The sequence below is a fragment of the Methylophilus sp. Leaf414 genome (assembly GCF_001425425.1).
In the GTDB taxonomy this organism is placed as follows: domain Bacteria; phylum Pseudomonadota; class Gammaproteobacteria; order Burkholderiales; family Methylophilaceae; genus Methylophilus.
In genome coordinates this window covers 403,699-461,369 of record NZ_LMQQ01000002.1, presented here as the reverse complement: position 1 = coordinate 461,369, position 57,671 = coordinate 403,699, and the positions used below count along the sequence as shown (strand labels likewise).

At 50.2% G+C, this 57,671-nt stretch carries 50 protein-coding genes and 2 riboswitches (2 of these 52 only partly in view); of the genes, 26 read left to right on the top strand and 24 right to left on the bottom strand.

Translation table 11 applies throughout. From position 1 onward, the window contains the following. The 3 genes in view from ASG24_RS06490 to ASG24_RS06480 are tightly spaced (at most 48 nt apart) and all read left to right on the top strand, a layout consistent with a single transcriptional unit that may run on beyond the window. On the top strand, nucleotides 1-372 hold the 3' portion of the coding sequence (locus tag ASG24_RS06490) for a LysM peptidoglycan-binding domain-containing protein (protein WP_055868951.1). 663 nt of this gene lie to the left of the window's left edge; only the last 372 of its 1,035 coding nucleotides appear in the window; the start codon falls outside the window, past its left edge; its stop codon occupies nucleotides 370-372. Between the two features lie 9 nt (nucleotides 373-381). Continuing rightward, a complete protein-coding gene (gene dprA, locus ASG24_RS06485) occupies nucleotides 382-1,527 on the top strand; it encodes a DNA-processing protein DprA (protein ID WP_055868950.1) in 1,146 nt (381 codons plus the stop codon). A gap of 48 nt (nucleotides 1,528-1,575) precedes the next feature. Beyond that, nucleotides 1,576-2,043: a DUF494 family protein gene (locus ASG24_RS06480; RefSeq protein WP_055868949.1), complete on the top strand. Its 468-nt coding sequence runs from the start codon at nucleotides 1,576-1,578 to the stop codon at nucleotides 2,041-2,043. Nucleotides 2,044-2,105: 62 nt separating this feature from the next. On the opposite strand, the gene metF is transcribed toward ASG24_RS06480, so the two are convergent. From metF to ahcY, 3 genes are all read right to left on the bottom strand, one after another. Further along, nucleotides 2,106-2,933: a methylenetetrahydrofolate reductase [NAD(P)H] gene (gene metF, locus ASG24_RS06475; protein WP_055868948.1), complete on the bottom strand. Its 828-nt coding sequence runs from the start codon at nucleotides 2,931-2,933 to the stop codon at nucleotides 2,106-2,108. Nucleotides 2,934-3,003: 70 nt separating this feature from the next. Continuing rightward, nucleotides 3,004-3,351 (bottom strand): phage holin family protein, encoded by a 348-nt coding sequence (locus tag ASG24_RS06470; RefSeq protein WP_055830177.1) that lies wholly within the window; start codon nucleotides 3,349-3,351, stop codon nucleotides 3,004-3,006. 92 nt (nucleotides 3,352-3,443) lie between these two features. Further along, entirely contained in the window at nucleotides 3,444-4,853 is a 1,410-nt protein-coding gene (gene ahcY / locus ASG24_RS06465; protein WP_055830179.1) for an adenosylhomocysteinase, read from the bottom strand. 92 nt (nucleotides 4,854-4,945) lie between these two features. After that, nucleotides 4,946-5,027, bottom strand: a riboswitch (S-adenosyl-L-homocysteine riboswitch). 240 nt (nucleotides 5,028-5,267) lie between these two features. On the opposite strand from ahcY, the gene ASG24_RS14640 reads away from it, so the two are divergent. Continuing rightward, entirely contained in the window at nucleotides 5,268-5,417 is a 150-nt protein-coding gene (locus ASG24_RS14640; RefSeq protein ID WP_156376475.1) for a hypothetical protein, read from the top strand. Nucleotides 5,418-5,506: 89 nt separating this feature from the next. Here ASG24_RS14640 and ASG24_RS06460 read toward each other — a convergent pair whose 3' ends face one another. From ASG24_RS06460 to ASG24_RS06450, 3 genes are all read right to left on the bottom strand, one after another. Next, the gene (locus ASG24_RS06460; protein WP_229008021.1) at nucleotides 5,507-6,514 is read right to left on the bottom strand and encodes a serine protease; all 1,008 of its coding nucleotides are present in this window, start codon (nucleotides 6,512-6,514) and stop codon (nucleotides 5,507-5,509) included. A gap of 383 nt (nucleotides 6,515-6,897) precedes the next feature. After that, nucleotides 6,898-8,070 carry a diguanylate cyclase gene (locus ASG24_RS06455; RefSeq protein ID WP_055868947.1) on the bottom strand — a complete coding sequence of 391 codons (1,173 nt, stop codon included), beginning with the start codon at nucleotides 8,068-8,070 and terminating at the stop codon, nucleotides 6,898-6,900. A gap of 50 nt (nucleotides 8,071-8,120) precedes the next feature. Further along, complete coding sequence (locus ASG24_RS06450) at nucleotides 8,121-8,585, bottom strand: EVE domain-containing protein (RefSeq protein ID WP_055830183.1); 465 nt, start codon at nucleotides 8,583-8,585, stop codon at nucleotides 8,121-8,123. 120 nt (nucleotides 8,586-8,705) lie between these two features. Here ASG24_RS06450 and ASG24_RS06445 point away from each other — a divergent pair, with 120 nt between their 5' ends. After that, nucleotides 8,706-9,065 carry a DUF2237 family protein gene (locus tag ASG24_RS06445; protein ID WP_055830185.1) on the top strand — a complete coding sequence of 120 codons (360 nt, stop codon included), beginning with the start codon at nucleotides 8,706-8,708 and terminating at the stop codon, nucleotides 9,063-9,065. A 326-nt stretch (nucleotides 9,066-9,391) separates the two neighbouring features. On the opposite strand, the gene ASG24_RS06440 is transcribed toward ASG24_RS06445, so the two are convergent. Beyond that, complete coding sequence (locus ASG24_RS06440; RefSeq protein ID WP_055830187.1) at nucleotides 9,392-9,694, bottom strand: cell division protein ZapA; 303 nt, start codon at nucleotides 9,692-9,694, stop codon at nucleotides 9,392-9,394. Between the two features lie 3 nt (nucleotides 9,695-9,697). After that, the gene (locus tag ASG24_RS06435) at nucleotides 9,698-9,898 is read right to left on the bottom strand and encodes a hypothetical protein (RefSeq protein WP_229008024.1); all 201 of its coding nucleotides are present in this window, start codon (nucleotides 9,896-9,898) and stop codon (nucleotides 9,698-9,700) included. A gap of 126 nt (nucleotides 9,899-10,024) precedes the next feature. Beyond that, a riboswitch (cobalamin riboswitch) is annotated at nucleotides 10,025-10,237 on the top strand. Nucleotides 10,238-10,374: 137 nt separating this feature from the next. Between ASG24_RS06435 and ASG24_RS06430 the strand changes: the two genes are divergently transcribed. From ASG24_RS06430 to ASG24_RS06385, 10 genes are all read left to right on the top strand, one after another. Then, a complete protein-coding gene (locus ASG24_RS06430; RefSeq protein ID WP_055868946.1) occupies nucleotides 10,375-12,315 on the top strand; it encodes a TonB-dependent receptor in 1,941 nt (646 codons plus the stop codon). A gap of 62 nt (nucleotides 12,316-12,377) precedes the next feature. Beyond that, nucleotides 12,378-14,252, top strand: coding sequence for a TonB-dependent receptor domain-containing protein (locus ASG24_RS06425; RefSeq protein WP_055868945.1), 1,875 nt, complete (start codon nucleotides 12,378-12,380; stop codon nucleotides 14,250-14,252). A 90-nt stretch (nucleotides 14,253-14,342) separates the two neighbouring features. After that, nucleotides 14,343-14,912: a hypothetical protein gene (locus ASG24_RS06420; RefSeq protein WP_055868944.1), complete on the top strand. Its 570-nt coding sequence runs from the start codon at nucleotides 14,343-14,345 to the stop codon at nucleotides 14,910-14,912. Between the two features lie 9 nt (nucleotides 14,913-14,921). Continuing rightward, nucleotides 14,922-15,530 carry a cob(I)yrinic acid a,c-diamide adenosyltransferase gene (gene cobO, locus ASG24_RS06415; protein ID WP_055868943.1) on the top strand — a complete coding sequence of 203 codons (609 nt, stop codon included), beginning with the start codon at nucleotides 14,922-14,924 and terminating at the stop codon, nucleotides 15,528-15,530. Next, nucleotides 15,530-16,813, top strand: coding sequence for a cobyrinate a,c-diamide synthase (locus tag ASG24_RS06410; protein ID WP_055868942.1), 1,284 nt, complete (start codon nucleotides 15,530-15,532; stop codon nucleotides 16,811-16,813). Before cobO ends, ASG24_RS06410 begins: the two co-directional genes overlap by 1 nt. Beyond that, a complete protein-coding gene (gene bluB / locus ASG24_RS06405) occupies nucleotides 16,810-17,481 on the top strand; it encodes a 5,6-dimethylbenzimidazole synthase (RefSeq protein WP_055868941.1) in 672 nt (223 codons plus the stop codon). Before ASG24_RS06410 ends, bluB begins: the two co-directional genes overlap by 4 nt. Beyond that, complete coding sequence (locus ASG24_RS06400; RefSeq protein ID WP_055868940.1) at nucleotides 17,478-18,284, top strand: cobalamin-binding protein; 807 nt, start codon at nucleotides 17,478-17,480, stop codon at nucleotides 18,282-18,284. Before bluB ends, ASG24_RS06400 begins: the two co-directional genes overlap by 4 nt. Further along, on the top strand, nucleotides 18,281-18,805 hold the full coding sequence (gene cobU, locus ASG24_RS06395) for a bifunctional adenosylcobinamide kinase/adenosylcobinamide-phosphate guanylyltransferase (RefSeq protein ID WP_055868939.1): 525 nt from the start codon (nucleotides 18,281-18,283) through the stop codon (nucleotides 18,803-18,805). Before ASG24_RS06400 ends, cobU begins: the two co-directional genes overlap by 4 nt. A gap of 16 nt (nucleotides 18,806-18,821) precedes the next feature. After that, nucleotides 18,822-19,646, top strand: coding sequence for a DUF4198 domain-containing protein (locus tag ASG24_RS06390; protein ID WP_055868938.1), 825 nt, complete (start codon nucleotides 18,822-18,824; stop codon nucleotides 19,644-19,646). 38 nt (nucleotides 19,647-19,684) lie between these two features. Continuing rightward, a complete protein-coding gene (locus ASG24_RS06385; RefSeq protein WP_055830208.1) occupies nucleotides 19,685-19,903 on the top strand; it encodes an RNA-binding S4 domain-containing protein in 219 nt (72 codons plus the stop codon). Here the strand turns inward: ASG24_RS06385 and ASG24_RS06380 are convergent. Continuing rightward, nucleotides 19,900-21,351 carry a cobyric acid synthase gene (locus tag ASG24_RS06380; RefSeq protein WP_055868937.1) on the bottom strand — a complete coding sequence of 484 codons (1,452 nt, stop codon included), beginning with the start codon at nucleotides 21,349-21,351 and terminating at the stop codon, nucleotides 19,900-19,902. The genes ASG24_RS06385 and ASG24_RS06380 overlap by 4 nt on opposite strands. Nucleotides 21,352-21,353: 2 nt before the next feature. Here ASG24_RS06380 and cbiB point away from each other — a divergent pair, with 2 nt between their 5' ends. Further along, entirely contained in the window at nucleotides 21,354-22,301 is a 948-nt protein-coding gene (gene cbiB / locus ASG24_RS06375; RefSeq protein WP_055868936.1) for an adenosylcobinamide-phosphate synthase CbiB, read from the top strand. Beyond that, a complete protein-coding gene (gene cobD, locus ASG24_RS06370; protein ID WP_055868935.1) occupies nucleotides 22,294-23,286 on the top strand; it encodes a threonine-phosphate decarboxylase CobD in 993 nt (330 codons plus the stop codon). Before cbiB ends, cobD begins: the two co-directional genes overlap by 8 nt. On the opposite strand, the gene cobC is transcribed toward cobD, so the two are convergent. The 4 genes from cobC to ASG24_RS06350 all read right to left on the bottom strand — a co-directional run bounded on the left by cobC (nucleotide 23,276) and on the right by ASG24_RS06350 (nucleotide 27,251). After that, entirely contained in the window at nucleotides 23,276-23,845 is a 570-nt protein-coding gene (cobC, locus tag ASG24_RS06365) for an alpha-ribazole phosphatase (protein WP_055868934.1), read from the bottom strand. The genes cobD and cobC overlap by 11 nt on opposite strands. Continuing rightward, on the bottom strand, nucleotides 23,842-24,639 hold the full coding sequence (locus ASG24_RS06360) for an adenosylcobinamide-GDP ribazoletransferase (protein WP_055868933.1): 798 nt from the start codon (nucleotides 24,637-24,639) through the stop codon (nucleotides 23,842-23,844). The genes cobC and ASG24_RS06360 overlap by 4 nt, the downstream gene beginning before the upstream one ends. Continuing rightward, nucleotides 24,636-25,682 carry a nicotinate-nucleotide--dimethylbenzimidazole phosphoribosyltransferase gene (gene cobT / locus ASG24_RS06355; RefSeq protein ID WP_055868932.1) on the bottom strand — a complete coding sequence of 349 codons (1,047 nt, stop codon included), beginning with the start codon at nucleotides 25,680-25,682 and terminating at the stop codon, nucleotides 24,636-24,638. Before cobT ends, ASG24_RS06360 begins: the two co-directional genes overlap by 4 nt. A 108-nt stretch (nucleotides 25,683-25,790) precedes the next feature. After that, nucleotides 25,791-27,251 carry a DegQ family serine endoprotease gene (locus ASG24_RS06350; protein ID WP_055868931.1) on the bottom strand — a complete coding sequence of 487 codons (1,461 nt, stop codon included), beginning with the start codon at nucleotides 27,249-27,251 and terminating at the stop codon, nucleotides 25,791-25,793. A 229-nt stretch (nucleotides 27,252-27,480) separates the two neighbouring features. Here ASG24_RS06350 and ASG24_RS06345 point away from each other — a divergent pair, with 229 nt between their 5' ends. Continuing rightward, nucleotides 27,481-28,623 carry an HPP family protein gene (locus tag ASG24_RS06345; RefSeq protein WP_055868930.1) on the top strand — a complete coding sequence of 381 codons (1,143 nt, stop codon included), beginning with the start codon at nucleotides 27,481-27,483 and terminating at the stop codon, nucleotides 28,621-28,623. 35 nt (nucleotides 28,624-28,658) lie between these two features. On the opposite strand, the gene ASG24_RS06340 is transcribed toward ASG24_RS06345, so the two are convergent. Beyond that, nucleotides 28,659-29,114: a DUF2721 domain-containing protein gene (locus ASG24_RS06340; RefSeq protein ID WP_055868929.1), complete on the bottom strand. Its 456-nt coding sequence runs from the start codon at nucleotides 29,112-29,114 to the stop codon at nucleotides 28,659-28,661. A 353-nt stretch (nucleotides 29,115-29,467) separates the two neighbouring features. On the opposite strand from ASG24_RS06340, the gene ASG24_RS06335 reads away from it, so the two are divergent. Together ASG24_RS06335 and ASG24_RS06330 are read left to right on the top strand one after the other, a co-directional pair. Continuing rightward, nucleotides 29,468-32,053 carry a chemotaxis protein CheW gene (locus tag ASG24_RS06335; RefSeq protein ID WP_055868928.1) on the top strand — a complete coding sequence of 862 codons (2,586 nt, stop codon included), beginning with the start codon at nucleotides 29,468-29,470 and terminating at the stop codon, nucleotides 32,051-32,053. Then, a complete protein-coding gene (locus ASG24_RS06330) occupies nucleotides 32,053-34,215 on the top strand; it encodes an EAL domain-containing protein (RefSeq protein WP_235559769.1) in 2,163 nt (720 codons plus the stop codon). Before ASG24_RS06335 ends, ASG24_RS06330 begins: the two co-directional genes overlap by 1 nt. Nucleotides 34,216-35,348: 1,133 nt before the next feature. Here the strand turns inward: ASG24_RS06330 and sbmA are convergent. Together sbmA and ASG24_RS06320 are read right to left on the bottom strand one after the other, a co-directional pair. Then, complete coding sequence (sbmA, locus tag ASG24_RS06325; RefSeq protein ID WP_055868927.1) at nucleotides 35,349-36,575, bottom strand: peptide antibiotic transporter SbmA; 1,227 nt, start codon at nucleotides 36,573-36,575, stop codon at nucleotides 35,349-35,351. A 147-nt stretch (nucleotides 36,576-36,722) separates the two neighbouring features. Next, nucleotides 36,723-37,037 (bottom strand): hypothetical protein, encoded by a 315-nt coding sequence (locus ASG24_RS06320; RefSeq protein ID WP_162241159.1) that lies wholly within the window; start codon nucleotides 37,035-37,037, stop codon nucleotides 36,723-36,725. 250 nt (nucleotides 37,038-37,287) lie between these two features. Here ASG24_RS06320 and ASG24_RS06315 point away from each other — a divergent pair, with 250 nt between their 5' ends. Both ASG24_RS06315 and ASG24_RS06310 read left to right on the top strand, forming a co-directional pair. After that, on the top strand, nucleotides 37,288-38,298 hold the full coding sequence (locus tag ASG24_RS06315; protein ID WP_235562335.1) for a serine protease: 1,011 nt from the start codon (nucleotides 37,288-37,290) through the stop codon (nucleotides 38,296-38,298). Nucleotides 38,299-38,383: 85 nt separating this feature from the next. Further along, nucleotides 38,384-39,004: an NTP transferase domain-containing protein gene (locus tag ASG24_RS06310; RefSeq protein ID WP_235562334.1), complete on the top strand. Its 621-nt coding sequence runs from the start codon at nucleotides 38,384-38,386 to the stop codon at nucleotides 39,002-39,004. A gap of 25 nt (nucleotides 39,005-39,029) precedes the next feature. Here ASG24_RS06310 and ASG24_RS06305 read toward each other — a convergent pair whose 3' ends face one another. The 7 genes from ASG24_RS06305 to ASG24_RS06275 all read right to left on the bottom strand — a co-directional run bounded on the left by ASG24_RS06305 (nucleotide 39,030) and on the right by ASG24_RS06275 (nucleotide 45,866). Then, nucleotides 39,030-40,013: an XdhC family protein gene (locus ASG24_RS06305; protein ID WP_055868924.1), complete on the bottom strand. Its 984-nt coding sequence runs from the start codon at nucleotides 40,011-40,013 to the stop codon at nucleotides 39,030-39,032. Beyond that, nucleotides 40,013-42,175, bottom strand: a complete 2,163-nt coding sequence (locus ASG24_RS06300; RefSeq protein ID WP_055868923.1) for a xanthine dehydrogenase family protein molybdopterin-binding subunit — start codon at nucleotides 42,173-42,175, stop codon at nucleotides 40,013-40,015. Before ASG24_RS06300 ends, ASG24_RS06305 begins: the two co-directional genes overlap by 1 nt. An 11-nt stretch (nucleotides 42,176-42,186) precedes the next feature. After that, entirely contained in the window at nucleotides 42,187-42,642 is a 456-nt protein-coding gene (locus tag ASG24_RS06295; protein ID WP_055830245.1) for a (2Fe-2S)-binding protein, read from the bottom strand. Between the two features lie 288 nt (nucleotides 42,643-42,930). Beyond that, nucleotides 42,931-43,350, bottom strand: a complete 420-nt coding sequence (locus ASG24_RS06290; protein ID WP_055868922.1) for a DUF6691 family protein — start codon at nucleotides 43,348-43,350, stop codon at nucleotides 42,931-42,933. Nucleotides 43,351-43,360: 10 nt separating this feature from the next. Next, the gene (locus tag ASG24_RS06285) at nucleotides 43,361-43,783 is read right to left on the bottom strand and encodes a YeeE/YedE family protein (RefSeq protein ID WP_055868921.1); all 423 of its coding nucleotides are present in this window, start codon (nucleotides 43,781-43,783) and stop codon (nucleotides 43,361-43,363) included. Nucleotides 43,784-43,840: 57 nt separating this feature from the next. Continuing rightward, nucleotides 43,841-44,062 (bottom strand): hypothetical protein, encoded by a 222-nt coding sequence (locus ASG24_RS06280; RefSeq protein WP_055830251.1) that lies wholly within the window; start codon nucleotides 44,060-44,062, stop codon nucleotides 43,841-43,843. Nucleotides 44,063-44,282: 220 nt separating this feature from the next. Continuing rightward, entirely contained in the window at nucleotides 44,283-45,866 is a 1,584-nt protein-coding gene (locus tag ASG24_RS06275) for a Na+/H+ antiporter (RefSeq protein ID WP_055868920.1), read from the bottom strand. A gap of 597 nt (nucleotides 45,867-46,463) precedes the next feature. On the opposite strand from ASG24_RS06275, the gene ASG24_RS06270 reads away from it, so the two are divergent. The 3 genes from ASG24_RS06270 (at nucleotide 46,464) to ASG24_RS06260 (ending at nucleotide 55,117) form a co-directional block, all read left to right on the top strand. Then, on the top strand, nucleotides 46,464-52,403 hold the full coding sequence (locus tag ASG24_RS06270; RefSeq protein ID WP_055868919.1) for an alpha-2-macroglobulin: 5,940 nt from the start codon (nucleotides 46,464-46,466) through the stop codon (nucleotides 52,401-52,403). Nucleotides 52,404-52,450: 47 nt separating this feature from the next. Further along, nucleotides 52,451-54,649, top strand: coding sequence for a penicillin-binding protein 1C (gene pbpC, locus ASG24_RS06265; RefSeq protein ID WP_235562333.1), 2,199 nt, complete (start codon nucleotides 52,451-52,453; stop codon nucleotides 54,647-54,649). Between the two features lie 228 nt (nucleotides 54,650-54,877). Beyond that, nucleotides 54,878-55,117 (top strand): hypothetical protein, encoded by a 240-nt coding sequence (locus ASG24_RS06260; protein WP_055868917.1) that lies wholly within the window; start codon nucleotides 54,878-54,880, stop codon nucleotides 55,115-55,117. Nucleotides 55,118-55,199: 82 nt separating this feature from the next. Here ASG24_RS06260 and ASG24_RS06255 read toward each other — a convergent pair whose 3' ends face one another. Then, complete coding sequence (locus tag ASG24_RS06255; RefSeq protein ID WP_055868916.1) at nucleotides 55,200-56,699, bottom strand: iron-containing redox enzyme family protein; 1,500 nt, start codon at nucleotides 56,697-56,699, stop codon at nucleotides 55,200-55,202. 163 nt (nucleotides 56,700-56,862) lie between these two features. Here ASG24_RS06255 and ASG24_RS06250 point away from each other — a divergent pair, with 163 nt between their 5' ends. Continuing rightward, a protein-coding gene (locus ASG24_RS06250; protein WP_235562332.1) for a methyltransferase crosses the window boundary here: on the top strand, nucleotides 56,863-57,671 show its 5' portion. The gene runs 208 nt beyond the window's last position; 809 of the gene's 1,017 nt are visible here — the first part of the coding sequence; it begins with the start codon at nucleotides 56,863-56,865; the stop codon falls past the right edge of the window.

The window sequence follows — 57,671 nt, the reverse complement described above, 5'->3', positions numbered from 1 at the left end:
GTTAAAGACAAACTGATCGCTGTTGAAGATGAGTTAACCCAGACCTTTATACCGCATGCACCGGACAACCAGTTGCATGGCCAGATTGCCCGTATCAGCAATGGTATTAACGAAACCGGCTCCGGCCGTGTGGTGGTGCTTAACCGTGGCGCAAACGATGGCCTGGAACGTGGGCACGTGCTGTCTATCCTGCGCAAAGGCACCAGCATGATAGACCCGGGGTCAGATCCTGAACATCCGGTGACCTTGCAATTACCGAATGAGCCAGTGGGACTGGTCATGGTGTTCAAAACCTTCCCCAAACTGTCTTACGCATTGGTGATGCAAGCTTCTCAACCCGTACATGTGGAAGATATCGTTCAAACACCGTAAGATTCCTACATGGAAAACACTTACATCGAAAACGCAAGCTTGAGCAGCTCTTCTCGCGAACAATATGCACCGTGGATAGCGCTTAGCCTGGTTGCCGGGCTCGGCAATACCATGTTGTGCCAGCTATTACTGCTGTTGAAATCGCCGGAAGCGATTCTGGCAGCGTCATACGCCGAGCTACGCGACACTGTCAGCAAAGATGTCGCAGAGCGTATCCAGCGCGCGATGGAGCATGCAGATATTGCCAAAGCGCTGGACTGGCTGGAGCAACCTGATAATCACCTGATCACCCTGGCCGACCTGCACTACCCAAGACGTTTACTGGAAACCGACCAGCCACCGCCGCTACTGTATGCCAAAGGCAACTTGCAGATACTCAAACGGCCGGCCATGGCGATTGTGGGGAGCCGGCATGCTACCGCGCAAGGAGAAACAACTGCCGAAAACTTTGCCGAGAGCTTATGCCGCGCGGGGTTAGCCGTGGTCAGTGGACTGGCGCTGGGGATTGATGGCGCTGCCCATCGTGGCGCCCTGAAAGCAGATGGTGCAACCATTGCGGTAGTCGGCACCGGCCTCGATATTGTCTATCCGGCGAAACACAAAGCACTCGCGCATCAGATCGCCCAGCATGGCCTGCTGCTGTCGGAATATGCATTAGGTACGCCTTCGATCAATTACAATTTCCCCAGACGTAATCGTATTATCAGTGGCTTATCTGAAGGCTGCCTTGTGGTTGAAGCAAATGTCGATAGCGGATCCCTGATTACCGCGAAACTGGCGATTGAACAGGGACGTGAAGTATTTGCGATTCCCGGTTCCATCCATTCTCCGGTGTCTAAGGGCTGTCATGCCTTGATTAAACAAGGTGCAAAACTGGTGGAGTCCACCGACGATATCCTCAGTGAGTTACGTCATATCCGCCTGCCAAATGCCAGCCTGGCTGATAGCCCAAACGGGCTAATACCCAATTGGACTAATCTACCCTCTGAAGCAAGCCCTGTATTGGCCTGCATGGGGTTTGACCCTATCTTCGCCGAGCAGATCGCAGCCCGCTCAGGCTTGACGCCCGGAGAAGTTTCCACCATGCTTACACTACTTGAATTAGAAGGTTTAGTCAGCCATCTTGCGAACGGGCAATTCCAGAGACTGGCTTAATCTCACAAGGTAGCGCTAGTATTGAAGTAGCATGTTGAGGAGATATGCATGTTGGAAGTATTGATATTTATTTATCAAAACTATTGGGACAAACATGATGCGTTTGAGTTGAAAGAAACCGACGAAGCCATCATGGCCTATGAATTGTCCCAGGCAGGATTTAACCACCAGGATATTCTGCACGCGGTAGACTGGGTCAAAGACCTGCGCCGCTCGGTTGCGCATCCGCAATATTTGCAGAATCCTTCTGCCCTGCGTATTTTCTGCGAGATGGAACGCGATAAAATTAATGATGAGAGTCTGAACTTTCTCTGTCTATTAGAGAAAAGTGACATCATCACCGCCTATGAGCGTGACCTGATTATTGACCGCTGCATGGTGTTGCCACAGGAAACCTTAAGCATGGAAGATATCCGCTGGATCACCATGATGGTGCTGTGGGATGAAAGCCGTAAACAGGATTACCTGTTTGTTGAAGATGCGTTATTTAATCCGAAAGGTCTGTCGTTGCAATAACGTAATATTTGGCTACAAAAAAAGCGCGATTTAATCGCGCTTTTTATTTATTCAGCCCCAACTTAAAGTTGCCGGATAATCTGCCCAATAATGCCCGCCTGGTTCAAGGTATAAAAATGCATTTTATCCACTCCCGCATGAGAAAGCTTGGCACAAATATCAGTCACCACATCAACGCCGAAGGCGCGTAATGAAGCCATATCATCGCCATACGCCTCAAGGCGCAATCGTAACCAGCGTGGAATTTCAGCGCCACACACATTAGAAAAACGCGCCAACTGTGTGTAGTTATAAATAGGCATCACGCCAGGAATGATAGGGGCTGTAATACCCTGCGTGTGCGCCAACTCAACAAAGCGGAAATAAGCATCCACATTGTAGAAATATTGCGTAATTGCTGAATCAGCACCGGCATCAATTTTACGTTTGAAATTATCCAGGTCTTTTTGAGCAGAGCTCGCTTCAGGATGGAATTCAGGATAGGCCGCGACTTCGAGATGAAACCAGTCAGCCGTTTCGGCACGGATAAAACTCACCAGTTCATTCGCATATTTAAAGTCGCCAGCACTCACTTCACCGGAAGGAATATCTCCACGCAAAGTGACCAGGCGTTTAATGCCTTTGGATTGATACGTCTGTAACAACTCGCGAATTTCCTCTTTGCTGGAAGAAATACAGGAAATGTGTGGTGCGGCGCCATAGCCCTCTGCCTGAATTTCCAGCACGGTCTCCATAGTGCGGTCACGGGTTGAACCACCCGCACCAAACGTCACCGAGAAGAATTCAGGGGAAAATTTAGCTAATTCCGCGCGCGCGAGACGCAAGTTAGTCATTCCCTCCGCCGTTTTTGGCGGAAAAAACTCAAAGCTGAAAGAAGTTTTATTATTCACGTGTTTAATCTTTATTTATGGCAAGCCCGCACTCACAAAAATGGATGCGGAAACCAGCCTTCTTAGCCAGTTAATCACTATCAGGGATAATCGAACTGAGCACCCCGGAAATCAAACTGTAGACCAAGGCACCAATTACACCAATCAGGATGGAGCTGACCGAAAATCCTTGCAGATAATTGCCGACTAGCCAGAACAGCACCCCGTTAATCACCAGAATAAACAAGCCCAGTGTTAACAAAGTAATCGGCAAGGTAAGCAGCACCAGCAACGGTTTAATCAATATATTGACCAGGCCAATCACCAAAGCAGCTATTAGTGCAGCTGTAAAATTCGCCACATGGATGCCAGGCACCAGGTAAGCCACCGCCATTAACGCCAATGCGTTCAATACCCACACAATCAGCAACTTAAACATTTCACTCCCCTGTCGTCATTAGATTGAGGAAGAGTGTACACCGAAACCTCGGCCAGGACACCTGACCGAGGTTTCGGCTTAAGTATAGAAGCTTAGTATCTGTAGTGATCAGGCTTGTAAGGGCCACTCTTGCTCACGCCGATATAGGCCGCTTGCGCATCGGTAAGTACAGTTAGCTGTGCATTGAGTTTTTTCAATTGCAGGATAGCCACTTTTTCATCCAGATGTTTAGGCAAGGTATACACGCCTACCGGATAGTTGCTGGTTTGCGTGAACAACTCGATTTGCGCAATGGTCTGGTTGGCAAAGCTGGAGCTCATGACATAGCTAGGGTGTCCGGTTCCGCAACCCAGGTTTACCAGGCGGCCTTTAGCCAGCAGGATGATGCGTTTGCCATCCGGGAAAATCACATGGTCGACTTGCGGCTTGATTTCGTCCCATTGGTATTTCTCAATACCGGCCACGTCAATTTCATTATCAAAGTGACCGATGTTGCAGACAATCGCCTGATCTTTCATTTTCGCCATATGGTCGTGGGTGATCACGTGGTAGTTACCGGTCGCGGTCACGAAAATATCGCCGTGTTCAGCGGCATAATCCATAGTGACCACACGGTAACCTTCCATCGCTGCCTGTAAAGCGCAGATCGGGTCGATTTCAGTCACCCAAACTTGTGCAGACAAAGCACGCAGTGCTTGCGCAGAGCCTTTACCCACATCACCATAACCAGCCACGATAGCGATCTTGCCTGCAATCATCACATCGGTTGCACGCTTGATACCATCTACCAATGATTCACGACAGCCGTAAAGGTTATCGAATTTGGATTTGGTCACCGAGTCATTGACATTAATTGCCGGGAAAGCCAGCTTGCCGTCTTTATGCATCTGGTACAGGCGGTGTACACCAGTAGTAGTTTCTTCAGTTACACCCTTGATTTCTTTCAGGCGAACGGAATACCAGGTCGGGTCTGTCTTCAGTTTGGCTTTAATCGCATTAAACAAGCAGACTTCTTCTTCAGAAGTTGGGTTGCCCACCACGGATAAATCTTTTTCTGCACGTGCGCCCAGGTGCAACAGCAAAGTCGCATCACCGCCGTCATCCAGAATCATGTTGGAGTAACCACCGTCAGCCCACTCAAAAATGCGGTGGGTATAATCCCAGTATTCTTCCAGCGTTTCGCCTTTCACGGCAAACACAGCGGTGCCAGTGGCAGCAATCGCAGCCGCCGCATGGTCTTGGGTAGAAAAAATATTGCAGGAAGCCCAGCGCACTTCAGCGCCCAGATCCTTCAGTGTTTCGATCAGTACTGCGGTCTGGATGGTCATATGCAAAGAACCGGTAATGCGTGCGCCACGCAACGGTTGCACAGCGGCATATTCTTCGCGAATGGCCATCAAGCCCGGCATTTCGGTTTCGGCAATGGCAATTTCCTTACGGCCCCAGCCAGCCAGGTTCATATCGGCGACAATATAATCTTTGAAATCAGCTACAGTATTCATGTTTGAAGTCCTAAAAAAATGAAAACTGAGCAGGGAAGGTTCTTAGAACCGGTGGAAACGTTTTGTTCACCTTTTTTCCGTGCTCGCACAGTGAAAAGTGAACGCAGTTGAGAAGCTTCGCAGCTATCACTCTGAGCCTGGGAGTATGAAACTCTCGCAGCGTTCCTCAGAAGGCGTGATTATACGCCAACCGCCATATTTTACAAAAGACCACCTTTTTTCATTATCAAAACAACTGCGCAATTACGCTTCAAATGTTTGTTTGGCTGTTTTATTTACGCCAGTCATGCGCATGATTGTAAATTGAGGCCAATAGACCGCTTTTCTTAATAAAATCATTTACCTGTCACTATGGCATGATGTGTCAACTGCAGTATTTATAGTCATTCAACCATTACGGAAAGGCGGGAAATTATGTCAATGTACCAGGTCATGGACGAAGAGAATCATTGCATCGCGACCTTTTATCACTTTCAGGAGGCAGTGGTGACCGCGCAAGACTTCACAGTCTGGGATGACGAGCATTACTACCATGTTGAAGAACTGGATTTGCAAGTTGTTTAACTAAACAACTGCCAAATAATAAAGCGCCCATGAGGCGCTTTTTATTTGCCTATATGAGCAACTGACTTTCCACTATACCCGCATGTAGGTTATGGCAATGTTTTCATGGCGACGGTCAGTTCTGCTGCTTTTTCTGCATCCAGCTGGTTAAGCGTCTCTACACTTGCCAATGCTTCGCTGTGTTTACCATTGGCTTCAGCAATCAGGCCAAGATAATAGAAAGCCTGGCTATGCTGGTCGTTCATGCTCACGACACGGTGCAAATGTTGCTCAGCGAGCGTTAGATCACGTGTTTCGTACTCTGCAGCTGCCAGGTAAAACCAGGCTTCTGTATTGGCAGGCTCTTGTTTCACCCATTCAGCCGCTACTGTTTTCAAGCCGTTCCAGTCTTTATGCAGGTAAGGAAACACCACTTTCATAAAGCTAGGCCATTGCGCTGCCGGTTTACCCCAGAATGGCAACTCGCTTTTCACTAATATAGGACCCGCAGGTTTAGTTAACAATGCTTGCACCCAGTCAATCGACATATAGTAATAATACGCATCTTTGCCAGGGCTCTTCAGTGTGATCAAGCCAACCAGTGTGCCGGACTCATCAAACAAACCACCGCCGCTTGCACCTTGTTTAAAAGTGCTGGTAGCACGCACAATCACTGAGTCATCCATGGTGAATAAACCTTTCACCACACCTTTGGTAGTGACAGGTGCCGGCACAAAACTTGGGTAGCCAATGGTGAATACCGGTTGCTCATATTTCAATTCACGGCTGGATTTCATGGCGACTGGTGTGAGAGGCAGGTCATCCATTTGCAGCATGCAAACATCATGCTCCCAGTCTGGCTTGACGCCCACTGCATGATAAACCGCACCACCACTTAACACGCTGATGCTGCTGGCGTTAGCGACCACATGACAGTTAGTCACCACTTGATTGTCGGCAACCACAACTCCTGAACCCAAGCCAAACTGACCATTGGTCAGTCCCACTTGAATGCGCAGTACCCGACTGTTTAACGACTGCATTAACGCGTCAGAAGGTTCTGCCATCAACGGTGCGGCAAAGCACCCTACCAGTAAACCAATCAAAAACTTTGTCATGTAATGCTCCAATCTGTTACCGCAAGTTGGTGTATCGTTGGAAAGCCTTTAATTACATTTCAGCAAGATGCATTCCAACCCAACGCGCACACAAATCGAGCACTATTTAAATAGTAAGATAATCAAATAAAGTTATTAACAATCAAACAGTTAAGCAGATTAGTATTTACAAATAAAGAGATTCAATATCAGAGATCTACTCAAAAATCACAATATGCCTGAGACCTGCAATCCCGCTAACGCACCATTAAAGTGCACTAAAAAGGTGTATGCACAGACATCGCTCAAAACATCATGAAGCGAAAACGAATTGAGTATAGGAGAGAAATATTTGCCTCATGCGGGCAAGTGAAATAGATGGAATGCGTTAACGCATACACGGATCAATGATTAGCAATAAAAACGCGGTTTCGGCCTTGTTGCTTGGCAGAATACAGCGCAGCATCAGCCATGCGCATCATATGTGACAAACCTTGCTGGTCATTCAGCTGTGAGGTCGAAACGAGGCCGAATGAAGCGGTGTAATGGATTTTTTCGCCATTTTCAATCAACACGCTATGGTCGATTTCTGAGCGCAGACGCTCAATCACGCGCGTAGCTTCATGTAAATCCGTCATCGGCATCAGGATACCGAACTCTTCGCCACCCAGCCTGCCCACCATATCGCTGGTACGTAGCGCATTCACACACCGCAGGCAAAAATTCTGCAACACCACATCACCGGCATAATGGCCGTGTTTGTCATTTATTTTTTTGAAATGATCAATATCCACCATCGCGAACGAAAATGGGGCTTCGTAACGCTGACTGCGTCTGATTTCGGATTCCAGCTCATGCATGAAATGCCGGCGATTGGCGATGCCGGTTAAAAAGTCGGTAAATGCAAATTTGTCTGCCTCGATATGCAAGCGGTAGATGCGCGACACAACAAATACACTGACCAGCAAAAATAGGGACAGTAATAACCCGGCGTATATCAAACCCGCTTTGGTATGCCGCTGCAGCCGTTGTTGGCTTTCATTCACATATTGAGTGGCACGCTGATTAGCAAAGCCAAGGATGGACTCATTCAACCGGGCCACTTCTGCAAAGCGGCTAGTCCAGTCAGTTTCAATCAAGCGGTTGGCTTCAGAAAATTTGGCATCTTCCAGTTTTTGCAAAATCTGGTCACGTACCTGGTTGAGTGCCTGCCACTTTTGACGGAGATTGATGACTTGTTGCGGGTCACCGGAATAGCTGTGCTGCATCACGGCAATCTTTTCTTCCGCCAACCGCTCGTGCTTTTCGATAAACGTGATAGTGGCAGCCACATCACTCGCATCCGCCTTGATCAGCGTTGCATATAACAAGCTACTGCGGATTTGATATAAAGCAGCTTTGAGTTCAAGCGCCGCATTTGAAACCGCAAACGGCTTTTCGTAAAGATTGCGCGTGGTCTGGTGCATTTCGCGCATGCTGGAAAAATAAATCCACAGAAACAATAAAGCACCAATAAAAGCAATGAGGAACCCTGAAACAAGGATATACAACACCGCTTTTTTGCGCTGTGTTTTCATGACCTAAGCGAATGAAAATATAAACATGCGTAACGCCTCCAGGCAAGGCTTCATGCGCTAATCAATTTCGTGATTAATGCCCACTCCCTGGGATCGACTGGCGTAATCGACAATCGGTTCCCTTTTTGCAATATTCTCATATTAGAAAGCTCGGGGATTTCGCGCAATTCTTTCAGGCTCAGCAAGCGGGTTTTACGCACAAGCTTCACATCCACATTGACCCAACGCGGGTTTTCCGGAGTAGATTTAGGGTCAAAATACTTGTGCCCTTTTACAAACTGGAACTTGTCCGGATAAGCCAGCGTACTCACTTCACAGATGCCGGCAATGCCAGGCACCTCACAATTAGAGTGGTAAAACAATACGCCATCACCGACTTTCATCTGGTCTCGCATGAAATTACGCGCCTGGTAATTGCGCACCCCATACCAGTCAACGCTCTGGTTTGGGAACCCCGCTAAATCATCAATAGAAACATCCGAGGGTTCGGACTTCATCAGCCAGTAACGTGCCATTGCTTAAAACCTTCTTCTAAATGTGCAAAATGCCAGTATCATAAACCCTAGTATCATAAACCCCAACGCTCACAAACCGAAAGCTACTCCACTCCCAAAGAGTGACCACACATAGATATCATGGCTAAAAACGTCCTCGGCACCTTGCTTATTCCTTGCAGCACACACCCTGTCACCGGCTTTATGCGGGATGGCTGCTGCGGGTTTCATCCGGAAGATTTAGGCAGACACACGGTTTGTGCAGAAATGACAGATGAGTTTCTGGCGTATTCCAAAGCCCAGGGTAACGACTTATCAACCCCTCTGCCGGATTATGACTTTCCCGGATTGCAGGCTGGCGATCGCTGGTGTCTGTGCGCAGGCCGCTGGTTACAAGCCAGCGAAGCAGGCTACGCGCCACCGGTAGTCTTGGAGTCTTGCGATGAAAGTTGCCTGGAAGTCGTCAGTCTGGCTGACTTGATGTACCACGCCTTAAGATAGCGTAGTCATTGAAAATGATGTGCTAAGGGGTTACCTGAGCCTTGATCCTGAACCAAAAAGTTCAGGTGGTAACAGCCTAAGGTACATTAGGTTCACACGCCAAGGGAGTCTTAAAAGACCTCCCAACTTAGTGCGATCGCACAGCACCTGATGAGCCGAAACCTATAACAAAGACTAGTTCAAGGAATTTTAGACTCAGGCAACGCCTTAACACACCAGATTAAAAGTACAGCGGATTAAATTTAAGCCGAAGTAAAACTATGTGGTTAAAAAATGATACGCCATTTACTATCAATGACGGTGAATATTTTGTGAAGTTCAGGGGATTACAGCAATTTATTCTGGCTGGATAGCACCTCATCCATTTGCTGCTGCATGGTGCTAATGCGTTTTTTCACATCGCCCACATCCACACCTGCACTTCGGGTATTCAATAACTCGTGCGTGATATTCAGTGCCGCCATAATCGCAATTCGCTCCACACTGACCATCTTGCCCGCATCGCGTATTTCACGCATTTTACCATCCAGGTAACCCACTGCCTGCACGATGACATCGCGCTCTTCATCCGTGCATGTCACACTAAATGCACGACCCATAATTTCAATATCGATTGGTTGTTTCGCCATCGTTTATTGACCTTCCTGTGGTAATGCAGACAACAATTTTTCCAATTGCACGCTGGCTTGCGTCATATTCAGCTTGAGGGATTGCGACTCCTGATGCAATTTTGAGACCTCCTGGCGTAACTGACCATTATCCTCACGCAATTGATTGCACAGCGCAATTAACTTCGCCACACGCTCTTCCAAACTTTTCAGATCAGCATCCATTGAGTCATTATCAATGAAAAAAATGATTGTGGTCAATAGCTAAGCGTAGTTTTTCAAAGTAATTTAACAATTTAAACTTCGCTACACAACCATGGTTTTCTAGCTAAAACAGACACTTTCTACTAGAATAGGCGCCAGTTGTCAGGTGCTCGACGCTGTGTTCTTGCAGCCAAGAGTGAAACTGGGAAACAGGTGCGTGAATTCACATTCGCAATGCCTGTGCTGCCCCCGCAACGGTAAGTAAGTGCGGGTCTATCAACATGCCACTGGGTCAAACCCGGGAAGGCGATAGATCAAAACTTGCAAGCCCGGAGACCGGCCTCACAACCAACCATTTGCAATACCGCGGGGTGACGGTGTCTGATAGTGTATTTCTCTTTTTGCTAACCATAGCAAATCCAGATTCATTGTCCCTTATCCCTAAGTATTGCCCAATAACCCATATGCGGGGTCGCATATGACACAGGGATAAGATAATGAAAAAGAAGTTTTTATTTAGCGTCATTGCCACGCTTTTAACCACACCTGCATTCGCTGAAGATCTCCAACTGGATGATGTCACCGTCAGATCATCTGGCTTTGAACGTAAAGATACAGACACCACCTACAGCTCTGAAATTCATACTGCCAAGCAAATCGAGTCTTCTGGTGCCAGTACACTGTATGATTTTTTGGCTCAACAAAGTTCGCTGAATATCTTATCCAGCTTTGGCAACAAAGCCACTCCGTCAATCAACTTGCGTGGCTTTGGTAGCGAAAATGGTGCCCAAAATGTCGTCATCACTCTTAACGGTCAACGCCTTAATAATATCGATAGCAGTTCACAGCTACTGGCGGGCATTCCATTAAGCAATATCGAGCGTATTGAAATCAGCAAGGGTAGTGGTTCTGTCTTATATGGGGATGGTGCAACAGCTGGTGCGATTCAAATTTACACCAAAGCAAAAACTGGCATCACAGCCTCTACTAGCTGGGGAAACTTTGGCCAGCAGAGCCACTATGCCACGGCTGGATTAAACGAAGAGAAACTGGAGCTATCAGCAAACCTTTCTCATGACAGCCATGATGGATTCGGCAAAAAGGATCCATCCGGATATCGGGATGAATTTACCAGCAACACCCAGAATGCACGTGTAAAAATCAAGCCAATGGAGTCGTTTCGCATTTTTGCCGAAGCCACTAGTACTCGGAATGATATCCGCTATGCTCCATCATTAACCAAAGCCCAATTCAAAGATAGCCCTCGTAACGTGGGCCTTAACTTCTTGGGCAATCCGATGGATTACACCCATCAGGCTCTTGATAGTGACCGCTGGCAAATTGGAACAGAGATTGATCTTTCACCATCTTGGCATGTCACCGCTAGTCATTACCGTGAAGATAAGCTGTCTGAGTTTTACAATTTCAATAGCAAATTTCATTATGATCAGGAAGCAAGCGTCCTAGATTTACGCTATGACGATGCTCAAGTCAGTGCGATCACAGGCATCCAGATCAACGACGGAGAAAGAAAAGCCAGCGATAACTCCACAACAAAAAATAATCGTGCGTTGTTCGCAAGTCTGGAATACAGGCTACTGGAAAATTTAACATTGTCTTCAGGTGCACGCACGGAAAAAGTATCCTATCAATTCAGACCGAATGTGGGTGACTCACTGGCAGACAGTGAGCATCTGAGTGCATGGGACATTGGTGCAAACTACCGGATTAATTCTGGAATCTCCATATTTGCCAACCACAACCACGCTTACCAAGCACCAGATATAGATCGTTTTTTTACCACTAACTTTTTTACGGGCGTCACAAGTTTTAACGGCTTCATCAAGCCTATGCGTACAAAAACGACCAACCTTGGTTTGAATTTTGTAACGGATAGAAATCGAATGAAAATATCCACATTTTATTCAGATTTGGATAATGAGATTTACGTTGTCCCCGGTGTTTTTACCAATACGAATTTAGACCAGTCACACAAATACGGGCTTGAATTACAAGATACATTCCAAATCGATACCGGCCTAACGGCATCTTTGCTTTACAACTATGTACGAGCAAAAATTGATCGAGAAATCAATGGCAGCGGAAGTTTTAATGGTAAAGATTTGCCTGGTGTGCCCAAACATAACCTTATTGCAAATCTGAACTGGAAATTTGATCCTAACGCCAGTCTAAATGTGAATCATGCATGGCGTTCCAGCGCTTTTGCTTACCAGGATTTTGCTAATAACCTGAGTCAAAAGCAATCAATCTACTCAAGTACTAACATATCGCTTAATTATCAATACCGTCATTTCACAATCTTTACTGCTATTAATAACCTTTTCAAACATGAAAATTCGATACAAGTGGCTAATGACGCGATTTACCCAGTAGATTTTGTCCGTACGTGGCGAGTTGGTATAAAGGCTGATTTTTAATAAGCGACTTACTGAATTACATGGATAGCAAAAATAATTAACGGACAAGCAGCAGAAAATTTATGAAAAAGATAATTTTATTAGGGCTGATGGTAAGTCTGCCTATAAACACCTTTGCGGCAGAAACGCTGCCAACACCAAACCTGGACGAAGTCGTGGTCACCGCCAGCAGGAACTCGCAATCCACCAAAACCGTCACTGGTGATATCACCGTGATTGATAGCGAAGAAATCAACCGGCTACGCGGTGGCTCTATCGCAGATTTGTTAAGACTGCAGCCCGGCGTAGAAACCTATACCAATGGCGGCATGGGGACTAGCAGCAATATCGGGTTACGTGGCACCAACGATAACCAGTTGATCGTGTTAGTCGATGGCGTACGCATCAACTCGGGCACAACCGGCACCACCGCGTTTGAAAATATCCCGCTGGCATTGATAGACCGTATCGAAATTTTACGCGGACCAGCTTCCAGTCTGTATGGCTCAGACGCGATTGGCGGCGTGATCCAGATTTTCACCAAGCGTGGCAAAAGTAACAACACCCATTTATATGCCAGTGCAGGTGCAGGCAGTTACGACTCTTATAGTGGCAACGCAGGTTTTGACACGGCTTATCAAGCATTGAAATTTGGTGCGCAGGTCAGCAGTTACGATACCCGGGGTATCAGTGCGAAAAAGCGGCCGCCTGCCGTGGCTGAGCAAGACCGCGACGGATATAACAACTTCAGTGGTACGGCATATGCAGAACTCGAGTTAGCGCCAGGCCATTCACTAGGCTTGAACTATCTGGAAAGCAAAGGCAGGAACCAATACGACAGTACCTTTATAGGCAATTATCTAGAGCGTTACCAGCAAGGGTATGGCCTGACATTGAGAAATGCATTGACTGAAAACTGGAACAGCAAAGTGCAATATAGCATTGGCCGCGATCAGTCATATAGTGTTGGCACGGCAACAACCAATAGCAACATTGAAACAGAGCAACACCAGCTGTCATGGCAACATGATTACAAATTATCGAATGGCACACTCACATTTGCCTATGACAGGCTTGAGCAAGAAGTATTAACCGAAAATACCGGCAGGCGAACGCTAGAGAGAAGTCGTAGTAATGACGCTTTCGTACTGGGTTATGTTGGCAAGTTTGACGCGCACAGCACTCAACTTTCATTACGAGAAGACCATAACAGCCAATTCGGCAACTATACGACTGGTGGTATCGGCTATGGCTATGCTTTCTCACCGGCCTGGCAATTCACGACACAGTATGGCTCTTCTTTCAGGGCGCCTACCTTCAACCAACTGTATGCCAATGCGTTTGGCAATCCCAATCTGCCTTCAGAAAAAGCGGACAATATCGAGGCCAGCCTGCGCTACCAGGGCCAACAGTTACAGACGAAAATCACTGTCTTTGATAACCACATCCGCAATTTTATCCAGAATGCGCCACGCGCTGATTGCCCGCCTGGCTTTACCAACGGCTGTGCCGTCAATGCCGGCAAAATTGAAATCCAGGGTGTCACAGTGGAGAGTAGCCTCGCCTTGGCTGAAAACTGGTTCCTGTCCGGCAACCTGACTGTGCAATCCCCACGCGCGGATGCCACCGACAACCTGCTGATCAGGCGTGCCCAGCGTTTTGGCAATTTGGTATTGCAATACAGAAATGGCGCCTGGGACTGGTCAACAGAATTGACTGCCGCTTCCCAACGCTACAATGACACGGCTAACCAGATTTCATTGGGCGGATATGCTTTATTGAATACGACGCTGGCTTATCAAGTCAATAGCAATTGGCGCTTGCAGGCACGTGCTAACAACATCCTGGATAAGAATTATGTTCTGGCAACGACGAGAAGCTTGGCATCGCCAAATAATCCGGACTACAACACCATGGGCACCAACGTATTCGTCAGCCTGAGTTATGACATGAAGTAATGTTTGCTACGGTTGGATTTTGACCAAGCCAGATGGAATTGGGCTAAAATCCACCCCTAGTTAATTTAATAAAATTTGGGAGTCGTTGGCATGCCACGTAAAATTTCAACTCAATCTCTGGCAATCGCATTGGTCATTGCACTGATGGTCATCGTCACGCGCGGCCATCATTTCGCTTCAATCGATTTTCTGCCTAGTGCTTCATATGCAGCTTTCTTCATTGCTGGCTACTATCTGCGTTCTACCATTATGTTCGTTGCCCTGCTGGCTTTGTGTGTTGGGCTTGATTTAGCGGCAGTGACCTGGGGTGGCGTCAGCAATTTCTGCGTGACACCGGCTTACGGCTTTTTGCTGCCAGCCTATGGCACCATGTGGCTGGCAGGTCGCTGGACGGCGGACAATACCAGCTGGGAATTCAGCAGCCTGTTCAAACTTGCAGGTGTGGTTGTGGTGGCGTCAGCTATTGCAGAATTGTTTTCCAGCGGCGGTTTCTACTTCTTCGGTGGCCGTTACGCCAACCCAACCCTGGTGGAATTCGGCACACGCCTGGTGAAATACTATCCAAAACAGCTGGAAGCCATTGCGTTCTGGGTAGTAGTTGCCTTGATTGCGCACGTAGTATTTGGCCTGGCCAAACGCTCTATTCACGAAAAAGCTTAAGTCTTAAATATGACGGAAACCAATGACCGCGATAGCCGCCACAAGGCGCGCATGATAAGAAAAAAGGCGGTCATTGATGAAAAGATCGAGCAGGCCAAGGTTGAGAAAGGCGTGCTGCTGATCCTCACCGGTAATGGCAAAGGCAAAAGCTCTTCCGCCTTTGGCATGGTTGCCCGTTCACTCGGCCACGGCATGCGTGTCGGTGTCGCCCAATTCATCAAAGGCAGGTCTGATACCGGCGAAGAAGCCTTTTTCCGCGAACATCCATTAGTGAGCTGGCATGTGCTGGGCGAAGGCTTTACCTGGAACACGCAAGACCGCCAGCGTGATACCGACACCGCTATGCGCGGCTGGCAAATTGTCGCTGGCATGCTGCAAGATCCGGCGATTCAATTAGTGGTTCTCGACGAACTGACCTACACCTTCAAATATGGCTACCTGGATGAGCAAATGGTACTGGATGCCATTGCCAACCGCCCGCCCATGCAGCATGTGGTCATCACCGGCCGGGGCGCCTCAGAAGCATTACGGAACGCTGCCGATACGGTGAGCGAACTGATGGACGTCAAGCATGCCTGGCGCGCAGGCGTTAAAGCCCAGGCTGGAATAGATTTGTAATGCAATCCCAAGCTGCAACCTGCCATGCCATGCTGATGGCGGCACCCGCGTCGGGACAAGGTAAAACCATGACCACAGCGGCATTGGCTCGTGCTTACCGTAATCGCGGCTTACGCGTGCAGGCATTCAAATGCGGACCGGATTTTATTGACGGCATGATCCTCGAAGTTGCCACCGGCAAACCGGTTTACAACCTTGACTTAGGGATGTGTGGTGAACAAGATGCGCATCGTTTGCTTTATAAAGCCGCGCAGGAAAATGATGTGATTCTGCTGGAAGGCGTCATGGGCCTATACGACGGCAACCCTTCCTGCGCCGATATCGCCGAGCGTTTTGGCATCCCGGTGGGGCTGGTAGTCAACGCTAAAGCCATGGCACAAACGTTCGCTGCGGTCGCGTATGGCTTGTATGCATTCCGCCTTGGCTTGCAACGCGCAGGCGTCATTGCGAACCAGATAGGCAGTGAAGGCCATGCACGCATGATCAAAGAAGCATTACCTGCCGATATTCCGTGGCTAGGTGCCATGCCATATAACGATCAATTAAGCCTGCCCGAACGCCATTTGGGTTTGCATCTGGCACAGGAAATCAACGATATTGATCAGCGCATAGAAGCCGCCGCGCAATTATTGGGGCAAGAAATTCCGCTGCCGCCAACGGTGAGTTTTGATGCGCCAGAAAACGATTCTGACGAGCTACTTTTGCAAGGCAAAACAATTGCCGTCGCTAAAGATGCTGCCTTCTGTTTTATCTACCAGGCCAACCTGGATCTGCTGCGAGCGTTGGGTGCAAGCATTACATTCTTCTCGCCGTTAACAGACGTGCAATTACCAGTGGCAGATGCCTATTGGCTGCCTGGCGGTTACCCTGAATTGCATCTGGAAAAAATTGAAAACAATACCGGCATGCGCGACAGCATGCAGGCGGCTGCGGCAGCTGGCATACCCATGCTGGCAGAGTGTGGTGGCATGTTGTCATTAGGCGAAAGTCTGGATGGCCGGCCGGTTTTTGGGTTATTAAAAGGTCAAGGCAACATTGAAAGCAAACGGCAAGGACTGGGCACGCAACATGCGACTTTGCCAATTGAAAATGGCACCAGCACCATAGGCGCACATACTTTTCACTATGGGCGTTTCGAGACTGACCTGCCGGCAATTGCCCATGGCAAAGGCCGATATGGCAAGGGCGAAGCGATCTACCGTGATCAAAACATCACCGCCAGTTTTTTGCATTTTTACTTCCCGTCTAACCCGGCATTGGCCGCGCAGTTTTTCCTGCCATGAGTTTTGCCTATTCTGAAAACGATAAAGCGGCGATCTACAAAGTGATTGCCGAACGGCGCGATATGCGGCATTTTTTGCCGGCGCCGATTGCGCCCGAGTTACTACAGAAGCTATTGCAAGCGGCGCACCATGCGCCCAGCGTTGGACTGATGCAACCATGGCGCTTTATACGTATTAGTGATGTTGAGGTCCGCAAAAGCATACATACACTGGTGGATGAAGAACGTAAGAAAACCGCACAAGCCATAGGTGAAGTTGAAAATACGGCGCGTATGGCCGAATTTATGCGGCTGAAAGTAGAAGGTATCCTCGACTGTGGAGAGTTACTGGTCGCGACACTATGTGACCAGCGTGAGAAATACGTTTTTGGCCGCCGTACCTTACCGGAAATGGACCTGGCTTCTGTCAGTTGTGCGATCCAGAACCTGTGGCTGGCCGCGCGCGCCGAAGGCATAGGCATGGGCTGGGTCAGCCTGTTTGATCCGCAGGCGCTGGCTTCGTTACTGGGCATGCCACATGATGCAAAACCGGTTGCTATTTTATGCCTGGGTTATGTGAATACCTTTTACAAATCACCCATGCTGGTGGAAGAAGGTTGGGCAACGGAAAAACCTTTGTCCGAGATGCTGATGGAAAATGGCTGGAATAAGGATACGCAACAGCCATGAGTCACTGGCCGCAACGCATCGTGTGCCTGACCACGGAAACGGTAGAAGTACTCTATCTGCTGGGTGAGCAGGACCGCATTGTTGGCATCTCAGGCTTCACTACCCGTCCGGCAATCGCCAGAAAAGAAAAACCAAAGATCAGCGGGTTTATCAGTGCCAATATCAACAAGATTCTGGCGCTGGATCCTGACCTGGTGCTTTGTTTTTCCAACTTGCAGGCAGACATTGCTGCCTCGCTGATCAAAGCCGGCTGCCAGGTACATGTATTTAACCAGCGTAGCCTGGATGAAACCTTGCAAATGATACTGACAGTGGGTGACCTGGTCGGCGCCAGCGATAAGGCACAAATGTTGGTCACGCAATATCAGGCGTTGCTGGATGCCTCTCGTAACCGGGCTGCCACCTGGTCACGCAAACCAACTATCTATTTTGAAGAGTGGGATGAGCCCATGATGTGCAGCATCCGCTGGGCAGCGGAGCTGATAACCGCAGCTGGCGGGCAGGATTGTTTTCCGGAGCTGAGCGGTTTTCACAACGCACGCGATCGCCAGGTCAATGCAGAACAGGTGGTCGCAGCGCAACCGGACATCATCATCGGTTCCTGGTGCGGCAAGAAATTCCAGCCGGAAAAGGTGAAGGCCCGCACAGGTTGGCAAACCATACCCGCGGTTCAGCACGGCCATTTGTATGAAATCAAATCAGTGGATATCCTGCAACCGGGGCCCGCCCTGTTTACTGAGGGACTGGTGCAGTTGCAAAACATTATTGAACACTGGCAACAGCAAACCGGGAGGTTGTTATGAGTACACATTTGATTCTGGGTGGTGCGCGCAGCGGCAAGAGTGCTTATGCAGAACGTTTGGCTTCTGCGCTGGAATTACCGGTTACCTATATCGCCACCGCGCAGGTTTATGACGATGAATTTGCCAAAAGGGTGGCGCATCACAAAGAGCGCCGGCCGCCCTATTGGGCCCTGGTGGAAGTGCCATTTAACCTGGGCCAGACACTGCTGGATAACGATGCGCCGGAAACCTGCCTGATTGTCGATTGCCTGACCTTGTGGCTGGCGCAATGCATTTGCCCGGATTGCGACAAACCGGAGCGGCTGGATTGGCAGGCGGAAAAGCAGGCGTTGCTGGCGGCTTTGCCCCAGCTACAGGCACAAGTATTGTTAGTCAGCAACGAAGTCGGCATGGGTATTGTGCCGCTGGGTGAAATCAACCGCCAGTTCCAGGATGAACAGGGCCGCTTAAACCAGGATATTGCTGCCATCGCCAACCAGGTCAGTTTCGTTGCGGCAGGCCTGCCTTTAAAACTCAAATAACCATAAAGGAAAATTCATGAAAAAGTTCTCTCTGCTGACCAGCGCGCTGCTCACAATACTGGCAGCACTCACCGCCGAAGCACATGTGCCATTTTTAAAGCCTAACCAGTTCAATGTCACGCATCATCGCCTGACCATAGAATCTGCGTTTACCGAGTTCCCTTTCCAGGCAGACTTTGCCATGGATTCGCCAAACTTCACCATTACCGGCCCTGATGGCGTTTCCACAGCCATCAGGCCAATCGCCAAAACCAAGGCAGCGGTATATCTGGAGCCGGAATTAAAAGAAGAAGGCACTTACCGTATCAGTACAGGCCAACGGGTAGGCCCGATCTACAAAGCAGTAGAGACGGCAGATAAAAAACTGTATTTTGCAGCGGATATGAAACGCGTTACCGGCAAGCCAACAACCATGAATTATTACAGCTATGCAGATACGTATATTTTCAAGGGTCAACAGAAATACCAGGCAAAACCATTTAACAAAGGCCTGGAAATTATTCCATTAACTTCGCCAAATGGCCTGGTACCAGGTATTGAGGGTTCATTCCGCATTTTGGAAGATGGCAAACCGGTCAGTAACGCACGTATTATCGTGGTCACTGATAACGAACACTTTATCAAGCACCGGGTTGAAGATCTTTACGACCTCGATAATGTGCGGGAGTCCAACATTCATGCAAACCAGCAAGGTGAGTTCACTTTTAAACCCACAAAAGCAGGGTTGAATTTCCTGTTTGTGACCGTCCATCACCAGTTGAACGAAAATCTGTGGGAAAGCCAGAATGCTTCGTTGACGCTGGAAGTAAATTTACCGGCAGAAGCACCGAAAAAGCCTTAACTTAATCTCTTTACTCACTCACACCGGGAAACATCCTTATGACAACCACGACTTTTCAACTCAAAGGTGAATATATTGCGCTCTGTGATTTGCTGAAACTGGAAGGTGTGGCCGACAGCGGTGGCCAGGGCAAGTCTATGGTAGCCGAAGGCTTGATTTCAGTGGATGGCCAGATCGAGCGCCGGAAAACCGCCAAGATCCGCGCCGGCCAAGTTGTGCAGGCGTTTGAGCAGACCATTAACGTGGTTGCCGGTTAATTCGGCACGAAGCCTGCAGGCAAAAACGGGGCAAGTGCAGCCCAGTTGAGGTTTTCACACAAACTGTCTGCCAACCGCTCCAGGCTTTGTTCGCGTAATTGCGTATAGTCGTAATCGACCTGATTCGATAATCCTGCCCACTGCAACCAGGCCGCACAGGCCTGCGGATGGTCAAACAGGCCATGGATATAACTTCCCGCTATCTGGCCATCTTCTGAGATCGCACCTTCAGCCTGATTGCTGATCAGATGTACGGGCCGCTCTAAAGCTGACCCAATACTCACGCCCATATGAATTTCATAGCCTTGCACTTGCGCATCGCCGAAGGTCAATTTTCCGGAAATCTGTTTTAGCTGCTTGTGTGCTTCCAGCGTGGTTTGCATTTTCAACCAGCCGAGACCGGCGCTGCTGCCCGCCTCGCCCTCGAGCGCCAACGGGTCATGCAATTGCAGGCCAAGCATCTGGAAACCACCGCAAATCCCCAGCAGCTTTCCGCCATAACGCAAATGCCTTGCGATGACAGGCTCCCAGCCATGCTCACGCAGCGCGGCCAAATCGCCACGCACATTTTTGCTGCCGGGCAGAATAATTAAATCGGCAGCAGGTACCGGCTCATTCAATCGAACGAATTTCAAATCTACTTGTGGGTGCAAACGCAGCGCATCAAAGTCGGTATGGTTGGCGATATGTGGCAGCACCGGCACGATAATGGTGAGCTGAATATCCGTTTTTCTAGCGTTGCTACTGGCAACCGCATCTTCCGCTTCCAGATGCAAATCATGCATGTAAGGCAACACACCTATCACCGGTTTACCGGTGCGTTGCTCCAGCCAATCCAGCCCCGGTTGCAGCAAAGCAATGTCACCACGGAATTTATTAATCACAAAACCAGCGACCCTGGCCTGCTCGCTCCCTGACAATAAAGCCAGGGTGCCGACCAGGTGCGCAAATACACCGCCTTTATCAATATCCGCCACCAGGATCACCGGGCAATCCACCGCTTCGGCAAATCCCATATTGGCAATATCGTTGGCGCGCAAGTTGATTTCTGCCGGGCTACCCGCCCCTTCCACCATGACAAAATCATATTGCTGCTTTAATCGCTGATAAGATTGCAGCACTGCCTGCATGGCGACTTTTTTATATTCGTGGTAAGTGCTCGCTTCCTGGTTACCCTGCACCCGGCCGTGAATAATTACCTGGCAACCGGTATCAGAATTAGGTTTAAGCAGCACCGGATTCATATCGGTATGCGGCTGCAATCCGGCAGCCATCGCCTGCACTGCCTGTGCGCGGCCAATCTCGCCACCGTCTTCAGTCACCGCGGCATTCAGCGCCATGTTTTGCGGCTTGAAAGGGACGACAGCAACCCCGCTGCGGTACAATACGCGGCACAATCCGGCCACCAGCGTACTTTTACCGGCATCCGACGTGGTGCCCTGAACCATTAATGTTTTTACTGCCTGTTTATCCATCCGCCGATTATCTCATACTCGCCATGCTTGCCTGCGGCGCGGTTGCGCTTGATCGCTGGCTGGGAGAACCTGAGCGCTGGCATCCGCTGGTTGGGTTTGGCCGCATCGCCAATGACTTAAGCAACCGTTTCAATCCAGTGGCATCTCAACCAAACATCTCGCAACGTGTGGCTGGTTTATTTGCATGGATAATTGCTGTTTTGCCAATCTCCTATTTTGCCTTCCTGCTGGCGCAGTCCAATGTGGGCTGGCTGGTACATGGCTATTTGCTTTACTTTGCCTTGGGCCACAAAAGTTTGCGGCAACATGCATTGGCAGTGTATTCCGCGCTGAAAAATAACAATCTTCAACAAGCGCAACTCGCGGCTTCCTATATGGTCAGCCGCGACAAGGAAGCGATTGAACCTGTGTCTGCCACTTTGGAATCGGTGCTAGAAAACGGCAGTGATGGCGTGTTTGCGGCATTGTTCTGGTTTCTGGTGGCAGGTGGGCCTGGTGCATTGTTATACCGGCTGGCAAATACGTTGGATGCCATGTGGGGCTATAAAACCAGCCAGTACTATTATTTTGGCTGGGCCGCAGCGCGGCTGGATGACGTTTTGAACTACATCCCTGCCCGTTTGACGGCACTCACCTACGCACTACTGGGCAGTACAAAAAAAGCATTGCATGCCTGGCGCACTCAAGCGAAACAATGGGATAGCCCGAATGCCGGACCGGTGATGTCTGCCGGCGCTGGCGCACTGGATGTCGCCCTCGGCGGGCGTGCCCGCTATCATGGTGTCTGGCATGAACGTCCCGCATTGGGGACTGATAAACAAGCAACTTTAGAGGATATCCCTCGCGCATTACGCTTGGTAAGTGCCGGGCTATATTCCTGGCTGGCAATCGCCGCGCTGATTGGAGCTATCGCTTATGCTTGAACATGGCGGCAATCTGCTGCAAGCGGCAGCCAAATATGTCAGGCCGGTGAATGACTGGCTGGATTTATCGACCGGTATTAACCCGCAGCATTTTCCGATCCCAGCTCTGTCGCCTGCGCTGTTCCAGCGCTTGCCAGCCACGGATGACGGCTTACAAACAGCTGCCCGTCGCTATTATGGAGCGACACATATTCTGCCATGCGCAGGTTCGCAGGCCGCATTGCAGGTGTTGCCCTCATTGCGTCCGGCTTGCCGGGTTGCCATGCCGCGCACCATGTATCAGGAACATGCACATGCCTGGCAACGTGCCGGTCATGATGTGCAATTTTTTGAGCAGCAACCGGATAGCGATCTCCTGAGCACAGCTGACGTACTGCTGCTATGTAATCCTAACAATCCAACCGGTCAGATCTATCCAGTTGATATGCTTTTAGACTGGCATGCGCAATTGGCTACGCGTGGCGGCTGGCTGGTGGTTGATGAAGCGTTTATGGATACCACACCGCAATCAAGCATCGCCAGTCATAGCGGTCAGCCAGGATTATGGATATTGCGCTCGCTAGGCAAATTTTTCGGGCTGGCGGGGCTAAGGGTAGGTTTTTTGATGGGGGAACCCGTCGCGCTGGCGCAGGTTGAATCTTTACTCGGGCCATGGACAATCGCCGGCGCTAGCGGTCATATCGCACAGATAGCGCTGGAAGATACTGACTGGCAGCAAGACATGCGTGCACACTTGCCTGCGCAATCCAGGCGGTTACTGCAATTGCTTAGTCAATACGGATTTAATCCGGTTGGCGGTACAGATTTATTTCAATATGTGCAGCATCCTGCGAGCCATCAGCTGCAGGATGCCCTGGCACAAGAAGGCGTCTGGACGCGTTACTTTGCGTCGCCGCAGGCATTACGATTTGGGTTGCCGCCAGTAACCGAGTGGTCCAGGCTGGAACAAGCACTGGCCAAGGCGAGTGTGAGAATTACCGATTAACAAATTCAATTCTCGGTACCGTGCCTGAAAAATCTATCCGCGTCACGCTGGCATGATCGACCTGGAACCTGAACAGCCCTTTGAGTTGCATATTCAATGCATGCGCAATCAGCGCGCGTATCATCCCGCCATGTGTAACCACCAGGATATGCTGGTTCATATGATTCTGTAAACACTCATCAATAAAGGCGATGCCGCGCTGTTGCAATGCAGCAAATGTTTCGCCATTCGGCGGCGCCAGATCAGCATAATTTTGCGCCCATATATCAAACAATTCACGCGGAATATCGCTCCAGGCCAGCATTTCCCAGTCGCCAAAATGCAGTTCTTTGAGGCGGTCGTCGTGCACAATCTGGTAATCAAACCCAAGTGCATGTGCAAGTTTGCTGCACCTTTGCAACGGGCTGGCGTACACGGCATCAAACTGCTCACCGGATAATTTGGTTTGCAACCGCTCCAGTTCATCCATAAAACTGGCTGAAACATCAATATCACTATGCCCGTAACACACACCGTCAGGTACTTGCAGACGCGTGTGACGGATCAATGTAAGTTTCATATCAATCGGCTCCAGGCCAGTAAGCCAAGGTAAAAAGCCAGTTCAGTCAGCTGCTGCATGGCACCCAGGGTATCACCGGTATAACCTTGCAGATGTCTTGCCAATAAGGCCCGCCACCACCACCAAACCAGGACCACAGGTAACTCAGTCAGCAATAAAAACTGCAAGGAAGCCAGCCCGGAATGGTTCAGCCATAACAGTGCGGCAAAGCCGACCCATATCCACAAGCCGAATACGCTGGCCCACCAGAGGTCATTGCGCGTTGGGCTGGTGGCGAGTGGTTTGGATTTTCCGGCAGTACGGACATAGGTCATGTTCGCCATCAGATATACCGCTGCCAGGCGGCTTGAGGTGTGTGCGGCAATCAACGCAAACGGTAATACCGCTGCAGGTAATGCAACCAGTACCTGAAATTTGAATACCAGCATACCGATCAGCGCGATGGCGCCGTAACTACCCAGGCGCGAATCCTGCATGATTTCCAGTTTGCGGGCACGGGTTAACCCGCCGCCTAACCCATCCGCACTGTCAGCCAGGCCATCTTCGTGAAAAGCACCCGTCAGGTAAATGCTGGCGGCCATACTGGCCAACACCGCGATGGCGGGCGGGAAGAGTAACGACGACAGCCACCACACAATGGCGGCAATCAGGCCAACCAATAAGCCAACCAGCGGGAAATAACGCGCGGCGTGGTTTAATTCAGCTTCCTGGAAGTCGGGCAAGGTTGGCACTGGCAATCTGGTAAAAAAACCGACTGCCAGCTGGAAATAGCGCCATTGCAATTTCCAGTTCACTGGCTTTTCCCGCTGACGCCAGCACTTTCAAAGCTGGCCATTTCATTGAGGAAAGCCACCGCAGACTGTAACAAGGGATACGCCAGCACGGCGCCGGTCCCTTCGCCCAAGCGCAATGACAAATGCAGCAACGGCTGCACTTTTAGGTGTTCCAGCATCTTGCCGTGACCGTTTTCATCCGAGCAGTGCGCAAACACGCAATAATCCAGCACTTGCGGATAAAGTTTGGCAGCAACTAAGAGTGCAGAAGTTGCAATAAAGCCATCAATCAGCAACGTGACTCGTGCTTCAGCTGCTGCGAGCAAGGCGCCGACCATCATGGCGATTTCGAATCCGCCAAAAACTGCCAGCACCTGCAAATGGTCTTTGGCATCGACATGATGCTTTTGCAATGCGTTGGTCAGCACCGATAGTTTATGATCCAGACCTTTATCGCTGAGGCCGGTGCCGCGGCCTACACATTGATGCAAGGGAAAACTGCACAACACACTCATCAGGCAACTGGCACTGGATGTATTCCCAATACCCATCTCGCCCAGCGCCAATACATTGCAGCCTTCGGCAATCGCATCACGGGCGATTTCAGCGCCGCGGGCAATGGCTTGCGCAGCCTCTTCACGCGTCATCGCCGGATGATGCAGGAAACTCAACGTGCCCATGCTGAGCTTGGCATCAATCAGCATCGGATGCGGTTCAAAAACCGCATTGACGCCGCTATCCACCACATGCAACTGAAAGTCATGCTGGCGCGCGAAAACATTGATTGCGGCGCCACCATTCAGGAAGTTCAGCACCATTTGTGCCGTCACCGCTTGCGGATACGGACTAACGCCTTCGGCCACAATGCCATGGTCACCGGCAAACACCAGCATGGTTTGCTGTTGCAAAGCCGGATGTTCAGTTTTCTGGATCAGCCCAAGTTGCAAAGCCAACGTTTCCAGCCGCCCAAGTGCACCTAACGGCTTGGTTTTCCGGTTGATTTTCTGTATGAGCGCAGCTTGCAGCGTTTCGTTTTTTGTCGATTCAATCTGGAATGTTTGCATGCGGTTATTCTACCCGATGAAATATCCGCCTGTCAGATAGACGCGTTGGCATCCAGCATAAAAAAGCCCCGCGTTGGCGGGGCTGAGAGAGGGATGGCAGTATTCAACTTAACTAATCTTCACCGGCACATAAATCTTGTTGTCTCCACGCATGACCAGTAGTGCAATATTTTTGCTGTTCGGCAGTAATTTTTCATGCAGTTGCGTCACGCTGGTGACCTGGTCACCGTTCACTGCAAGAATTACATCCCCCGGCTGGATACCCGCATTGGCAGCAGGTCCTTTGCCGACTTCCTCTACCAGCAGGCCTTGCTTGACTTGCACTTGCGCCAGCTCTTGCGAGGTTAGCGGGCGCACACTGACACCAAGCTTGGCCTGTTTATTGTCAGGCGCTATCAAGGGGGCAGCCTTGGCAGTTTGCATTTCATCCACACGCACACTCAGGGTTTTAAGTTGTTTTTTACGCCAGACTTCCATCTTGACCGTGCTACCAGGCACAATATTTGCCACCATTGGCGGCAGGTCACTGGAGCGGTCTATCACCTGATTATTGAATTTCAGGATCACATCCCCAGGCTCCAACCCGGCTTTATCGGCCGGACCATTTTTCTCAACATTGCTGACCAGCGCACCGCTGTTGGTTTTCAGGCCGAATGAAGTTGCGAGGTCCTGATTGATAGACTGCACACCTACCCCAAGTCGGCCGCGGCTGACTTTGCCTTTATCCAGCAATTGTTGCTCAATGCCCATGGCGACATCGATAGGAATAGCAAATGACAAACCTTGGTAACCGCCACTGCGGCTATAGATTTGCGAGTTAATACCAATCACCTCACCATTCAGATTAAACAGCGGGCCGCCTGAGTTACCGGGGTTGATCGCCACATCCGTCTGCAAAAACGGGACGTAGCCTTCATCCGGCAAGGCGCGGGATTTGGCCGAGATAATGCCGGCAGTAACGGTATTATCGAAGCCAAATGGAGAGCCAATCGCCACTACCCAATCGCCGACATGACTGTTTTTAGTGCTGCCGATTTTGACGGTAGGCAAGTCTTTGCCATCAATTTTCAGTACGGCCACATCGGTCAGTTTATCGACACCAATGACCTTGGCTTTGAATTCACGTTTATCAGTCAACCTGACGATTACTTCATCGGCCTTGTCGACCACATGCGCATTGGTCAGGATCACGCCTTCCGGCTTCACAATAAAGCCAGAACCCATGCCGCTCATAGGTGTTTCGGTTTTTGGCTGATTAGGCTGGAAACGGCGGAAAAATTCATACATGGGATCATTCGGATCCATGCCCGGGATGCCACTGGTTTTAACGGTACCGGTAACGCTGATATTCACCACTGCCGCGCCCTGGCTATCGGCAATGGTGGCGAAATTTGGCAAGGTAATGTATGCGCTAGGGCTAGAGATGGTTTTCGCGGCAACCTGTGCGGTGGCCTCCGCATGATTCACCAGCGTATTGCCTTTTACCCAATAGCCAGCACCAAACAGCGCTGCAATAGCCAGCGGTACGCTGACCCAATGAGTGAGTTTTGATTGCATAAATGCCTGCATAAATTTGATTCCTTTCAGACTTATTTTTTGCTTAGTTTGAGTGTTTGGATAAATAACTAAAAACACTTTCTGTGCGTAAGAGCAAAAAATTCGCTGCGAAGTTTCCGGGAATTTGTATCCTCATGTATCACGATCAGGATTTGCAAACATGGCCTCGCGCGGCTGTCACAGGCCGTGCGCGTGATACACTGCCAACTTTCATTATGCACTCGCAGTGTCGTATTCGCTCATGCCTGCTATCCCCGCGTTTTTGAAACCCTACTGGCCTCGTCCTGTCACTGGCTCGCTGCGTGATCACGCACGTGCCGCATTCGGTGCCGGCTTAGGCATTTTAGGCACAGGCCTGATGGCCCATGCTGCTTTACCGGGTGACTGGCTCACCGCTATTTTCCTGATCGCTCCTATGGGGGCTTCGGCAGTCATCCTGTTCTGTTTGCCATCCAGCCCGCTTGCCCAGCCATGGGCGATTCTAGCGGGCAATACGGTGGCGGCACTCTGTGGCGTTTTCTTTGCCCATTTATTGCCGGCCCATATCGCCTATGCCGCTGCCCTGGCAATGCTGTCATCGATTGCCATGATGTTTGCCTTGCGTTGCCTGCATCCGCCAAGTGGCGCGGTGGCATTGACCGCCGTGCTTGGTGGTGAAACAGTTTATCAGCTGGGGTATACATTTATTTTGTGGCCGGTGCTGGCAAATAGCGCGTTACTGGTATTGTCCGCCTGGCTATACCATACCCTGACTGGCTACCGCTACCCTGCGCTGCAAATCGATAGCAAGCCTGCTGGGCCCGAGCACATGAATTACCAGTTCGGTTTCCGGCAGGAAGACTTACAGGCAGCGTTAGGGCAATTTCATGAAGTACTGGATATCAGTCCGGACAGCTTGCAGGCACTGCTGCAACAAACCGAGCTGATTGCCTATCACCGCAAACTGGAAGAAATTGAGTGCCGGCATGTGATGCGTCCAGTGACAGATACCTTACAGTTTGGCGATACATTGGAAGAAGCCTGGCAAACATTGTTGCAACAATCAGAGCCGGCCATCCCGGTGGTGAATAAAGCCAACCTGGTGATTGGCTTATTGAGTGTGGCGGACTTTATGCAGCACGCCAAACCCGAAAAATTTAACCAGGTGGCACCCGCACTTAAAAAGCTGATCCGCTGGTCACCGACCACCCATAGCAGCAAACCGGAGGTTGTCGGCCAGATTATGGCGACTCCGGTCATCACCATTCTAGAGAATATGCACCTCATGCATACCATCCCGCTGATCACCAGCCATCATCTACAACTGGTGCCAGTGGTTGACCAGCATAATAAGCTGGTGGGTATCCTCACTCAGACAGATATTATTCGCGCGCTATATCGTTAGGCTATTCCTCACTTTAAGCTAGCACTCTAATTACATTACAGTATCTTCGACTTTTCCATTTGCTTGTATGGCACGATCACTTCGCGTGAGGCCAGAACGATCTCCCGCAAAAAACATAGCAAGGACAATATCAGCGAAGCCATTGAGATAATAAAAGAAATCATCACCAGATGTGACAGGCGCAAGCCGGTCTCCACTGACAGAAACATGCTGGCAATCGAGACGCAAATACACAGCGCGGCAAAGGTTGCCAAGCCTATCGCCCGGCGCAGCCATTTGGTCCTTCGTACGATAATCTTCAATTCATCCTTAAAGCGTTCTCGTTTTTCTTCTGGTGCATCGGTCAGAAATCTTGCACGATCAATCGAGCGTCCCAGCCTGCCGATCAGTACACCCAGGATAGAGCCAATACCAGTAAGCAAAAACACCGGTGCTACTGCATCGCGAATGGCTCCAGAGACATTATGAATCTCAAATGCGCTGCCAATCATGAAGTTTATTTTTCCTTTCAAAAATAGAGGGTTCCTCCTTCTCCGATAAGCAGTTCTTATGCCCGTATCTGGAGATAAACTTTCCCTACGAATTTTTACATTTATTGCTATATTTCTGCACCAATAGGGGGAGTTATCGCCCCATCAAAGTGCAACCACGATTGGAAAACCGGAATAAAGGTCTATTGTAGGCTCTATCGAATACTAAATATGTGAAAAATCCCGTATTTTCAGAGCTGAAGCAAAGAAAAACGGCCGTTTTAACTGCTTATTCGCTCAATTTCATCGCGGTTTCAGGTCCCGTTCTTGCTGTAGAAGCATCGGATATTCGATGTTTTTTTTGAAAGTGTTTCATGTACAAGCAGCCCCTTACCGATGATCTCACCAGCCATTTCAAACAAGTTAATGATTTTCGCTCACGAATTTACCAGCTTCAACACGCCTGGGACAGTCTGGCATTAATGGCCCAGCTTTCCGGCACCGGGTCTGAAATGGAGCATACCCGCAGTGCGTTTAATACGATTTCTAACGATGTACTGCAGCATTTATCACAGGAGACCTTACGCAAAACAGCGGCACAGCTATCTTCCAAAGCGTTTGAAATTATCAATCTGCTGGTACGCAACCTGTTTGAGCGTACGGCGGACATTGGTTTTTTTGCAACCGATGATGATGTGCGAGATTATTTATCGCACTATATGCAAGGCACGATGACCGATGAGGAACACGATGCGATTTGCTTCCGCTTTGAGGAATACCAGAAAAAATACACCGTATACGAGAATATCGTGCTGTTCGACAGCCAGGGGCAACTGATCCACCAGCTGGATGCCAGCCAGACCATACTTGATCATTTCCACCCTATCGTGGCGCTGGCTCAGCAATCTTCAGAGCCGTACATCGAGCGTTTTTACGAAACGGTGATTAACGGCAGCACCTACAAATCACTTGTTTATGCACACGAAGTGCGTAGCAAGGATGACAAAAGATCTCTGGGAGTGTTATGCCTGAGCTTCAAGTTTGTGAATGAACTGGATACGATTTTCCACAACCTGATTCCCGAACATGACTGGACCATAGGCATCCTGCTGGATGAAGAGCGCAATGTGATTGCCTCCAGCGATGTTTACCAGATTCCACTGGGTGCAAAAATCTGTGCCGAGCCAGACCAGGACTGGTTTATCAGCCGCTTCTCCGGCCGTGAATATTTGTGCGTGACCAAACATTCAGAAGGCTACCAAGGCTATTTGGGGCCAGGCTGGTTAGGCCAGGCCATGATTCCGCTGGAGTATGCCTTCCGCCATAGTATGCATGAAATGGTGGCGCACATTGATGGCGAAACCCTGCGCAAGGTGATGCGCAGCCCGCTCATTTTCTCGGACAGCCTGCTGAATATTCCGAAACAGGCGGCCAGTATCCAGAGCAAACTTAACCAGTCGGTGTGGAACGGCAATATCTGGCAAAGCAACTATGTGGATACCCAGCAGAAAAACTTCTCCAAAACCCTGCTGTGCGAGATCAGCAATACCGGTCACAAAACGCAGCAGATTATTGAGCAGATGGTCTCTGAGCTATACCAGACCGTGGTCTCAGTAATGCTGGAAAACTCCAGTTTTTGCGCACAAATGGCGGTGGATATCATGGACCGCAACCTGTATGAGCGCGCCAACGATGTCCGCTGGTGGGCACTGACTCACAGTTTCAGGGAGTTGCTAGGCCAAAGCCAGGTGACCAAGGATGACCAGCGCAAGATCTCCGACACCCTGCGCTACATCAATAGCCTGTATACCGTGTATGATAACCTGATTGTGTTTGACCGCCAGGGCGAGGTCATGGCTGTTTCAAATCGCCACTATGAGCATCTGCTTGGCACGCAGTTGCAAGATGAATGGGTGGGCCGAACGCGTAGCTGCTTGTCGACGCAGGATTATGTGGTTTCCGCCTTTGAAAAAACGTCTTTATACAACGACCAGTTTACTTACATTTATGCCGCACCGATCCGGCATCTGGATAACAACAGCATTGTTGGTGGCATAGCGATTGTGTTTGATAGCACACCACAATTCCAGGCCATGTTGAAAGATGTGGTGCCGCGCGATAGTGATGATGCGCCGGTTGCAGGAAGTTTTACCGTGTTTGTGAATGACCAGCTCAGCGTAATTTCCAGCACCTATCAGGAAATTATGGTTGGTGATAATTTCGAACTCATGCCTGCCATAGACAAACTGAAAGAAGGCGAGCAATTGTTTGATATCGCCATTTACCACAATACCTATTATGCCGTTGGTGCGCATGCCTCTTATGGTTATCGCGAATATAAAGGCGCAAAAGACAATTATCGCAACAAGGTAATTGCGCTGATTTTTACACCACTGGGTAAAGTGGATGAGATTAATCAACGCATACGCGCGGAATCGCAAGTAATCCATAACAAATTTAATCCCAACCTGTTCTTGCAGTCCGGCAAAGAATCTCAGGAATACGCCACTTTCTACGTGGCCGACACCTGGATGGGCATTGAAACCAGTTTTGTACGTGAGGCGATTGACGAAGGTCAGTTACGCACGCTACCGGAGGCGGCACCGTTTATTGCCGGCATGCATGCTTACGGTGACGAGGTAATCCCAATCATTGACCTCGCGCGCATGCTGGGCCACCCGCATTACTCTACCGAGTACCGCCAAATTATCGTGATAGAAGATAAAACCTCTTCGCTGAAATTTGGCGTATTCGTTTCGGCTCTGGGGGAAATCCCATATCTCTCGCCCAACCAGATTCAGCCACTGACCTCCCTGTTTAAAGGCGTCAGCCATAACCCGGGCATCGCGATTGCCAACATTGCCCAGAACAGCATGCTGACTTTGGTCTCCCCGCAAAGTTTATGGGACAAGGCGCTCACCGTACGCAGCCTGAGGCAGGAAGAACAGGTGTTTGTCTGATGAACAGCCAAACCATACTCGGCATTATGCAAAACGACATCATGGACTCCTTGCTCACTGCGCAACAGCAAAGGCTGCTGGATACGCTGCTGGATAACCTGGATGGCATGATTTACCGTTGCCTGTATGACGACAGCTGGACCATGATCTATGTCAGCAAAGGCTGCGAGACGCTGACTGGCTATACACCGCCTCAGTTATTGCTCAATAAGGATATTTCTTATGAAAGCATGACGCATCCTGATGATCGTGACAGAGTGCGGATCACCATCGCCGAAGCCCTGGAAAAACGCGAACGATTTCAACTGGAGTATCGTATTGTGCGGGCCAGCGGCGACTTTGTCTGGGTGGCTGAACGCGGTAGCGGTGTGTTTGACGAGGATGGCGAGCCGGTCGCGCTAGAAGGCATTATCCAGGATATCAGCAGTCGCAAAAGGATTGAACAGGCGCTATTCAGCACCGAGCAAAAATACCGCTCCATGTTTGATAATTCAACATTGGGCATGTTCCAGACTACAGAATCCGGCACTTACCTGAATGCCAACCAGGCATTGGCCAACCTGTATGGATACGCATCTGCCGCCGACCTGATCAGCGACCTCAACAATATCAGTACCCAGCTGTATGTTGCGGAAAGCCGCCGTAGTGAATTCACTCAGGCCATCAGCACTTATGGCCGCGTGCAAAACTTTGAATCCGAGGTTTACCGGCACAACGGCGAAGCGATCTGGATCTCAGAGAATGCACACGCGGTGTATGACACCGTTGGCAATATCCTGTATTACGAAGGTACAGTAGAAGACATTACTGACCGCAGAAACCATGAACAGCAAATTCACCAGTTAGCCGTCACCGACAAATTGACTGGCTTGCTCAATCGCCATGCCTTCAGCGGCAAACTCGCCAGCCTGATTGCCGAAGCCGATAAAATGCAACGCAAAATCGCGATTGCATTTATTGACCTCGACCACTTCAAGCTGATTAACGACACCCTCGGACATCGCGCCGGCGATAAAATGCTGGAAAATGTTGCGCAACGGCTGATACAGAGCACGCGTCCCAGCGACGCGATCGTGCGTTTTGGTGGTGATGAATTTGTCATGCTTTACCCCGGTTTACGTGATGGCGAAGATGCCGAGCCATTACTGGCACGTGTGATGGAAGCGATCTCGCTGCCAATTGAAATTGGCGACTACGTGTTTAACATGACCTGCAGTGTCGGCGTCAGTATTTACCCCGACCATGCCAAAGATATAGACACCCTGCTCAGTTGCGCAGACTCGGCACTCTATAGCGCCAAAAATGCCGGCAAAAATAAAGTGCAGATGTTCAGCGGCACCCTGGCGCAACAGCTTGGTGAACGCAACGAAATTGAATATGGTCTCGGCCATGCTTTGCAGCGCGGTGAACTGATGCTGTATTACCAGCCACAACTCAATATGCAGCATGGCAATATCAGTGCCCTGGAAGCGTTAATCCGCTGGCAGCATCCTGAAAAAGGATTGATCCCGCCAGACGAATTTATCCCGGTAGCCGAAGAAACCGGGCACATTTTTGCGATTGGTGAGTGGGTGCTGCAAACCGCCTGCCAGAAGATTAAATCCATGCAGACTGAATGGGGCTACCTGGTCCCTATTGCAGTAAATGTATCCCCGATACAGTTCTTGCGCGGTAACCTGGTCGAAACTGTGCAAAGAGTGTTACGTCAGGAAAGGGTACCGCCACACTTATTGACGCTTGAAGTCACAGAAAATGCAAGATTCAAAGATGAAGCCATGTTTACGCGTACGCTGGAGCAGTTAAAACGGTTAGGCGTATGTATCGCGATTGATGATTTTGGCATTGGCTATTCCAACATGGCATACCTCAAAAACTATCCGATTGATGAACTGAAAATCGACAAAGCTTTTGTGCAAGACCTTGAGCAAAGCGTGACCAACGGCAATATTCTGCTGGCGCTGATCAACCTGGGCAAAAGCTTGCATAAATCGGTCACAGCAGAAGGGATAGAAACAGAATACCAGCACCGGTTTCTGCTACATAGCGGCTGCGATGTCGGGCAAGGTTATTATTACAGCCGACCGTTATCGGAAGAGGCTTTGACAGAGTTTATGCGGGAGCAACAGCCGAAGTTTGATCATATGCAGAGAGTGGCCAGGTGAGACTGGCCATTATTGTGTTATTTAGCTGAGGTAGCTGCGTTGTATCAGCTAGCAGGCCTGCGCAAAGACTGACTTCTGCGCGAATGGTGCGCGCTGCAGCAGCTCGTCATTCCGGCGAAGACCGGAATCTAGGCAAGGTTAATATTTAGCTTGGTTCCATAAGAGAACAAGTGATGCACTTGCGGTGAAGTTCTAATCGGTATTTCTTGGAGGGTTAAGTATTCCATTTCGCCATTCTTTTTCGCCTCTAGGCGAGTTACTTTTCTTTGTTTGCCCAAAGAAAACGTAACCAAAAGAAATGCACCCTAGCTTCCGCTTGTATCCTGCGTTGCTCGTCAAAACAAGCGGTCGCGAAACTCGACCTGGCAGCTCACACACATCGTGAGCTGCTGCGGGACTCAAACAAACGCTCCCTTATCTCTTGTTTTGTCTGCGCTACTCGGCGCGTCAGATAGGGGCCCGTTTTAAACCCACCACGATGAAAGATCGGATGAATTTTTTGTATTGAGGGCGCTTAGTGAATGTTTTATTTCTAAAATTAAACCCAGTGAGCAATTTCGTTGTTTTGCTTTTTGATTTTTAGGTTTGTTTAATTTCCAACGGTTGAGCGGGAATTAATGTGGCGAGTCTCACGTAACTAAAGGCGTGTGGTTTTAACGGGCCCCTATCTGACGCGCCGAGTAGCGCAATCAGCGTGGGAGCCTTCGGCCAGCGTCTGTTTGAGTTCCGCAACAAGCCACGTTGTGTGTGGCTTGTCAGGGCGAGTTTCGTTGGACGCCCACGGTGATGAGCAACGCAGGATAAAAGCGGATGCTAGGGTGCCCTTTCTTTTGGTTACTTATTCTTTGGGCAAGCAAAGAAAAGTAACTCGCCTAGGGTCGAAAAGGAATGATGAATAATCCAAAGAAATACCGATTAAAACCTACAGGAAGTTTAATACCTACTCACTTGAAGTGACCAAGCTAAACATTAACCTTGCCTGGATTCCGGCCTTCGCCAGAATGACGAACTGTTATAAAGCGCGCCGGCTTCTGCATAGGCAGTAGTTCCGCTGGCACAGAGCTGCCCTGTGAAACCCCTTGCAATACTCCTGCCAGAATTGCGACATATTGCAGTGAACGCGGGTTTCTACATCATGAATTGGTCAGCTCAATCTCCGGCAATGCCTCATGCTTGATCGCCGCTTCAAACGCCGTCAACCGTTTATACACCGATAACAACTCAACAATCGTCGTCCACGAATTCACCAGATACTGGAAAGAATTACTGACTTGCGAAAACGCTGTCAGGATCTGCTGCAAAATACCAAATGTAATTTTGCCAGCCGCAATGGTCGGCACCAGAATCAGGTAAGCAAAAATATTATCCGCCTGCAGATATAAACTGCGGGCAACGTTAAAGTACATATAGTGGAAGTACAAACGGAAGTAGTTGTTACGCACATCCAGGAACAACGACTTCAATGTCTCTGGCTGTGCCCGCTCAGCGTTATCTTCACCATAGACCAACTCCTTACGGTAAGCCGCTTCTACCCGCTGATTCCTGAACTCCAGGCCCGGCAATTTAATCCCGACTGCCGCCAGCAGCAGCGTTCCGAATACTGACCAGGCAATTGCAGCGGTAAACAGCGGCGCAGGCACCGCCCCAAACACTGGCAACTCACTCACGTATGATGACAGGCTCCACAATACCGGCAGAAAAGCCACCAGCGTCATGATGGCCTCCACCATGGATACGCCCAGGCCTTCCATAATGGTGGCAAAACGCATGGTGTCTTCCTGCACACGTTGTGAAGCACCTTCAATTTTGCGCACTTGCGGCCATTGGCTTACGTAAAACTCATTCATCGCCGTACGCCAGCGGAAAATATAGTGGCTGACAAAGAAACGCGTAATGACATAAATAAAAATAGCGACGAACGCAATTTCGGCAAACTGCAACATCAGCGTATACAGTTCAGCGGTTGTGACTTTTGAATTCGGCGACAACGCAGCTTGCACGCCATCAAAGAACGGGCGGCGCCAGTTGTTGATCGCCACTGATACTTGCACTGAATAGTAGGTAGAAAACAGGATAAAAGCAGAACCAAGAATTGACCACCATTGCCAGCGGCTGGGTTTCAAAGTGAACCAGACCAAGGCAAAGATGGCAACACTTAGCGCGTAATAGACATAAAACAGCTTAAATGAATCGGTTACAAAGTGCCCAAGCCCAATCACCGGCTCTTTTTCAGTCATATCCAGGCCAACAGCGGTGCCAATCACGGTGGAAAACTCAAACCATACACCGCAGCAAATCACCGACCATAAAATGACAGAAGGCCAGAACCAGCGGGAATCAGGGAAAAAGGATTTGAACATGGTGTTTTCTTTATGGATTTTTTGCCAGTGTATTGCCTCTGACAGTTAGCCGCAAGAAGAATGACCTTCAAATGCTTTTATAACAAACACTGACAAGAAAAAAGCCTCGCAAGGAGGCTTTTGGAGGATCAATTTAATTCACTTTTGCTAGCTACGATATCCGCGGAAGCAACAATCAACCGGTGCTGATTTTGCCTTCACCAACTGTATGCGAGGTGTTTTTGCGTTCGCGTGCCGGGTATTGTGCATACGTTTTTTGACCACTGCAGGTTTTTTTTCAACCTGAGTGTCAATGGCTTCATTTTGGCTGGTATCGGCAACCTTCATCAAGCCATCGGCTTGTACTCTGCCAGTACGGCTAGGTTGATCGCCAATCACTTTTTGCGGTTTTTCATTTATTTCTGCCGGTGCGTGGCCTTCAAACGTCATCATGATCACGGCCAGAACGTTGGCAAAAATCATCTTCGGAACCATATAGGATTTTGAATTGTGCATCTTGAATAACTCTTATTTATTACTTGAAGTGAAATGGTAGAGTGGCATAGTTGTAGTCTTAAGAAGGATAAGTCCGATTTGCCTGTAAGAATTCCCTTACACTGCACTGAGAATCACAATTTAATACCCGCCAGCAAAACGTTTGCAAATTAAAGTAGTCATAGCAACACTTACAGGTAGCATTCATCGGATAACGGGGACTTGCATGAAACCAATCATGGCGCTTTTTTGTTTGACTATCGGCTTGAATATTAACTATGCGCAAGCCCAACCGGATATAGTGGATACGCTGGAGTTAGGACACTCCATCGTGATGGTGACTACCGATATGCCGGGTGGGTCTAATGGCCGTGGTTCAGGTGTGGTTGTCAGCCCTGAATATGTCGCCACCAATTGCCATGTGATTGCCAATAGCAATGGTGCCAATATCGCCAAATTTCGGGATGGTTACCAGCCAACCGGATTGAAAGCCAATTGGCGTCGTGATTTATGTCTGCTTAAATTTACTCCGCTCCCTTTCAAACCGGTGCCAATGCGCGAGAGCAAAACGCTTAAATATGAAGAAGAAGTATTTACCTTAAGTTTCCCCGCTGGTTCGCCGGTGCCGCAACCTTCTTACGGGACGATCAAAGGTATTTACCCTTATGATGGCAGCCAGATTGTGCGTTCGAGTGCCTCTTTTGCGATGGGCTCCAGCGGTGGTGCCCTGTTTGACCAGAATTTCAATTTAATCGGCCTGACCACTTTTAAAAGCCCTGGTCATCACGCCTTTTTCTATAGCTTACCGGTAGAGTGGATTAAAGAGTTGATGGAAACGCCTGATGTAATGTCATTGAAAACGATGGAAGTACCTTTCTGGGCATTGCCTATGGCAGAAAGGCCTTTTTTCATGCAAGTTGTGATTCCTTACCAGAATGAGGAATGGGCAAACTTAAAAACCATTGCCAGCCAGTGGACCATAAAAGAACCGGAATCGGCAGATGCCTGGTATTTTTTAGGATTGGCTGAAGAAGGGTTATTGGAGCTGGCACAAGCCGAAAAAGATTTCAAAAAAGCCTATGCCATCAATGCGCGCGACCTTGATGCCATGCTGGCATTGTCGCGAATTGCCTTTGTACAGAAAAACCTCAATGCGCTGGAATTATTGCAACCTGCCGTCTCGTCACTGGACCAGGCGCAGGGTGAGCTGATTGCACAGCAAATCACAAAGCTCAAACAAACCAATTAACAAGCACTTTCATTCTTACGCCATGTAAAACAGCATTCTTATCTAGTGGCTCCCATCAGATGGCCAACAATGGTAAGGTTTAATAATGGATAAGAAAGATACGACTGAAGCTGCCGTTCACTCCGGCATGGTGGGCATTTTGCTGGCAGCTGGTTTTTCGCGCCGGTTTGGTGAGCACGATAAATTACTGCATAAATTCAATAACGGACTAACAGTGGCTGAAGCTTCTGCACAGGCACTGCTGCAAGCGTTACCGCATTCGGTTGCAGTAGTGCGCGAGGAAAATCTGGCTTTGCAAAACATGTTGGCGGCACTTGGTTATCATGTAGCACCGAGCAAGCATCAAAATGCAGAAATGGCTGATAATCTTAAACTTGGGATACTCAGCGCAGACTCCAAATTCCCTCAGGCCTCGGGCTTTGTCATCGCACTGGCCGATATGCCTTTTATCCAGCCACACACCATCACAAAAATTGCGAATCAATTAGCGACAGCCGCCATTGTGCAGCCCGTTTTCAATGGTAAACCGGGACATCCGGTAGGTTTCTCGCCGCGGTTTAAGAATGAATTGCTGGCGATTCAAGGCGATCAGGGCGCGCGCGAAATCCTGCGTGCCCATCAAAATGAGATAGTTATACTGGCTTGTGACGATGAAGGCATTTTGCGCGACATAGATACCCTGGCTGATCTGACTGGTCAGGCTTGAATGATAAACCTTCAAGCGACTGAATTCAGGCAACCGCGCGACTAATATCTACAGCCTGAATACCTGCCTGCTGTACCTGCGAGCGTTCCTGGATCAACTCGGCCAAAATAGATACTGCGATTTCAGCGGGTGTACGACTGCCAATACGCAGACCAACCGGACCGTGCAGACGGTTGACTTCCTGCTCACTTAAATCAAACGTACGCAGACGCTGTTTACGTTTTTCCTGGTTTTTTACCGAGCCCAAAGCACCAATATAAAATGCTTCAGATTTGAGTGCCTCCAATAACGCCATATCGTCGAGTTTCGGGTCATGCGTTACCGCAACAATCGCTGTATGCGGGTCAGGGGTGATTTCCAGCACCACATCATCCGGCATTCCTGGCAACCAGTCAGCGCCTTCCACATGCCATTCGTCGCGCATTTCTTCACGCGGATCACAGATCATGACGTGAAAATCCAGCGCCTGTGCCATGGCGGCCAGTACCGAGCCAAGCTGGTTTGCACCAATAATCAGTAAGCGCCATTGCGGGCCAAAATAGCTATGGAACCAGTCATTTTCCAGGCGCGGTTGCCCTTCAGGCAATACGTATGCGTGGCGGATTTCGCCGGTTGGCAAATGGACAGAGCGTTTGAGCAATCGCCGTTGCGCCAGGCTTTCCAGCATAGGCGCTAATTGTGAGGCATCAGTAAGAGGTTCAGAAAAAATCTTGATCTGGCCGCCACAGGGAATACCGAACCGTTGCGCCTCGGCCTGATTAACGCCGTATTCCATGATCGCTGGCTGTACAGGTAGCTCTTGATGCTTGGCCTTATCGGCTAAATCGTCTTCGATACAACCGCCGGATACTGAACCGACCAAATGGCCGTCTTCACGCACTACCAGGATAGCGCCGGGCAACCTGGGGGCAGACCCCCAGGTTTGAATCACAGTGAACAAATGCGCACGATATCCCTGTTGCAACCAGTCACTGGCGCGTTGCAGCACTTCCTGATCAGAAGATTGCATTATGCTAACTGATCCCCAATTGGCAGGCGGCGTATGCGTTTGCCGGTTGCTGCAAACACGGCATTAGCCACCGCAGGCGCCAGTGGTGGCACGCCAGGCTCGCCTACGCCCCCCATTTTCTCGTTACTGTTCACGATATGCACTTCTACTCTGGGCATATCTTTCATGCGCAACACCTGATAATCATGGAAGTTGGATTGCGCCACATTGCCATCCTTGAAACTGATTTCGCTGGTCAAGGCCGCGCCCAGCGCATAGGCAACTGACGATTCCATCTGCGCTTGCACACCATCAGGATTGACTGCCAGGCCACAATCGATAGCCACTACGACGCGATGCACCTTGACTTCGCCTTCTTTAACGGAGACTTCCGCCACTTGTGCCACATAGCTGCCGAAGGATTCGTGCACAGCAATACCGCGGAATACGCCGGCAGGCAATGGCTTGCCCCAGCTGGCCTTATCCGCTGCCAGATTGAGGGCCGCCAGATGACGTGGATGATCTTTTAATAACTGACGACGATATGCAAGCGGATCCTGTTTAGCGGCGTGCGCCAGCTCGTCTATCAGGCTTTCCATCACGAAACCGGAATGGCTATGGCCGACCGAGCGCCACCACAATACCGGGATATCACTTTGTACGGAATGCAGGTGCACCTGATGATTGGCAGTGCCTTTCACATAAGGAGAATCGGCAACGCCTTCTACCGAAGTCGCATCAATACCATCCTTGATCATGACACCCTCAAACGGAGTGCCTTTGATAATGGATTGGCCCACCAGCGTGTGTTGCCATGACAATGGCTTGCCCTGTTTATCCAGCGCAATACTGGCGCGGTGCAGGAACATCGGGCGGTAAAAACCACCCTTGATATCATCTTCACGGCTCCACACGGTTTTCACCGGCATATTCGCTGCCTTGGCGACTTCCACGGCTTCAGAAACAAAGTCTGCACGCGGATTGGCCCGACGGCCAAAGCCGCCACCGAGGAATTGCGTGTGGATTTTCACCTGTTCAGGTTTCAGGCCCAGGATCTTGGCTGCTGAGGCCTGGTCAGTGGTTTGCATCTGCGTACCGGTCCAGATTTCGCAACCATCCCCTGAGATTTTCACTGCACAATTGAGTGGCTCCATAGGCGCATGCGAAAGGAACGGCAGCACGTATTCGGCGCTCACGGTTTGCGTAGCCTTTTTGCTGGCACTGGCAATATCCCCTGCCTTGGCCGCCTGTGTGCCAGGCTTCTGTGCCAATGCCTGATATTGCTTGAGCAATTGTGCAGTATCCGGCCGTTCGTGCGCAGCTTCATCCCACACCAGTTTCAGTGCCTCACGGCCCTGTTTGGCAGCCCAGTAGTTTTCAGCAATCACTGCAGCGCCTGTCGGCACTTGTACCACTTTAATGACACCAGGGATTTTGCGGGTAGCACTGTCATCATAAGATTTGAGTTTGGTGCCAAACACTGGCGCACGCGCGACCATGGCGATTTTCAAACCATCAAACTGCACATCCTGGCCGAACTTGGCGGTGCCGTTGATTTTGTCGGCGCTATCCAGACGCTTGGTTGGTTTGCCAATATATTTCCATTGCTCAGGCTGTTTCAGTGTGACATTTTTCGGTGTTTCCAGCTGGCTGGCAGTTTCTACCAATTGGCCATAGTTTAATTTCTGTGAGCCATTGATAACATAGCCATTTTCAGTGCGCAAACCTTCCACCGGCACCTTCCATTGTTTGGCTGCGGCTTGCAGCAACAATGCGCGGGTTAGCGCGCCTGCCTGGCGGTAACGCTCAAACTCTGACCAGGTGGTAGAAGATCCCCCGGTAATCTGTATGCCATACGCGGTATGCACATAAGAAGGCGCAGCTGGTGCATGCTCAACCTTGATTTTGCTCCAGTCAGCGTCGAGCTCATCGGCGATCAGCATAGGCAACGTGGTCCAGATGCCCTGCCCCATTTCACTGTGTGCAAGCATGACAGTAATACTATCGTCCTTGCCTATACGCAAAAAAGCATTCGGCGCCGGCAATGTCAGCGCCTCGGCGGCATTGGCCACACCCATAAAACGTTTCGCTTGCGGAATGCTGAAAGCCACCACCAGGCCACCCGCGACCAGGGCGGTATTTTTGATAAACCCACGGCGGGAGAGATTAATCATATCGTTCATGTGTTCTCTCCTTAAGCCAGTTTTTCGGCAGCTTCGTGAATCGCTGCACGGATACGTTGATAAGTACCGCAACGGCAGATATTGCCGCTCATGGCGGCATCAATATCGGCATCATTGGGTTTCGGGTTTTGCCTGAGCAATGAAGTAGCGGACATGATCTGGCCGGACTGACAATATCCGCATTGCACCACATCAATTTTCTGCCAGGCGGTCTGTACCGCCTTGCCCACTTTATCTTCCTGCATGGCTTCAATGGTAGTGATCTTTTTGCCAACAGCAGCGCTCACCGGTGTCACACATGAGCGGATAGCCTGCCCATCCAGGTGTACAGTACAGGCCCCACACATTGCCATACCGCAACCAAATTTGGTGCCGGTCAGCCCGGCGACATCGCGAATAGCCCACAAGATAGGCATATCATCGCTGACTTTTAATTCTGTTTCTTTGCCATTGATATTGAGTTTCATGAGGTAAGGTTCCTTGGTATCTGACTAAAGCCACAGATATGCGGCTGGTGCGCGAAACCCTGCGGTGGGGTCTCATCCTTATCAAAAACATCCTAACATACATGAGTGTATGTATGAATAGTTTAGCGATGACTTACTGGAAATTTAAAAGTGTTAAAAAAGTGCGCTTATTCTGGAATAAGGCGTCAGAGTGCTATGCGGTTTTAGCACTTTAGCTATCACGCCGATGCTATTTGGGTCACAGATGAATACTTAATCTACTGTGAAACACCGCTTTGATTTTTTGCTTTATAACCACTTCAATTTAGTCGCCAGTGTATACAGCCCCATCCCAGCCAGCATACTGGCGACAAAGATCCAGACCTGACTACCGCCGATCAGCAATGCGGCAACTGCGGGACCGGGGCAAAAACCGGCCAGGCCCCAGCCAATACCAAATAACACTGCGCCTATCACTAAAGGTTGATCAATATTAGTACGCTCAGGCAAATCGATAGAAAAGCCCAGCTCGCTCCACTTTCGCTGTTTGGCCTCGCGAAATGCAAAGAAGCCAATGGCAATCGCGCCTATCATGACAAACGCCAGTGAAGGATCCCAGTCACCGGCAACATCCAGGAAACCCAATACTTTAGCCGGGTTGGTCATGCCGCCTATGATCAGACCTAAGCCGAACACCAGTCCTGCTATTAATGCTATCAAGTTCGCCATGCAGGTTTCCTTACGAATTTAACAAGTGGCGGGTGACCCACACTACAACAATAGCCACCAGCATAAATGTGAGCGTGGCGACCAGTGATCGCAAAGACAATCGAGACAAGCCGCACACGCCATGACCGCTGGTGCAACCGGAACCCAGGCGCGTGCCGAATCCCACCAGCAGGCCGGACGCGATCAGTAAAGGCAAGCCAGCTTCAATCTGCATGGCCGGTAGTGGCGAGAATAGTTGGTAGAGTAACGGGGAAACCAGCAGGCCAATCACAAATGCCAGCCGCCAGCCACGGTCATCGGGCTTGCTTGACCAGAGTTGCCCGACAATACTGCTGATGCCGGCGACTTTACCCAGCCAGCGGATTAATAACAGGGTGGAAAAACCGATCAGCAAACCGCCGATCAGCGATTGCCAGGGGGTGAATGTGGTCATGGTGCGGACCTCAGTAATAAGTATTGTTGTTATTGGCTGTAATGCGGAAAGCCAGCACTAATCTTCTTCGTCCGTGGTATCCAGATTAGGCCTGAATTTACTGGTGTTGCATTCAAAACCGGCTTTCTCCAGCAACACGCGATATTCGCAATCTGGCAAATGGCCTTCCAGGCGACCGTTGATTTTGGTGGTCTCCTGTTTGCAAAATGCGCAGCGATAACGGTGTGCCTGACCTTCAAAATGCTCTTGCGGATAATCAATATAAAAAATCTTTTTCATCGCCGCCTCCTAACCTTATGTTTACTCTATGCTACGCCGGGTTTTGCTTGACGACAATACACAACACCTGCTGAAGAAGTTTATGGCAAGTACTGAGTAACGCCCTTATTTTAAGCACAGCTGAATTACCTTGTGCAATCAGTAGTTTACAGCTTCCACCCACAGCCCACCCTAAAAGTTATCCACAAAAAATGTGGATTCACGCCTGATTGCTCCAAACTTAGCCACGGGTATGCAAGGCTGCGATTTCCTGGATATCCAGGTCCCGCTCCATCAAATGCAGCAGTTCATCATGAATCTGGCCTGAGCGATGCAATTTGAGCAACTCTTCCCGCCCTGCCGCCACTGCCGCCAACACCACATTAAAATGCGCTTTACGCACATCTTCAGGTAGCGCATGCGAGTCTTTCAAGGTATGCGATAAATTGGCCCGGTAACCATATTGTTCAAGCAAGCGCGGATGAATTACTTTTCCGGATTCATCGTGTGCCAGCGCTTTCACCACCGCAAATTGCGCCGCTTCCAGCTTGGCCCAGGTTTGCGGCTCGTTTAAATAGACATGCTCATTGGACATGTGTTTAATATCCAGCACGCGAATCAGCCAGCCTATGGTGGTCCCCTGAAACAGCACCGTTACTAAAATAACGGCGAATGCAGAAAGCAGCATCAGGTCGCGGCCGGGAACTTGCGCGGGTACCGCCAACGCGGCCGCCAGCGTCACCACGCCACGCATGCCTGCCCAGCTTTTGACAAAAGATTCGCGCCAGTTGGCCTTCATATGCGGCTTGTGCGATTGCTGTTTAAATAACCTGGCAAGGCCATCCACGGCAAAGATCCAGACGAACCGCGACAGGAAGACCGCAGCCAACACCAGCAATACCTCAATACTGTAAGCACCCCAAGACTTCTCGGCATGCTCAATGCGCTCCCACACCCCGCGCAGGGAGAGTCCAATCAGGATAAACACCAGCGATTCCAGAATAAAAATCATAATCTCCCAGAAAGCACTGCCGCGCCTGCGGGCGGTCGCGGTCATGATTTCATGCTGATACCAGCCCAGTATCATGCCGTAAGTCACAGTGGCAATCACGCCGGAAACATCAAGGTATTCGCCAACCACGTAACAGATCCAGCCAGGCAACGCTGAAGCCAAAATCATGAGTGAAGTATCTTCCAGGTAACGCAGCAGTTTGTAGACCAGGTAACCAAACACCGCCCCCAGCACCACACCACCTACACTCAGCCATACAAATTCAACCAAGGCACTTTGCATGGAAAACACACCAGTCAGTATGACGGCGATGGAAAACTTGTATAGCACCAGGCCAGTGGCATCATTGAGCAGGCTTTCGCCTTCAAGCAAAACCAGCAATTTGCGAGGTAACGCAACCCGTTGCAACACGGCTTTAGCAGCAATCGCATCCGGTGGGGACACAATCGCCCCAAGGGCAAAACATGCGGCCCATGGCAGGCCAGGGTTTAATGCATGCAAGGCGAGGCCAACAACGAGCGTAGTGAATAGCACCGCCCCTATGGCGAGTAACAGGATGCCCGAGAGGTGACGGCGGAATTCATGCCAGACCGTGAAATAGGCACCCTCCATTAGCAATGGCGGTAGAAAGACTACCAGCACCAGGGCAGGATCAATCTCGAACGCAGGCAAGCCGGGCAAAAAGGCAATGACGGCGCCGCCGACTAGCTGGGCAACGGCGGGTGGTAGACGTAACTTTTTTGCCACCAGTTCGAGGCCGATAATGGCGACTAGAAAGAAGAGAATCAGGTTGAAATAGAATTCGTTGCTCATAATTTTTTCTATACTGGGAAACTGCTGTTAGCACAATGACACAGGATAGATATTACAGTTAAATTTAAGATTTTAGATTTCATTCAGTAGACGTATCAGACAAGGATGCAATAGGAATTTACACAGGAAGCTTTTTGCATTTGTGGCTGGCTTATGCAGAATTAAACGCGCCCTGCTGAATCCAGACCCGGTTAATTTCAGGTTGGTTGAAGTTAAAGAATGCAGCACTTGCTAGAAATTCTAATCGATATTTCTTTGGATGATTCAACCGTTCCTTTTCGCCCCTAGGGGCGAAATAAAATGGTTAATTCTCAAAGAAATACTTTTAAAACCAAACCAAGAAGTGCAGTACTTACTCTTCGATTGTAACCAAGCTAAGCATTAATTTTGCCTGAATTCCGGTCTTCGCCGGTATGACGAACCGCTGCAGATGATGATTTGTTAACAATAATGATTTGATATGGCAAGTGTCACCAAAGCTCGTTACACTTAAACCATCCAGTACATGGTGACGCCATCACTTCCGCCATGTCGCGAAACCAAGCGGGCTATACCTCAGCAAACCCGCCTGACATAAAAATATAGAAGAGGATTTTCATGAGCGCGTTGAAGATTGTATTGTTAAGCATACTATTGCTTTCAAATAAGGCTGGGGCCGAACCCGCACCCGCAACAGCCGCTGTCACGGTACAATCATTCTCGCCACAAGGTGAAATAAAAGCCGTACGCCAAGTGAGCGCACGCTTCTCAGAACCTATGGTGGCCTTTGGTGACCCCAGACTTGAATCGCCCTTTGACATCAGTTGCCCGGCACCCGGCAACGGCCACTGGGCCGATGCACGCAACTGGGTCTACGATTTTGACGATGACCTGCCCGCGGGACTGAAGTGTACTTTCACACCAAAATCCTCCAGCAAAAGCCTGAATGGCGTGGCGCTTGATCGTAAGTCGTTCAGCTTCAACACCGGCGGTCCGGCCATTCAGCTTTCCCATCCTTACGAAGGTAATGAGTCCATTGATGAAGAGCAGGTATTCCTGTTGGGGCTGGACGCGCCGGTCAATCTTGAATCAGTGAAACAGCACGCCGCTTGCAGTATTAATGGCGTGGGTGACCGTATTCCGTTAAGGATTATCGAAGGCAGCCAGCGCGAAAAAATCCTGGCCGAGCAGGCTAGCCGTGCCAGTAATTTTTTTCTGGTCATCACCAAAAAAGCTAAACAAGGCATCGTTGAAGTCAAAGATAACCGCTTGAAAAACGCAACTGTGGTCGTGGCCCAATGTGACCGCAAGTTACCGGCCGGCAGCAAGGTGACTTTATGGTGGGACAAAGGCATCACCTCAACCTCAGGCATTGCCACTTCACAGGCCCAGTCACTGCAATTTGCCGTGCGCGAGGCATTTAAAGTCAGTGTCAATTGCACGCGCACCAACCCGAAAGCGGGCTGCGTGCCGGTGCTGCCAATTACGGTGCAATTCAGCGCGCCGGTAGAACGCGATGTTGCCAGTAAGTTATTGCTTAAGACTGCCGATGGCAAGCAAATAGCACCGGTGATTGCCAAGAATGACACCGGTAAAACCGTGGAGTCGGTGTCTTTCCGCGCGCCATTTACCGAAAAAAGCAGCATCAGCCTGTCACTGCCTTATGGCTTCAAGGATGACGCTGATCGCTCACCCGTGAACAGTGCGTCTTTCCCGCTGAAACTGAATATTGATGAAGACCCGCCACTAATCAAATTCCCGTCGCGCTTTGGTATTCTCGAACAACATGCACAACCTGCCCTGCCCGTCAGCGTGCGGAATGTGGAGGCAACATTGACCGGCGTGCAAGTGCAACCTGGTGCATCCACGACCAGTAAAGGCGTCGTCGGCAGGCTGGCACTGGACGATGACGCCACGCTGGCCGAATGGTTTTTCCGTGTCACCCGCCACCCTTACGATAACAAGTTAGATCAACAGTTTTCGCGCGAGCATGACCGTTACCCACGCGAAGGCGAAATCCCGCTATTGATGGGGTCAGCCAGGGATTCACGTTTTAACACCAGCCCGCTGCAACTGCCGCGTGCGCATGGTGATAAAACTTTTGAGTTGATAGGCGTGCCACTGAAAAAGCCTGGTTTTTATGTAGTGGAATTCGCCAGTGACCGCCTGGGTGCTACCCTGCATGGCGAGCAAAAACCCTACTATGTATCTTCCAGTGCGCTAGTGACCAATATGGCAGTGCATCTGAAACAGGGCCGTGAATCTTCGCTGGTTTGGGTCACACGTTTGGATAATGCACAACCAGTCGCCAATGCTGCAGTTCGGGTTTCCACCTGTGAAGGTCGCACCTTGTGGGAAGGCAAAACAGATGGCAAGGGCATGGCTCATATTGAAGAAACGCTGCCTGACGGCTATTACAACCGCTGCTCGGGTTTGCTGGCAACAGCGCGCAAGGATGATGATATGTCCTTCGTGTTTTCATCCTGGGACGATGGCATCAGCCCCTGGCAATTCAACCTTGGCGGCGGCTCTTCCGGCACCCCGCTGATCGCACATACGGTATTTGACCGGCCGCTGTTCCGCGCCGGTGAAAAAGTGTCCATGAAACACTTCATCCGCGTACGTACCGCCAAAGGCTTTGATCTTGCAGACAACCAGCCAGATACTATTTCAGTCGTGCATGAGGGCAGCGGCGAGAAATACGATGTACCGGTGAAGTGGTCCAATGCTGCCGGCATCTCGACCTGGGAAATCCCTAAGGAAGCAAAGTTGGGTACTTACTCTGTGTCGCTAATGGCAGGGCAGTTCATGCTCACCTCGGGCGCGTTCCGCGTGGAGCAGTACCGGGTGCCGCTGATGAAAGCAGTGCTGAAACCGCCTGTGCAACCATTGATTAATGGCAATCAACTAGCGATTGATGCACAACTGAATTATTTGGCTGGTGGTGCCGCTGCCGGCGCGCCGGTCAAATTCCGCAGCCGACTGGTGCGCTACCCGTTGCAATACAGCCAGTTTGAAGATTTCAGTTTTGGCGGGCGCATTCCAAAAGAGGGCATAGAGGCTGTACAACCCTATTCCTATGATCCGGAAATGGAGGAAGGGGGTGAAATCGATGCAGATGATGAATCTACCCAGGTAAAAGGCTACCCGGCGAAAACAGTCAATCTGTCGCTGGATGGCAATGGCGGTGCCAGGGTCACGTTCGACAAATTACCCAGGGTGCAGGAATCGCATGCGCTTGAGGTGGAGATGGAATACACAGACCCTAACGGACAGATTTTGAATGCGGCCACCCAGGCCATCATCCTGCCTGCGGCATTATCGCTAGGCATGAAAATAGAAGGCTTTTTTGCCACCAATGAACGGCTGGCGTTCAAAGTACTGGCGCTGGATGCGGCCGGCAAACCTTGGGCAGGCCGCAAAGTGAATATCGAAGCATATACGCGTAAAACCTATGCCTACCGAAAACGCATGCTGGGCGGGTTTTATGCTTATGAACAAACCGCTGAAGTGAAGCAGGCAGGCAATGTTTGCAGTGGCAATACTGATAAACGCGGCATACTGGTTTGCGATGGTCCGGCACCGGAATCCGGCGAAATCATACTTGTCGCCACCGCCCAGGATAAACAGGGCAATATTGCCATCGCCAGCAATGAAGTGTACGTGGCAGACGACAATGCCTGGTTTGACGCCTCGCAAAGTGACCGCATAGACTTGCTGGCGGATAAGCGCGCCTATGAACCTGGTGAAACGGCCCGCTTTGAAGTGCGCATGCCCTTCCGCAAAGCGACTGCCCTGGTGACAGTCGAGCGCGAAGGCATCCTCGACTCTTTCGTAGTACCTGTCAGTGCCAGCTCCCCATTCATCAAGGTGCCGATTGCCAGCAATTACGGCCCGAACGCCTATGTATCGGTGATGGTGGTGCGTGGCCGCATAGACCCCGAAGTGTCAGGCCAGTTTTCATGGCTGAAACGCATGGTTTACCGCATAGGCATCTTCTTCGGTCTGGTCAAGAAAATGCCGGTTGAGGTAGATACGCGGCCCACTGCACTGGTCGATTTAACCAAGCCGGCATTCAAGCTGGGCATGACACAAATACGCGTCGGCTGGCAGGCCTATAGCCTTAAAGTCAACGTCGAAGCCGACCGCCAGGCTTACCATGTGCGCGATAAAGCACGCGTGAAACTGACGGTGACAGACCCATCCGGAAAACCTGCTGCCAATGCTGAAGTGGCATTGGCAGCAGTGGATGAAGGCCTGCTGCAACTGGCGAAACCGCAGTCGTGGAATGTGCTGGAGGCGATGATGGAGCGGCGGCCAATTGAAGTACGTACGTCTACCGCGCAATCACAGGTGATAGGCAAACGCCATTTTGGCAAAAAAGCCGTAGCACCTGGCGGCGGTGGTGGCCAGGGCGCCAATGCACGTGAGTTGTTTGATACCTTGCTGTTATGGAAACCCAGCCTGAAACTGGATAAGCATGGCCAGGCAGTGGTGGATGTGCCCTTGAATGACTCTTTAACCTCATTCCGGATTGCGGCGATTGCCCACGCCGGGGCGATGCGTTTTGGTACGGCATCGACACTGATCCGCAGCGGCCAGGAAGTGATGCTGTTCTCGGGCTTGCCGCCGTTTGTACGTGAAGGCGACCAGTTCAATGCCATGGTCACTGTGCGTAATGGTGCCGAGCGGCCATTGACCCTGGATGTGGCGGTAGCGGATGACATCAGCAAAACCCCGCACACCCAGCGCGTAACGCTGAAACAGGGCCTGGGCGCTACTTTATCTTTCCCGGCGACTGTTCCGTTAAATGCAACTCGTCTTAACTGGGCTATCAGTGCCAGGGAAGTGGTCACCGGCAACAATCAAAAACCCGCGCAAGACCTGCTGAAAATTTCACAGCAAGTCGGTGCCGCTTACCCGGTGCGGGTATACCAGCAAACCTTGCAGCAATTAAATTCAGGACAACAATCAAACCCAGAAGCGCAAACGGGTGCACCATGGACCTTCTCCGTCCAGCAACCGGCCGGTGCGATTGCAGGACGCGGCGGTATCGATGTCCAGCTGACGCGCTCACTGGCTGGCAACCAGGACGCACTACGCGAGTGGATGAGCAAATATCCATATGTTTGCCTGGAGCAACGCGCTTCTGTCGCGGTCACGCTGGAAAGCGAAGGCGGCTGGAACCAGGTGATGAACAGCCTGCCTGCGCACTTGGATCAGGATGGCCTCGCCAGGTATTTTGCCATCGACTGGTTGCAGGGTGACGATACGCTGACCAGCTACCTGCTGCGTATCGCTGATGAAGCGCATTACACGATTCCGGAGGGTCCGCGTGAGCGTATGTTGAAAGGCCTGGAAGACTTTGTCGCCGGCCGTATCCACCGCTATGGCAGCTTGCAAACAGCTGATTTAACGCTGCGTAAACTGGCCGCGATTGATGCACTGGCCAGGTATGAGCGCGCCCGCCCGGCCATGCTGGAACCACTGGAAATCAGTCCCAACCTGTGGCCAAGCTCGGGCGTGATTGACTGGCTATCCGTGTTGCAAAAGCTGCCAGAAATTCCCGAACATGACGAAAAACTGAAACAGGCACGCCAGGTCTTGCAATCGCGGCTGACATTCTCAGGCACCACCATGAATTTCTCTACCGAGAAACAGGATTACCTGTGGTGGCTAATGGTGTCGCCCGACCTGAATGCAGTACGTGCACTGCGCCTTCTGGCAGAAGACCCGGAGATGGAAGCGGCTGACATAGGCCGTCTGGCGCGTGGCGCACTATCGCGCCAGGTCAATGGCCACTGGAGCACTACTGTTGCCAATGCCTGGGGCGCGACCGCTTTGCGTAACTTCCAGGCACATTTTGAGAAAGCACCGGTAGCTGGCAGCACGCAAGTCAAACTGGGCGATCAAGCGCAGTCACTCAATTGGTCTGGCGCAAAAACGGCCTCAGAAGAAACCGGGCATCATGACCCGGTAAAAGGCACGCCTATGGGCGCCGGATTAGCCACGCATTTTGCCTGGCCAAAAAATGCCACACCACTGTCTATCCAGCACTTGGGCATTGGCAAACCATGGGCATTTGTGACTTCCAAAGCCGCATTGCCGCTGGATAAACCATTATTTGCCGGCTATAAACTCAAACGCACAGTGACTGCAATTGAACAAAAAAACGGTGGTCTGTGGCAACGCGGGGATACCTACCGCGTGCAACTGGAAATTGATGCGCAGACCGATATGACCTGGGTAGTGGTGAATGACCCGGTACCGGCGGGAGCGACTATTTTAGGTAGCGGCCTTGGCGGCGATTCCAGCCTCTTGGTAGCCGGGGAAAAGAAACAAGGCTGGCAACGTCCTGTGTTTGAAGAACGCGCATTTGATGGCTTCCGCGCTTATTATTCATATGTACCTAAAGGCAAATTCAGCATCGAATACACCGTGCGGTTGAACAACGCTGGCCGCTTTGCCATGCCAGCCAGCCGTGTAGAGGCCATGTATGCGCCGGAGATATTTGCCGAACTGCCTGTCGTTACCATAGAAGTAAAACCTGGCTCCTAATGAGCATGTAGGCAAAGGAGTCAAGCCCAGTTGAGGAAAGAACTGCAGTGACCCGCAAGCGTATCGTGCTCGCAACAATGTCCATCTTCGTGATTGTTGCTAGTGCCTGGGTGTTTCTTACGCCTGTGCCATCATTTGAACAAGCCAGGTCTGCTACCCGTAGTTCTGAAGCGGTTTTGCTGGATAGGGACGGCCAGGTGTTGCAACGCCTGCGTCTGGATAAACAACGCCGTATGCTGGCATGGGTTCCCTTGCAGGACATTTCTCCCACACTGCAACAGGCTGTATTAGTCGCCGAAGATAAACGGTTTTACAGTCACTCAGGCGTAGATTTAATGGCGGCCGGTTCAGCCGTACTGGACAACCTGCATCGCTCGCGTGCCCGGGGTGCAAGTACCATCAGCATGCAATTAGCCAAGCTGTTAAATGCTCCAGCTGACGGTTCTTCGCAAAACAGCTGGCTGTCTAAGCTCAACCAGATACGGTATGCACTGGCGCTGGAATTGCACTGGAGCAAACCGCAAATCCTGGAAGCCTACCTGAATCGCGTCACGTTTCGCGGTGAGCTGGTCGGAGTAGATGCTGCGGCAAGAGGTTTGTTGGCTAAAGGTCCGAATGGACTGGATAACATAGATGCAGCTATCCTGGCATCACTCATCAAATCGCCGGGAGCCTCCCGCAGCCGGCTGGCGAAGCGTGCCTGTGCAACGCTGCAGACCATGCCGTTTTTCACCGGCAACAAATCCAAGCCGGATAGCTGCATGCAAGTGACCTTGCGCACAGCACTGTTGCCGTCACGACCGTTTCCAATCGCGGGTATGGACGATGCACCGCATCTGGCGCGACATTTATTAAACAAAAATGGCGAACAGTTGAAGAGCAGTATCGATGCCAGTGTGCAGCGTTTTGCGCGCAATACCCTGCGCACTCACCTGGCACAACTGGCAGACCAGAATGTGGAAGATGGCGCGGTGGTGGTGCTCGATAACCTGAGCGGCGAAGTGCTCGCTTATGTCGGTTCCAGCGGTGATTTATCCGGCGCGTCAGAAGTGGATGGCGTGGCTGCTTTGCGTCAGCCCGGCTCCACCCTTAAACCGTTTTTGTATGCACTGGCGATGGACCAGGGATGGCTGAATGCCAGTTCGGTACTGGACGATTCCCCATTGGCCCTGACCACCCCTTCCGGGCTGTATATCCCGCAAGATTATGACCGGCATTTCCAGGGCGCCATCAGTGTGCGCACGGCATTGGGTGCGTCGTTGAATGTACCCGCGATCCGCACGCTGACGCTGGTCGGCGTTGATCCTTTTCTGGATAAACTCAGGAAACTGGGCCTTAGCAGCCTGACCCGTGATGCAGATCATTACGGCTTTGGCCTGGCACTCGGTGGGGCAGAGACCACGCTGATGCAATTGACTAACGCTTATCGCGCATTAGCCAATGGCGGTCTATGGCAGGCGGTCAGTTTTATACCTGCCAGCACATCTACAGTAGAAGGTGAATCCAGGCAGGTGTTCAGCCCGCAAGCCAGCTTTATCATCGGCGATATACTGTCGGATCCCGGCGCACGCACCATCACTTTCGGGCTATCCAGCCCGCTCTCGACCCGCACCTGGGCAGCGGTGAAGACCGGCACCAGCAAGGCCATGCGCGATAACTGGGCGATTGGTTATACTGACCGTTATACAGTGGGGGTCTGGGTAGGTAATTTTTCCGGTGCGCCCATGTGGGATGTGTCCGGTATCACTGGTGCTGCGCCGGTGTGGCGCGATATCATTGAGCACCTTCACCAAAAACAACATAGCCAGCAACCGACGCCTCCAGATGGCCTTTTGCATCAGCAAGTGCGTTATCGACCACCGATTGAGTCACCGCGGCAAGAGTGGGTGATCGCAGACAATCGCATCACGCAAGTCGTATCCAATCAAATCATCAATATCAATGTTACCCCGGCATCAGCCATGCTGATTGCGCCGCCAGACTCCGCTATCATCGCCCCTGATCCGGATATCCCGCAGCAACGGCAGGCACTGCTGCTGCAATCCGGAGGGACTGGCCAATCCTGTATGTTGCTGGATAGTCGGCCGGTAGCAGCGTGTGGTAAAAGCAAAGTCGTGGTGCCATTGCCTTTACCAGGTAAGCATCAGCTGACATTGAAAGATACCAGTGGCAAATTACTGGATACGCATCATTTTGAAGTGCGGGCGTTAAATTTACCGATCCAGGCTAAAGGTAATCGTAAATAGGTATTGCTTTAGATACTTCAGCATTTGATTTCGCCTCCACTCGCTCAAAAATCGAAAAGGAACCGTTAATTCATTCAAAGAAATACCGATTAGAACTCCAACAAGCATGACACTTGCTCTCTGTTGTGACTCAGCTAAACCTTCACCTGCCCCAGATTTTAGATCATCCACATCCAGAACCATTCTGTACAATGTGTTATCAAACTAGCAGCAAGCAAGGAGGACTTAATGTTTAAATTCAAAAAATGGCTATGGACACAATGGCAAAAATTGCTAGGCACAGACCGCGCTTATGCCAGATACCTGAGCCATTTCCATCGCTACCAGGCGCAAGCTGCCGATAATGAACTGCAGCAATCTTTAAATCTTAAACCAATGAGTCGCCAGGCATTCGAGCAGGCCTGGCAAAAGAAAACGCTGAAGCCGACTGGTAAATCGTGTGGTTGCAAACCTGGCAGTTCTTGCTAGCGACAAGGATCAATAAAAAATTTCATTAAAAAAAGCCGCATATCAATGCGGCTTTTTTATTATCCAGCTATAAAAGAATGACTTAAAAAAGGGAATCCATATGCGATTTAAAGTAACGCGTCGCACATAAGCCTAAAGGGGTGTGATGCTTTGCAGGTGACATCCAGTCCACAAGGAAATTCATCAGTGTTTCTTCATTGTCGATACTGTGCACATAACGCTCAAAAGACAGCTGGTCCTGGTTAAAATCGGTCTCAGGCAATTTTTTACCTATACGGTTACCGGAATGGAAGTCATACACATTGCCATAACGGCTGTTTTTTGCATCTTCCTGCGCTTTGGACTGGCGTTCAACCATGCGCCATGGCCTACCTAAACGGGCCAGCATAGGCATACTTTCCAATGCATCTCCGGCAATCCAGTCATAAATCACTTGCTGTTCATAAGGTGTAAACACGCCAAACATGGCCGCTTTTTCACCAGCAATGACTTTCCAGAAAGGGCTTTGTTCAGGGTCCTGGTGGCGTTTGATCCAGCCTGTTTTTTCCATTTCGTATAAAAACATGGCGACCTGTTCATTATCCTGCAACCATTCATTTACAGTCTTGCCGCCGATCACACAGCGGTCAGAATGCATGAATTGTCCGATGTTGGCTTTGCTTTGCAGAACCCTTACCACTTCGCCTTGCAGGTCGAAATGCCTGATGATATCCAGTGTACTCAAACCGACGTCATTTAACTTTACGCCAGCAATTACGCGTTGCATAAATTCGCGTGAGTTATTAAACATTGGCATGGCTTCTTCAACCGCATCAATCGCTGAACGCGCATGACCAGATTGCGCATTATCAATAGTGGTGTGCAGCGTGAAATAATACGGATCTATATTGAGCTCTTTCAACTCGTAGGCAGTAATCAGCAGGTGCAGCGGTAGTTGCTCGTAGCCAAGATTAAAACCTATCACTTCCGGCAAATGGCTGTCCGTGTGTGCGGATAACGCTAATTGAATTGCACCTTGGGTGAAAAACTGGTCATCTAGCGTTTTCCAGTCTTCGCATCCATTGAGTTTTAATAGTTTGCGGTAAAGCACTACGTGGTTCATGGGTTCGACACCATCACCAAGCTCTTCGAGATAAATTTTGATCAGTGATGCTAGCCGCGGGTCTTGCCAATGACGCATCAAGCCAAATAACCATGCGCCATCTACAAGTTTGGTAGGTGCCACGGCTTTCAGGAAAAACAATGCATGGGACTTGCTGCCGAAATACCATCTGGGTTGACCAGCTTTTCGCGCTGCCAGGTATTCCCGGTATTGACGGCCTACGATTTCATTATGTTCAGTCAGCCAGTGATCCAGCTCTTGAATATTGGCAGGCATGCTGGCGGCATGGATGTCAGTTTCTTTTAATTTTTCAACCAGTAATTCTGCACTGTTTGCTTTGGTTGCTGCTGAATGATTAGATTCCAGCAAAGAGAAATAGACTGATTTGGAAGTCCAGTGATTAACAGCCTTGCTTGGCTGGCTCACCGCTCCCTGAGGTCTTTTTATTTCTCTTTCAATTTCAATACGCACACCAGACATAGTTACCGCCTCTGATTCATGAAGTTGGTAAGTTACGCATTTAGTGTCAAATTCCCTATCAGACAATCATGGAGATACATGTAGGAATACGCTTATTAAAACAATTGCGGAGTTCTGTTAAGCTGCCATTACAACTCATCAAAGCATTGCAAAGGTGTTCAAAGTGATCAAGCAAGTCGATAATCCATCAGCCCAGGATACACTGGGCTACGATCCTCTAGAAAAGCTGCTGCGGGCTTTATATGAACGCGGTTACCGATTTGTCACGGTGACCCCGACCACGCATAGACTGGTAAATGAGCGCCCGGAAAATGCATGGGCAAAAACTTTGCAGGATATTTTTGGCTGGAATCGTCCATTCACGCAGGAAAGTATAGATGCTGATATTTTTGAGCTCATGCATGCTGCCGCCGTGCTGCGTGCGGTAGATGATGGCTGGCAATCCCTGGTGCGCGTTTCCAGTGTGGCGGATAAATTATTTGTCCATTCCGGCTTTCCAACCGAGGCGCAAGACGCCGTGTTTTTTGGCCCGGATACCTATCGTTATATTAATGCCATGTATCACTCACTGGCGACGCTGCAAGGCAAGGTTCAACGTTGTGTGGATATTGGTACCGGGTCTGGAGTTGCAGCGATTTTGCTGGCTGAAGCTTTACCATATGCAGAAATTTACGGTGTGGATATCAATGAGAAAGCGCTGGCTTTTTCAACGACCAACGCCAAGGCGAACAGCATTGCCAATGTCTATTTTCAATTTAGTAATCTGCTGAATGATGTGCAAGGCGAATTTGATGTGATTATTGCCAACCCGCCTTATCTGGTAGACCCATCTGCCAGGGCATATCGCCATGGCAACGGGCCATTAGGTGCGCAGTTATCGCTGGATATTGTCGATGCTGCCCTGACCAAACTTTCTCCTGGCGGCACGCTCATGCTGTATACCGGTGTCGCAATCGTCGAAGGGCACGACCC

Excerpts from the sequence above, each read along its gene's own strand:
- dprA (WP_055868950.1), top strand. The coding sequence starts at position 382 with ATGGAAAACACTTACATCGAAAACGCAAGCTTGAGCAGCTCTTCTCGC.
- ASG24_RS06480 (WP_055868949.1), top strand. The coding sequence starts at position 1,576 with ATGTTGGAAGTATTGATATTTATTTATCAAAACTATTGGGACAAACAT.
- ASG24_RS06470 (WP_055830177.1), bottom strand. The coding sequence starts at position 3,351 with ATGTTTAAGTTGCTGATTGTGTGGGTATTGAACGCATTGGCGTTAATG.
- ahcY (WP_055830179.1), bottom strand. The coding sequence starts at position 4,853 with ATGAATACTGTAGCTGATTTCAAAGATTATATTGTCGCCGATATGAAC.
- ASG24_RS14640 (WP_156376475.1), top strand. The coding sequence starts at position 5,268 with ATGTCAATGTACCAGGTCATGGACGAAGAGAATCATTGCATCGCGACC.
- ASG24_RS06460 (WP_229008021.1), bottom strand. The coding sequence starts at position 6,514 with ATGACAAAGTTTTTGATTGGTTTACTGGTAGGGTGCTTTGCCGCACCG.
- ASG24_RS06455 (WP_055868947.1), bottom strand. The coding sequence starts at position 8,070 with ATGAAAACACAGCGCAAAAAAGCGGTGTTGTATATCCTTGTTTCAGGG.
- ASG24_RS06450 (WP_055830183.1), bottom strand. The coding sequence starts at position 8,585 with ATGGCACGTTACTGGCTGATGAAGTCCGAACCCTCGGATGTTTCTATT.
- ASG24_RS06445 (WP_055830185.1), top strand. The coding sequence starts at position 8,706 with ATGGCTAAAAACGTCCTCGGCACCTTGCTTATTCCTTGCAGCACACAC.
- ASG24_RS06440 (WP_055830187.1), bottom strand. The coding sequence starts at position 9,694 with ATGGCGAAACAACCAATCGATATTGAAATTATGGGTCGTGCATTTAGT.
- ASG24_RS06435 (WP_229008024.1), bottom strand. The coding sequence starts at position 9,898 with ATGGATGCTGATCTGAAAAGTTTGGAAGAGCGTGTGGCGAAGTTAATT.
- ASG24_RS06430 (WP_055868946.1), top strand. The coding sequence starts at position 10,375 with ATGAAAAAGAAGTTTTTATTTAGCGTCATTGCCACGCTTTTAACCACA.
- ASG24_RS06425 (WP_055868945.1), top strand. The coding sequence starts at position 12,378 with ATGAAAAAGATAATTTTATTAGGGCTGATGGTAAGTCTGCCTATAAAC.
- ASG24_RS06420 (WP_055868944.1), top strand. The coding sequence starts at position 14,343 with ATGCCACGTAAAATTTCAACTCAATCTCTGGCAATCGCATTGGTCATT.
- cobO (WP_055868943.1), top strand. The coding sequence starts at position 14,922 with ATGACGGAAACCAATGACCGCGATAGCCGCCACAAGGCGCGCATGATA.
- ASG24_RS06410 (WP_055868942.1), top strand. The coding sequence starts at position 15,530 with ATGCAATCCCAAGCTGCAACCTGCCATGCCATGCTGATGGCGGCACCC.
- bluB (WP_055868941.1), top strand. The coding sequence starts at position 16,810 with ATGAGTTTTGCCTATTCTGAAAACGATAAAGCGGCGATCTACAAAGTG.
- ASG24_RS06400 (WP_055868940.1), top strand. The coding sequence starts at position 17,478 with ATGAGTCACTGGCCGCAACGCATCGTGTGCCTGACCACGGAAACGGTA.
- cobU (WP_055868939.1), top strand. The coding sequence starts at position 18,281 with ATGAGTACACATTTGATTCTGGGTGGTGCGCGCAGCGGCAAGAGTGCT.
- ASG24_RS06390 (WP_055868938.1), top strand. The coding sequence starts at position 18,822 with ATGAAAAAGTTCTCTCTGCTGACCAGCGCGCTGCTCACAATACTGGCA.
- ASG24_RS06385 (WP_055830208.1), top strand. The coding sequence starts at position 19,685 with ATGACAACCACGACTTTTCAACTCAAAGGTGAATATATTGCGCTCTGT.
- ASG24_RS06380 (WP_055868937.1), bottom strand. The coding sequence starts at position 21,351 with ATGGTTCAGGGCACCACGTCGGATGCCGGTAAAAGTACGCTGGTGGCC.
- cbiB (WP_055868936.1), top strand. The coding sequence starts at position 21,354 with ATGTTTTTACTGCCTGTTTATCCATCCGCCGATTATCTCATACTCGCC.
- cobD (WP_055868935.1), top strand. The coding sequence starts at position 22,294 with ATGCTTGAACATGGCGGCAATCTGCTGCAAGCGGCAGCCAAATATGTC.
- cobC (WP_055868934.1), bottom strand. The coding sequence starts at position 23,845 with ATGAAACTTACATTGATCCGTCACACGCGTCTGCAAGTACCTGACGGT.
- cobT (WP_055868932.1), bottom strand. The coding sequence starts at position 25,682 with ATGCAAACATTCCAGATTGAATCGACAAAAAACGAAACGCTGCAAGCT.
- ASG24_RS06350 (WP_055868931.1), bottom strand. The coding sequence starts at position 27,251 with ATGCAGGCATTTATGCAATCAAAACTCACTCATTGGGTCAGCGTACCG.
- ASG24_RS06345 (WP_055868930.1), top strand. The coding sequence starts at position 27,481 with ATGCCTGCTATCCCCGCGTTTTTGAAACCCTACTGGCCTCGTCCTGTC.
- ASG24_RS06340 (WP_055868929.1), bottom strand. The coding sequence starts at position 29,114 with ATGATTGGCAGCGCATTTGAGATTCATAATGTCTCTGGAGCCATTCGC.
- ASG24_RS06335 (WP_055868928.1), top strand. The coding sequence starts at position 29,468 with ATGTACAAGCAGCCCCTTACCGATGATCTCACCAGCCATTTCAAACAA.
- ASG24_RS06330 (WP_235559769.1), top strand. The coding sequence starts at position 32,053 with ATGAACAGCCAAACCATACTCGGCATTATGCAAAACGACATCATGGAC.
- sbmA (WP_055868927.1), bottom strand. The coding sequence starts at position 36,575 with ATGTTCAAATCCTTTTTCCCTGATTCCCGCTGGTTCTGGCCTTCTGTC.
- ASG24_RS06320 (WP_162241159.1), bottom strand. The coding sequence starts at position 37,037 with ATGATTTTTGCCAACGTTCTGGCCGTGATCATGATGACGTTTGAAGGC.
- ASG24_RS06315 (WP_235562335.1), top strand. The coding sequence starts at position 37,288 with ATGGCGCTTTTTTGTTTGACTATCGGCTTGAATATTAACTATGCGCAA.
- ASG24_RS06310 (WP_235562334.1), top strand. The coding sequence starts at position 38,384 with ATGGATAAGAAAGATACGACTGAAGCTGCCGTTCACTCCGGCATGGTG.
- ASG24_RS06305 (WP_055868924.1), bottom strand. The coding sequence starts at position 40,013 with ATGCAATCTTCTGATCAGGAAGTGCTGCAACGCGCCAGTGACTGGTTG.
- ASG24_RS06300 (WP_055868923.1), bottom strand. The coding sequence starts at position 42,175 with ATGAACGATATGATTAATCTCTCCCGCCGTGGGTTTATCAAAAATACC.
- ASG24_RS06295 (WP_055830245.1), bottom strand. The coding sequence starts at position 42,642 with ATGAAACTCAATATCAATGGCAAAGAAACAGAATTAAAAGTCAGCGAT.
- ASG24_RS06290 (WP_055868922.1), bottom strand. The coding sequence starts at position 43,350 with ATGGCGAACTTGATAGCATTAATAGCAGGACTGGTGTTCGGCTTAGGT.
- ASG24_RS06285 (WP_055868921.1), bottom strand. The coding sequence starts at position 43,783 with ATGACCACATTCACCCCCTGGCAATCGCTGATCGGCGGTTTGCTGATC.
- ASG24_RS06280 (WP_055830251.1), bottom strand. The coding sequence starts at position 44,062 with ATGAAAAAGATTTTTTATATTGATTATCCGCAAGAGCATTTTGAAGGT.
- ASG24_RS06275 (WP_055868920.1), bottom strand. The coding sequence starts at position 45,866 with ATGAGCAACGAATTCTATTTCAACCTGATTCTCTTCTTTCTAGTCGCC.
- ASG24_RS06270 (WP_055868919.1), top strand. The coding sequence starts at position 46,464 with ATGAGCGCGTTGAAGATTGTATTGTTAAGCATACTATTGCTTTCAAAT.
- ASG24_RS06260 (WP_055868917.1), top strand. The coding sequence starts at position 54,878 with ATGTTTAAATTCAAAAAATGGCTATGGACACAATGGCAAAAATTGCTA.
- ASG24_RS06255 (WP_055868916.1), bottom strand. The coding sequence starts at position 56,699 with ATGTCTGGTGTGCGTATTGAAATTGAAAGAGAAATAAAAAGACCTCAG.